The organism is Methylobacterium sp. ME121 (genome assembly GCF_000974725.1).
Taxonomy (GTDB): domain Bacteria; phylum Pseudomonadota; class Alphaproteobacteria; order Rhizobiales; family Beijerinckiaceae; genus Methylobacterium; species Methylobacterium radiotolerans.
Genome location: NZ_BBUX01000053.1, coordinates 1 through 43,597 on the forward strand (window position 1 = coordinate 1; position 43,597 = coordinate 43,597).

General features: G+C 67.4%; 41 protein-coding genes and 3 pseudogenes. 22 read left to right on the forward strand and 22 right to left on the reverse strand.

Translation table 11 applies throughout. The features are described 5' to 3' along the window. On the forward strand, window positions 1-396 hold a 396-nt coding region (locus ME121_RS24210; RefSeq protein ID WP_491892882.1), incomplete at its 5' end, for a transglutaminase-like cysteine peptidase. A 1,068-nt stretch (window positions 397-1,464) separates the two neighbouring features. Here the strand turns inward: ME121_RS24210 and ME121_RS34220 are convergent. The 4 genes from ME121_RS34220 to ME121_RS24235 all read right to left on the reverse strand — a co-directional run bounded on the left by ME121_RS34220 (window position 1,465) and on the right by ME121_RS24235 (window position 8,721). Continuing rightward, complete coding sequence (locus ME121_RS34220; protein WP_210254069.1) at window positions 1,465-2,457, reverse strand: hypothetical protein; 993 nt, start codon at window positions 2,455-2,457, stop codon at window positions 1,465-1,467. Further along, complete coding sequence (locus ME121_RS24225; RefSeq protein ID WP_053608464.1) at window positions 2,454-3,980, reverse strand: efflux transporter outer membrane subunit; 1,527 nt, start codon at window positions 3,978-3,980, stop codon at window positions 2,454-2,456. The genes ME121_RS34220 and ME121_RS24225 overlap by 4 nt, the downstream gene beginning before the upstream one ends. A gap of 174 nt (window positions 3,981-4,154) precedes the next feature. Next, window positions 4,155-7,328 (reverse strand): efflux RND transporter permease subunit, encoded by a 3,174-nt coding sequence (locus tag ME121_RS24230; RefSeq protein WP_053608460.1) that lies wholly within the window; start codon window positions 7,326-7,328, stop codon window positions 4,155-4,157. A gap of 52 nt (window positions 7,329-7,380) precedes the next feature. Beyond that, on the reverse strand, window positions 7,381-8,721 hold the full coding sequence (locus tag ME121_RS24235; protein ID WP_053608461.1) for an efflux RND transporter periplasmic adaptor subunit: 1,341 nt from the start codon (window positions 8,719-8,721) through the stop codon (window positions 7,381-7,383). A 534-nt stretch (window positions 8,722-9,255) separates the two neighbouring features. Between ME121_RS24235 and ME121_RS24240 the strand changes: the two genes are divergently transcribed. Next, window positions 9,256-10,356 (forward strand): sensor histidine kinase, encoded by a 1,101-nt coding sequence (locus tag ME121_RS24240; RefSeq protein ID WP_078946964.1) that lies wholly within the window; start codon window positions 9,256-9,258, stop codon window positions 10,354-10,356. After that, complete coding sequence (locus ME121_RS24245) at window positions 10,353-10,937, forward strand: response regulator transcription factor (protein ID WP_053608462.1); 585 nt, start codon at window positions 10,353-10,355, stop codon at window positions 10,935-10,937. Before ME121_RS24240 ends, ME121_RS24245 begins: the two co-directional genes overlap by 4 nt. Before the next feature lie 110 nt (window positions 10,938-11,047). On the opposite strand, the gene ME121_RS24250 is transcribed toward ME121_RS24245, so the two are convergent. The 7 genes from ME121_RS24250 to ME121_RS34225 all read right to left on the reverse strand — a co-directional run bounded on the left by ME121_RS24250 (window position 11,048) and on the right by ME121_RS34225 (window position 18,874). After that, window positions 11,048-13,183, reverse strand: a complete 2,136-nt coding sequence (locus tag ME121_RS24250; RefSeq protein WP_051976342.1) for a carbohydrate porin — start codon at window positions 13,181-13,183, stop codon at window positions 11,048-11,050. A gap of 98 nt (window positions 13,184-13,281) precedes the next feature. Continuing rightward, window positions 13,282-13,686, reverse strand: a complete 405-nt coding sequence (locus tag ME121_RS24255; RefSeq protein ID WP_091995204.1) for a hypothetical protein — start codon at window positions 13,684-13,686, stop codon at window positions 13,282-13,284. 26 nt (window positions 13,687-13,712) lie between these two features. After that, the gene (locus tag ME121_RS24260; protein ID WP_081948878.1) at window positions 13,713-14,162 is read right to left on the reverse strand and encodes an SLOG family protein; all 450 of its coding nucleotides are present in this window, start codon (window positions 14,160-14,162) and stop codon (window positions 13,713-13,715) included. Between the two features lie 13 nt (window positions 14,163-14,175). Continuing rightward, the gene (locus tag ME121_RS24265) at window positions 14,176-15,948 is read right to left on the reverse strand and encodes a Na/Pi cotransporter family protein (protein WP_043388296.1); all 1,773 of its coding nucleotides are present in this window, start codon (window positions 15,946-15,948) and stop codon (window positions 14,176-14,178) included. A 258-nt stretch (window positions 15,949-16,206) separates the two neighbouring features. Then, entirely contained in the window at window positions 16,207-17,883 is a 1,677-nt protein-coding gene (locus ME121_RS24275) for an NRAMP family divalent metal transporter (protein ID WP_043388287.1), read from the reverse strand. Window positions 17,884-17,905: 22 nt separating this feature from the next. After that, complete coding sequence (gene hisE, locus ME121_RS24280; protein ID WP_051976331.1) at window positions 17,906-18,391, reverse strand: phosphoribosyl-ATP diphosphatase; 486 nt, start codon at window positions 18,389-18,391, stop codon at window positions 17,906-17,908. Between the two features lie 258 nt (window positions 18,392-18,649). Further along, window positions 18,650-18,874, reverse strand: coding sequence for a hypothetical protein (locus tag ME121_RS34225; protein WP_043388285.1), 225 nt, complete (start codon window positions 18,872-18,874; stop codon window positions 18,650-18,652). A 344-nt stretch (window positions 18,875-19,218) separates the two neighbouring features. Here ME121_RS34225 and ME121_RS24285 point away from each other — a divergent pair, with 344 nt between their 5' ends. Further along, complete coding sequence (locus ME121_RS24285) at window positions 19,219-19,545, forward strand: metal/formaldehyde-sensitive transcriptional repressor (RefSeq protein ID WP_053622404.1); 327 nt, start codon at window positions 19,219-19,221, stop codon at window positions 19,543-19,545. A gap of 411 nt (window positions 19,546-19,956) precedes the next feature. Here ME121_RS24285 and ME121_RS34230 read toward each other — a convergent pair. Then, window positions 19,957-20,127: pseudogene (locus ME121_RS34230) on the reverse strand (aldo/keto reductase); the annotation flags it as partial. Between the two features lie 112 nt (window positions 20,128-20,239). Here ME121_RS34230 and ME121_RS34235 point away from each other — a divergent pair. Together ME121_RS34235 and ME121_RS24290 are read left to right on the forward strand one after the other, a co-directional pair. Further along, window positions 20,240-20,377 carry a TetR/AcrR family transcriptional regulator gene (locus ME121_RS34235; RefSeq protein ID WP_238247138.1) on the forward strand — a complete coding sequence of 46 codons (138 nt, stop codon included), beginning with the start codon at window positions 20,240-20,242 and terminating at the stop codon, window positions 20,375-20,377. Then, window positions 20,378-20,788 (forward strand): TetR family transcriptional regulator C-terminal domain-containing protein, encoded by a 411-nt coding sequence (locus ME121_RS24290; RefSeq protein ID WP_238247135.1) that lies wholly within the window; start codon window positions 20,378-20,380, stop codon window positions 20,786-20,788. Window positions 20,789-20,954: 166 nt separating this feature from the next. Here ME121_RS24290 and ME121_RS24295 read toward each other — a convergent pair whose 3' ends face one another. Together ME121_RS24295 and ME121_RS24300 are read right to left on the reverse strand one after the other, a co-directional pair. Beyond that, window positions 20,955-21,323, reverse strand: coding sequence for a hypothetical protein (locus ME121_RS24295; protein WP_051976340.1), 369 nt, complete (start codon window positions 21,321-21,323; stop codon window positions 20,955-20,957). Continuing rightward, a complete protein-coding gene (locus ME121_RS24300) occupies window positions 21,323-22,012 on the reverse strand; it encodes an AAA family ATPase (RefSeq protein WP_043388460.1) in 690 nt (229 codons plus the stop codon). Before ME121_RS24300 ends, ME121_RS24295 begins: the two co-directional genes overlap by 1 nt. A gap of 851 nt (window positions 22,013-22,863) precedes the next feature. On the opposite strand from ME121_RS24300, the gene ME121_RS24305 reads away from it, so the two are divergent. Then, complete coding sequence (locus ME121_RS24305; RefSeq protein WP_053622403.1) at window positions 22,864-23,682, forward strand: GntR family transcriptional regulator; 819 nt, start codon at window positions 22,864-22,866, stop codon at window positions 23,680-23,682. A 175-nt stretch (window positions 23,683-23,857) separates the two neighbouring features. Then, window positions 23,858-24,286, forward strand: a complete 429-nt coding sequence (locus ME121_RS24310) for a hypothetical protein (protein WP_053608552.1) — start codon at window positions 23,858-23,860, stop codon at window positions 24,284-24,286. 63 nt (window positions 24,287-24,349) lie between these two features. On the opposite strand, the gene mobF is transcribed toward ME121_RS24310, so the two are convergent. Further along, a complete protein-coding gene (gene mobF / locus ME121_RS24315) occupies window positions 24,350-27,295 on the reverse strand; it encodes a MobF family relaxase (RefSeq protein ID WP_043388356.1) in 2,946 nt (981 codons plus the stop codon). After that, entirely contained in the window at window positions 27,295-27,588 is a 294-nt protein-coding gene (locus tag ME121_RS24320) for a hypothetical protein (protein WP_043388352.1), read from the reverse strand. The genes mobF and ME121_RS24320 overlap by 1 nt, the downstream gene beginning before the upstream one ends. Window positions 27,589-27,859: 271 nt before the next feature. On the opposite strand from ME121_RS24320, the gene ME121_RS24325 reads away from it, so the two are divergent. From ME121_RS24325 to ME121_RS24335, 3 genes are read left to right on the forward strand one after another with little or no spacing between them, the layout of a single operon-like run. Then, window positions 27,860-28,372 carry a hypothetical protein gene (locus tag ME121_RS24325; RefSeq protein WP_043388350.1) on the forward strand — a complete coding sequence of 171 codons (513 nt, stop codon included), beginning with the start codon at window positions 27,860-27,862 and terminating at the stop codon, window positions 28,370-28,372. A 4-nt stretch (window positions 28,373-28,376) separates the two neighbouring features. Then, a complete protein-coding gene (locus ME121_RS24330) occupies window positions 28,377-29,183 on the forward strand; it encodes a P-loop NTPase family protein (RefSeq protein WP_043388347.1) in 807 nt (268 codons plus the stop codon). Beyond that, entirely contained in the window at window positions 29,167-29,766 is a 600-nt protein-coding gene (locus ME121_RS24335) for a hypothetical protein (protein WP_043388345.1), read from the forward strand. Before ME121_RS24330 ends, ME121_RS24335 begins: the two co-directional genes overlap by 17 nt. Before the next feature lie 164 nt (window positions 29,767-29,930). On the opposite strand, the gene ME121_RS24340 is transcribed toward ME121_RS24335, so the two are convergent. The 4 genes from ME121_RS24340 to ME121_RS24355 form a co-directional block, all read right to left on the reverse strand. Beyond that, window positions 29,931-31,613, reverse strand: a complete 1,683-nt coding sequence (locus tag ME121_RS24340) for a type IV secretory system conjugative DNA transfer family protein (protein ID WP_059409751.1) — start codon at window positions 31,611-31,613, stop codon at window positions 29,931-29,933. Between the two features lie 114 nt (window positions 31,614-31,727). Then, window positions 31,728-32,345 carry a hypothetical protein gene (locus ME121_RS34240; protein WP_133250946.1) on the reverse strand — a complete coding sequence of 206 codons (618 nt, stop codon included), beginning with the start codon at window positions 32,343-32,345 and terminating at the stop codon, window positions 31,728-31,730. Continuing rightward, window positions 32,338-32,595 (reverse strand): hypothetical protein, encoded by a 258-nt coding sequence (locus tag ME121_RS24350; protein ID WP_043388532.1) that lies wholly within the window; start codon window positions 32,593-32,595, stop codon window positions 32,338-32,340. The genes ME121_RS34240 and ME121_RS24350 overlap by 8 nt, the downstream gene beginning before the upstream one ends. A 387-nt stretch (window positions 32,596-32,982) precedes the next feature. Continuing rightward, window positions 32,983-33,579, reverse strand: a complete 597-nt coding sequence (locus ME121_RS24355; protein WP_059409752.1) for a recombinase family protein — start codon at window positions 33,577-33,579, stop codon at window positions 32,983-32,985. A 279-nt stretch (window positions 33,580-33,858) separates the two neighbouring features. Between ME121_RS24355 and ME121_RS24360 the strand changes: the two genes are divergently transcribed. The 4 genes and pseudogenes from ME121_RS24360 to ME121_RS24375 all read left to right on the forward strand — a co-directional run bounded on the left by ME121_RS24360 (window position 33,859) and on the right by ME121_RS24375 (window position 36,856). Then, the gene (locus ME121_RS24360) at window positions 33,859-34,086 is read left to right on the forward strand and encodes an AbrB/MazE/SpoVT family DNA-binding domain-containing protein (RefSeq protein ID WP_246753239.1); all 228 of its coding nucleotides are present in this window, start codon (window positions 33,859-33,861) and stop codon (window positions 34,084-34,086) included. After that, window positions 34,083-34,472: a type II toxin-antitoxin system VapC family toxin gene (locus tag ME121_RS24365; RefSeq protein WP_059409754.1), complete on the forward strand. Its 390-nt coding sequence runs from the start codon at window positions 34,083-34,085 to the stop codon at window positions 34,470-34,472. The genes ME121_RS24360 and ME121_RS24365 overlap by 4 nt, the downstream gene beginning before the upstream one ends. Window positions 34,473-34,719: 247 nt before the next feature. After that, a pseudogene (locus ME121_RS24370) lies at window positions 34,720-36,379 on the forward strand (IS1182 family transposase). 159 nt (window positions 36,380-36,538) lie between these two features. Continuing rightward, window positions 36,539-36,856 carry a hypothetical protein gene (locus ME121_RS24375; RefSeq protein ID WP_059409755.1) on the forward strand — a complete coding sequence of 106 codons (318 nt, stop codon included), beginning with the start codon at window positions 36,539-36,541 and terminating at the stop codon, window positions 36,854-36,856. Window positions 36,857-37,187: 331 nt separating this feature from the next. Here the strand turns inward: ME121_RS24375 and ME121_RS24380 are convergent, their stop codons facing one another. Continuing rightward, a complete protein-coding gene (locus ME121_RS24380; RefSeq protein WP_059409756.1) occupies window positions 37,188-37,619 on the reverse strand; it encodes a MerR family transcriptional regulator in 432 nt (143 codons plus the stop codon). 64 nt (window positions 37,620-37,683) lie between these two features. Between ME121_RS24380 and ME121_RS34245 the strand changes: the two genes are divergently transcribed. The 6 genes and pseudogenes from ME121_RS34245 (at window position 37,684) to ME121_RS24405 (ending at window position 42,475) form a co-directional block, all read left to right on the forward strand. Then, entirely contained in the window at window positions 37,684-38,766 is a 1,083-nt protein-coding gene (locus ME121_RS34245) for a Vgb family protein (protein WP_206406898.1), read from the forward strand. After that, window positions 38,763-39,219, forward strand: a pseudogene (gene hisI, locus ME121_RS34250) (phosphoribosyl-AMP cyclohydrolase). Before ME121_RS34245 ends, hisI begins: the two are co-directional and overlap by 4 nt. A gap of 94 nt (window positions 39,220-39,313) precedes the next feature. Next, complete coding sequence (locus ME121_RS24390) at window positions 39,314-39,715, forward strand: mercuric transporter MerT family protein (protein WP_059409758.1); 402 nt, start codon at window positions 39,314-39,316, stop codon at window positions 39,713-39,715. A gap of 29 nt (window positions 39,716-39,744) precedes the next feature. Then, window positions 39,745-40,083: a cation transporter gene (locus ME121_RS24395; RefSeq protein ID WP_059409759.1), complete on the forward strand. Its 339-nt coding sequence runs from the start codon at window positions 39,745-39,747 to the stop codon at window positions 40,081-40,083. A gap of 131 nt (window positions 40,084-40,214) precedes the next feature. After that, window positions 40,215-41,654 (forward strand): mercury(II) reductase, encoded by a 1,440-nt coding sequence (merA, locus tag ME121_RS24400; protein WP_059409760.1) that lies wholly within the window; start codon window positions 40,215-40,217, stop codon window positions 41,652-41,654. A gap of 32 nt (window positions 41,655-41,686) precedes the next feature. Next, the gene (locus tag ME121_RS24405; RefSeq protein WP_179240033.1) at window positions 41,687-42,475 is read left to right on the forward strand and encodes an alkylmercury lyase family protein; all 789 of its coding nucleotides are present in this window, start codon (window positions 41,687-41,689) and stop codon (window positions 42,473-42,475) included. 34 nt (window positions 42,476-42,509) lie between these two features. Here the strand turns inward: ME121_RS24405 and ME121_RS24410 are convergent, their stop codons facing one another. Next, the gene (locus ME121_RS24410) at window positions 42,510-43,274 is read right to left on the reverse strand and encodes a hypothetical protein (RefSeq protein ID WP_059409762.1); all 765 of its coding nucleotides are present in this window, start codon (window positions 43,272-43,274) and stop codon (window positions 42,510-42,512) included. Window positions 43,275-43,324: 50 nt separating this feature from the next. On the opposite strand from ME121_RS24410, the gene ME121_RS24415 reads away from it, so the two are divergent. Continuing rightward, window positions 43,325-43,597 (forward strand): transposase (locus ME121_RS24415; RefSeq protein ID WP_059409763.1); only part of this gene is annotated, 273 nt, incomplete at its 3' end.

Genomic DNA, 43,597 nt, shown 5'->3' on the forward strand with positions numbered 1-43,597 from the left:
TGGTCGACCATCGTTTCGATCAACCGCCGGGTGAATAAGGCGGTGCAGCCGATGACCGACATGGACCACTGGCACGTAGCCGATCAATGGAACCTGGCCGAGGACGGCTTCGGCGACTGCGAGGACTATCAGCTCCTGAAGCGCCATCTGCTCGCCGAGGCGGGTCTGCCGCGCCGGGCGATGCGGATGACCGTGGTCGTGGACGCCAACGGCGAGGGTCACGCCGTACTCACCCTGCTGACCGATCGCGGCGACCTCGTCCTGGACAACAAGACCAACGACATCTTACCCTGGCACCGGACCGGCTATGTCTTCGTCAAGCGCGAGAGCCAGGACGCCATCGCCTGGGTGTCGCTGGGCGGGGTCACCTCGCCCGTCACCACGGCGAACCGTTGAGAGGGGATAGTCGCTCGACCGGGCACAGCCTCGGCGAGGATGAGGCGACCGTCGGCTCGATGCCGTTCGTGCCCGTGCTGCGATGATTACCCCTCATATCATGCGCAGGGAACTCCGATGCGGCTAATTTCGGTGATGGTCCTCCCGCTCGTCATGTTTCTGACAGACGTGTCTGCCGAGGCACGTGTGCGCGGCGTCAAGGCTCACCATGATCACAGGGCTTCACGCGCAAGTGACATGGACCTCACGCTCAGACGCAGGGCCGCCGCCGATCGTGCGCGAGGTTGGATGGACTGGGAGGTGCACAGGCCGCTGTCCAGCTACCTCCCGCCTGTGACCAAGCAGCGGGTATCCGCTCCGCCGTTCACAGGTTGGGGTTATGGCGAGACGATCCCCGGTGCGTGGCCCGGCTTCTGATCGTACGATCCTGCACCGTGCGCAGCGTTTGCCGCGATCGTGCGCCCCATCGTGTCGTCGCACGCCTCGCTTTCGGCATCGGCATGCTGGCGGTGGCCGTCACGGCGCTGACAAAGGCTTCGATGAGATATGGGATGCGGCTACCGACATCGTGAGAATCCCCGATCTCGGAACAGCGCCATCCCCGGTCCGGTTGGCTCGATTGCAGCGCGTCTCGAACGCGCCGTCCACGCCATGACCGGAGGCAAAATGAGAGTCGATATCCGCACGCCGCTGATCGCGGCCTTGATGGTCATCGGCATGGTAGCCGGTGTAGCCGCCGCGGGTGGCGGAGCCGGCGGTGGCGCGGGCGGAGCTGGGGCGGGCGGCAGTGCCGGCGGCTCTGCTTCTGGAACCGGTGGTACGGGCTCCAGCGGCGTCAGTGGCACGGGCGCCGTCAACGGGGCGACATCACCGGGTACCTCAAGCACGAGTTCTGGGCTGCCTGCGGGCAGCACCGGCAACTCCAACATCTCGCAGGGGGGCAAGTCGGTCACGCCCGGTACCGGTTCGACATCTGGTACAGGTCGGTAAAGCGCCGGCGTCGCGCGACGTCCGAAGCCGTTCGAACCCCACACCGGACCGGAGGCGGCGAGCGCGATGGGTTTGCCGTCAGCGCCAGTCGTAGGGATTGAGCGGCTCGAGGACCCGACGCAACGCCTGCAGCGGGGCCGGCTGCTGTTGGTGCTCCGCTTCGCGGGCGAGGGCCCGTAGGAAGGCCTGGGGACCCTGCTCGAGGTCGCGACCGATGCCGTCGAACCGGTCGGCCGGCTCGACGTGCGGCGGATCGCGAGTCACGAGATAATCGATGTTGCAGATCGGCGCCGTCGATCGGTCGCCGAGGCGGTAGCAGATGTGAACCCGGGTATACGGCTCACCGAGCCGGTGCTCGGCGTGCACCCGCTCGACCGCGAAGGCTCCGTTGCTCGCGCGCTCGGCGTAGCGCAGGGTCTGAGCCACCGTCGTCAGCGCTTCCGTGCGCCGGCTCAGCACCAGTTCGACCGCACCTCGCGCGGAGGATAGGCGAGGTTCATCGTGGACGAACGATGATCGCGCGGCGGCGTCGATGCTCGCGCGCGGATCGGTTAGCGGACAGGCAGCGGGCACGACGCTGATCACGACCGAGCTTGGGCACTGGCCTCGGCAGCCCGAAGCCGCATCGATCTGATCTCGACCGCAGGCGTCGGCGTAGCAGGACCGCGCGAGAGTCTCGCAGGTCGCCAGGAACCGACCGACGGGCTCTGAGACGATCAGGTCGGCGGCCGACGCGGTCTTGAGGCCGGCCATTCCAACGAGAAGGCCGAGTGCCGTCGCGCAGACCATTCTCGCAACCCTCGCGGCTCGCCGATGATCGTCGGCGGAGGTGGGCGTAAAGTCCCGGCAGGCGAGACCGACCTGATCCAGCGCTTCAGAGAGCCTGCCGGACTGGTCGTACAGTAGTCCCTCGCCATCATGGGAGGGACCGATCCGATCGATGCGAGGTCGTCGATGCCGCATGTGCTCTGTGCCCTTGTATTCACTGGATCGGGTCGTTCCGAGAACAGCGGACGGGTTCGACGAACCAACACTGCCATCGCCTCGGGTTACGGAGAGATGCTGGATCACAGGAACTTCAGCGGATCCTTCTCCGGGGGCGGCGGCGCCACGTCGGCGCGGTTCCACCAGCCGCCGCCCAGCGCCACGAACAGCGCCGCGGTGTCGGCGTACTGGGTCGCGCGAGCACCCGCCGCGGTGACCAGCGCCGACAGGTAACCCTGCTGGGCGATCAGCACTTGCGTCGAGGTCACCGAGCCGGCCGTGAACTGCTTGCGGACCAGCTCCAGGCTCTGGTTCGTCGCATTGACCGCTGCGTCGGCGGCGGCCACCGCCCTGGCGTCGGCCTGCAGCGCTCGCAGCGCGTCGGCGACGTTCTGGAAGGCGGTGATCACCGTGGCGCGGTACTGCGCCTGCGCCTGGGTCAAGCCTTCCTCGGCGGCCCGCTGGCGTCGGAACAGGGTGCCGGCATCGAAGATCGGTGCCGTCGCCTGGCCGACGATCGTGAAGAACGAGGCGGCCGGGTTGGTAATCTGGGTTATTTGCGTCGCGCTCGATCCGCCCGTGGCCGTCAGCGTGAACTGGGGCAGGCGGTTGGCGACCGCGACGCCGACGCTGGCGCTCGCCTGCTGCACCATGGCTTCCGCCGCCTTGACGTCGGGGCGCTGCTGCACGAGCCGCGAGGGCAGGCTCACCGGAAGCCGGGTCGGCAGCCTCAATGCCGAGAGACGGAAGGTCTCCGGGACCTCGTCGGAGGGCAGACGCCCGGCGAGTGCGGTGAGCAGGTTGCGCTGCTGCGCGAGCGCCTTCTCCAGCGGTGGCAGCAGCTGCTGCGACAGGGCGAGCGCCGCCTGCTGCTGCACCACGTCGGCCCCGGCGATCTGCCCGAGCGACAGCTGCTTGTTGTACAGCTGCAGCACCTCGATCTGCGCCTGGATCACTTTCTGCGTCGCATCGATCTGCGCGCGCAGGGATGCCTCCTGGATGGCGGCGGCGACGACGTTGGCGGTCAGACTTAGATAGGCCGCCTCCAGCTGAAAGCGCTGGTTCTCGGTGGCGGCCTCCAGCGACTCGATCTGCCGCCGGTTCCCGCCGAACACGTCTGGATTGTACGAGACCACCGCCTGCGGGGTAAACAGGCTGTAGAGGTACTGGGTCTGGTTCTGCAGCGGCGATTGCAGGTCGAGGCCCGGGGCCTGGATGCCTTCGGCCTGAGGCGTCGCGGTCAGGCTCGGATAGAGCGTGCCCTTCTGGGCGAGCGCGTTCTGCTGCGCTACCCGCAGGGAGGCCTGCGCGGCCTCCAGCGTCGGGTTGTTGGCCAGCGCCTGCTCGACGAGGCGGTTGAGTGCCTTGGAATGGAACAGCGTCCACCACTGGCCGGGGATGTCGGCGCCCGAGGCGAAGCTCTGGTCGGCCGAGCCGCCTTGCCGGGTGCGAATCTTGTCGGCGGCCGACGGGTTCTTCAGCGGCTCCCTGGTGTAGCGGCTGACCGGCGGATCCTCCGGCGGCATGAAGTTCGGCCCCACCGCGCAGGCGGCGACGCTCCAAGCCAGCAGTATGACGCCGCCATACCGAGAGAGACGACCGAGGGCCATCGTCAGCGGGATTACCCATCCTTCCGACACGCGGACGAACATCCCGTCCCGCACCGGATATCGCGCGGCATGATGATCGAGATCGGGACGCATCGAGGCACTTCTGCAGGCGTGGTCCGTCGAGCGACGGCAAGCATCTGAGCTTGACCGTTCTCTATGGCGATTGCGGGACGTTTAAGGGGCGGACACGGCCTGTACTTTGGGTCGAACCTGCGTGCTCCTGGCCGGTCGCCGCCGCGAGAACAGCGAGATCAGGATCGGCATAACGACCAGGATCAGGGCCGGCGCCAGGAGGATGCCGCCAACCACAACCAGCGCCAGCGGCTTCTGGACCTGCGAGCCGATGCCGGTCGACAAGGCGGCCGGCAGCAGGCCGACGCAGGCCGCGACGCAGGTCATCATCACCGGGCGCATCCGCACCGTCGCGGCCTGGAACACCGCGTTGCGGCGCTGCCAGCCGTCTTCGACGAGCTGGTTGTAGTAGGCGAGCAGGATCACGCCCTCCATGGTCGAGATGCCGAACAGCGCGATGAAGCCGATCGCCGCCGAGACCGAGAACGGCGTCCCCGTCAGCACGAGGGCGAAGATGCCGCCGATCATCGCCATCGGGATCACCGACAGCGTCAGCAGCATGTCGGTGGCCGATGAGAAGTTGATGTAAAGGAGCAGGGCGATCAGCGCGAGCGTGATCGGGACGACGACCTTCAGTCGGGCGATCGCGTCCTGCAGGTTCCCGAACTCGCCGACCCATTCGAGGTGAGAGCCCGGCGGCAACTGGACCTGCTGGGCGACCCGGTTCTGCGCCTCGATCACGGCGCCGCCGAGGTCGCGTCCCCGCACCGAGAACTTGACCGGGATGTAGCGCTGCTGACCCTCGCGATAGATGAACGAGGCGCCCGAGACGAGCTCGACCGTGGCGATCTCAGAAAGCGGCACGGGAATCACGCCGCCGCTCGGATTCTGGGCGCCCACCGTGATGTTGCGGATCGTGGCGAGGTCGCGGCGGTACGCCGAGGCCAGGCGCACGCGCATCGCGAAGTGCCGATCCGAGCCATACTCGTACACGTCACCCGCGGTCTGACCGCCGATCGCGGCCTGAACCGTGGTGTTCACATCCCCGGGCGCCAGCCCGTACCGGGCCGCCTTCTCGCGATCGACGGTGATGCGGACCGTCGGCTGACCCAGTGAGGTGAAGATCGCCAAGTCGGTGATGCCCTTCACCTCGGCCAGGGCCGCCTTGATCTGCTCGGCCGCCTGCGAGATCGCGCTGAGATCGTTGCCGTACACCTTGACGGAGTTCTCGCCCTTCACGCCGGAAGCCGCTTCCTCGACATTGTCCTGGATGTACTGGGAGAAGTTGAACTCGACGCCGGGGAAGTGCTCCTCCAGCGTCTTTGACATATCCTCGACGAGCCGCTCCTTGGTCAGCCCCGATGGCCAAGTCTCCTCGTCGGTCAGCGGTGCGAAGATCTCGACGTTGAAGAAGCCGGTCGCGTCCGTGCCGTCGTCGGGCCGGCCATGCTGCGTGATCGTGGTCTCCACCTCCGGATACGCCTTGAGCACGGCGCGTATCCGGTTGACGTAGGTGTTCGCGGCCTCGAGCGAGATCGAGGGTGGCATCGTCCCGCGGATCCAGAGATTGCCCTCCTCGAGCTTGGGCAGGAACTCCAGGCCGAGCGAGCGGACCATCGTGCCGGCGACGAGCAGGACGACGAGCATGGCGCCGAGCGTCAGGATCTTGTTGCCCAAGGCGAAGCGCAGGAAGCGCGTGTGCCCGAAGTGCAGGAGGCGCACGATGAGCGTGTCGCGCTCCTCCATCTCGTTCGGCAGGATCAGGGCCGACAGGGCCGGCGAGACCGTGAAGGTCGCGAGCAGGCCGCCGATCAGCGCGTACGCGTAGGTCTTGGCCATCGGCCCGAAGATGTGCCCTTCAACGCCGCTCAGCGTGAACAGTGGCAGGAAGCCGACGATGATGATCGTCGCCGAGAAGAAAATCGCCCGGTTCACCTCGGACGCGGCGAAACTGATGGTGCCGAGCTTGCCCGTCAGGGCCGACCCCTCATCGCCAGCGTCATCGGCGTGCGTGATCGGACCGCCGGGATGCTCCGACAAGTGTCGGAAGACGTTCTCGACCATGATCACGGTCGCATCGACGATCAGGCCGAAGTCGATGGCACCGAGCGACAGCAGGTTGGCCGACTCGCCGCGGATCACCAAGATCGCCACCGCGAAGGCGAGGGCGAACGGGATCGTCGCCGCCACGATGATGGCGCTTCGCAGCGAGCCCAGGAACAGCCACTGAACCACGAACACGAGCGCCACGCCGAAGACGAGGTTGTGCATCACCGTGTGCGTGGTTTTGCCGATCAGCCCCGACCGGTCGTAGAGCGGCACGATGCGCACGTCGGGCGGGAGAATGCCGCTCGCGTTGATCTTCTCGATCTCGGCTTCCACGCGCTGGATCGTCGGCAGGCTCGGGCTGCCGCGGCGCAGCAGCACGATGCCGAGCACGATGTCGTCCTGATCGTCGTGGCCGACGATGCCGAGCCGGGGTGCGTTCGAGACCCGCACCTCGGCGACGTCGCGCACGAGCACGGGCGTTCCGTTCACCTGCGTGAGCATGGTGTTGCGGATGTCGTCCGGATCGCGGATCAAACCGATGCCGCGCACCACGGCCGCTTGCTCGCCGATGTTCAGCGTCTGACCGCCGACGTTGATGCTGGAGTTGTTCAGGGACGTGACGAGTTGCACCAAGGTCAGGCCCTGCCCTTGAAGCCGGGCGAGGTCGACGGCGATCTCATATTCCTTGGTCTTGCCGCCGAAGCCGGTGACGTCGATGACCCCGGGGATCGCCTTGAACCGCCGCTGCAGGATCCAGTCCTGGAGCGTCTTGAGGTCGGTGGGCGAGAACCCCTTCGGTCCGACCAGCTGATAGCGCATGATCTCGCCGATCGGGCTCACCGGCGAGATTGAGGGCTGGGCGCCGTTCGGCAGGGGGCTGAGCTGCGACAAGCGGTTGAGGACCCGCTGCTCGGCCTCCTCATAGGTGAAATTGTAGTTGAACTGGACCTTCACGTCGGAGAGGCCAAACAGCGAGATCGTCCGCACGACGGTGGCATTCGGGATGCCGGCGAGCTGCACCTCCAGCGGGATGGTGATGTAGCGCTCGATCTCCTCGGCCGATTGGCCGGGGTTCTGGGTAATCACGTCCACGAGCGGCGGCACGGGGTCGGGATAAGCCTCGATGTTCAGTTGGGCATAGCTGGCCGCGCCGACTACCAGCGTCGCGAGAAACAGCAGGAGGACGAGGACGCGCTGGCGCAGGACGAAGGTGATGACGCCGGTCATGACAACTTCCCGCGGTCGGTTGCGGTGCAAGCCGAAGCTCGTCGATCGGTGATCATGAAGCCTTCTCTCCGCTCGCGGCCCGATCGATGAAGAGGGCGCCGCGCGAGACGATCCGTTCGCCGGTCTGCAAGCCCTCGGTGACCTGCAGAAGATCACCGTCACGCAGCCCGAGCTTGATCTCGCGGGCCTCGACCGCGCCGTCCGGGCGCAGCACCCAGACATGCGCGCGGTCCCCCTCCTGAACGACCGCGCTCTCTGGGACCGCCGGGCCGCTCACGGCGTCGCCGGTGATGATCGCGAACCGCGCGAACATCTCAGGCTTGAGTTCTTGATCGGGGTTCTCGACCTCGCACCGGACCGCGAGCCGGCGCGTCGCCGGATCGAGGCTCGCGGCCATGTAGGTGACACGCGCGCGGAAGGTGCGGTCGCCGAAGCCGTTGACGGTCGCCACGGCCGGCTGACCGAGCCGGATGCGGGGGATGTCGCTCTCGCGCACGTTGGCGATCAGCCACACGGTCGCGAGATCGCCGATGGTGAAGACCGGATCGCTGCCGGTGCCGAGGTACTGGCCGAGGCCGACCTTGCGCTGCACGACTGTCCCGGCGATCGGCGCTCGGATCACCGTCTCCGGACTCATGCTGCTGTTCTTCTGGAACGCGGCGATCTCCGCGTCGGTCTTGCCCAGGATCCGCAGGCGGTTCTTGACCGCCTCCAGGGCCGCCTCCGCGGTCTGTTTGTCGCTCTGGGCCGAGATGACGTCGTTCTCGGCGCTCTGATAATCCTTGAGCGCGGCGGCTTTGGCCTGGAATAGCACCTGCTGGCGCGCGGCGATGATCTGGTTGAGCTTGAGCTGCTCCTGGGCTTTGTTGAGGGCGTTGATCGCGCTCTGGAAATCGTTCTGCGCCTGGACCATGTCGGTCACCTCGACGGTGAACAGGGGCTGGCCCGCCCTCACGTCGTCACCTGCCTTGGCGGTGATCTTGGTGACACGCCCAGCATAGGGAGAGTAGACCGGCACGTTGTCGTCATCGTTGAGCGCGATGCGCCCTTCGGCCAGTCCTTGCGGTCGGAACTCGGTCGCCTGAACGCTCGTGATCCCGAACGACGCGAGCTGCATCGGCGTCGGCCGAAAGCTGCGCTCGACCGCGATTGTCGTCGCCGGTTCGGAAGCATCGGCTCTGTCCGCGCGGCGGCCGGACAGGCCGGTGACGAGTGCTGCCGTCCTGCCAGCGACGTCGCGTGCGGCGTCGGGCCAGATGGCAACCGCCGCGACGGTGCCGATCAGAAGCATAGACGCGGCGGCGATCTTCAGCGTCGGCGAGCCGAATGGCCTCAGCGGTGTCCCGGCTTCAGCATCGAGAAGATCAGGCCGGAGCTGATTACGCACATCCATGCCGCGACCTTTCTAAACGACTGCCGCGCATACTTTTGCAGCTCGATGCATACAGAACTAAACATTGCGAACAGGAAGCATCAGCGTGTATCGCGCTGGCTTGTCGCGGGCACCGACGCCCGAGCGGCCGGCTCACACAGGCGCAGCTTCGCGGTAGAGCGTTGCTCCTCCTTCGGCAACTGTCAGTTCTGACAGGCGCACACCCTCGGAAGTTGAGCTTAGCAACCTAGTGTTAGGGTTTTTATATCGGACCGTGGCAAGTGTATGATGATTTTTACAAGCGGTGGGCGGCGTGCGCGGGTCGTCTAACTGTCAGGTTTGACAGGTTGCAGGTCGGCGCGATCCTCGCTCTACTACCCTAAGTTCCGGCGAGAATGTCGCAGCTCAGGTTCTGTGAAAGATTGGTAGCGGCGATCCGTCCCGAGCTTTCAATCGGTGTTGGGTTACGTCGGTAAGGAGGGTAAAGCGTTGGCGAGCGCGCACCATACGGGAACCCGAGCGTTACCCAAGCGCGCCGCTAGCCCTGTCGGTCTCATGCGCGCGCGCCCTCTGCTCATCGAGCCGAGTCGCGCGGCGCGACGAGCGCTCTTCCAAATTACCACGTTGCCGATGCTTAGTCTCAAGCCGAGGCTCGCCCTCGCGCTCCTCCTCGTGGTCGGCGTGTTCACGGCTGATCTCTTCGAGCCCGCCGACAACGTCTCGATCTGCTTCGCCTACACGCTGCCGATCCTCCTCGGCGTCTACATGGGTCCCGGCAGCACGTTCCGTCTCGCCGCCCTCGCCACCGCCGCCTCGTTGGTCGGCTCGTTCATTCGACCGCCGGAGGGCGGGATCGTCCTCAGCTTCGTCGTCAACCGCGTGATCGCGGTCGCCGCGCAGTGGCTCGTCGCCTTCCTGGTCGAGCAACGACGGCGCAACCACGCCCTGGTCGACGCACGTCTGACCGAAGAACGGCTGGTGGCCGAGACCGGACGGCGGTTCGTGCAGATCCTGACTCACGAGATCGCGACGGCGCTGACTGCGATCGACGGTCAAGGCTATCGCCTCGGCAAGCTGGCGCAGACGATCGAGCCGATGGACATCATCGCTCGCAGCGAGAAGATCCGACACGCCGCGACGCGCCTCAAGGGTCTGGTCGAGCGCGTCCGCCTCGCTGCCGAAGTCGGCCGTGGAGAGATCTTGCTGAACCGCGAGGCGATCGAGGCAGTCCCTTTCCTCGAGGCGCTCGTGGCCGAATATGAGGCCGCGCATGTTCACATCGCCGTGTGCGTGGCCGAGCCAACCCTGCACGGCGACCGCGTCCTGATCCATCAGGCGGTGTCGAACCTCGTTTCGAACGCGATCAAGTACTCGCCGCAGCCTTGCGCGATCAGCATCCACGCCGGCCGCTCGGCCCTACTCGACGGAAGCGAGATCACGGTGGCCGACCACGGCGTCGGGATCGCCCTGGAGGAACTCGATCGGGTCTTCGAGCCTTACTATCGCGCCGCCAACAGCGGCGGTGTTCCTGGCCTCGGCATCGGCCTGCATCTCGTGCGCCATTTCGTCGAGGCGCATGGCGGCCAGGTTCGCATCGAGAGCCAGGTCGACCGGGGCACGACGGTACACCTGCATCTGCCCGGAGCGAAGCCGTGACGCGGCGCATCCTGTGCATCGAGGACGATCCCGACATCGCCGAACTCACCAACGAGGTGCTCGCAGAGGCGGGCTTCCGTGTCGATCTTGCGATCACCGGCATGCAAGGTTTGGCGCGGTTGGGCGAGGCGCACGACGCGATCCTCTGCGACATCGACCTTCCGGGCCTGAGCGGGCTCGAACTGCTGCGCGCATTGCGCAAGACCGGCTCGCGGACCCCGTTCGTGCTGCTGACGGCTTTCGCCGGCCGGGAGAACCAGATCGAGGCGCGCCAGCTGGGCTGCGACGACTTCGTCGCCAAGCCCATCGACTTCGAGCTGCTGCTGGCCGTCCTGCACAACGTCCTGCAGCGGACAGCGCCGGCCGTGGGGGACACCGAGCGCCCGACGCTGACCGAACGCGAACGGGAGGTCCTCGCCCGGGTGGTGGAAGGCAAATCCTCTGTCGCCATCGCCGCCCTCCTCGGTATCAGCGAGCGGACGGTGAACTTCCACGTAGACCGCGTGATGCGCAAGCTGAACGTGACGACGCGCACGCAGGCCGCGATTACTTGCGTACGCCTCGGGCTGATGTCTGCCTGAACGCGCGGATCCCACGGATCGGTTAGATCGAGATATACATGATAGAAATAATGATTCAGAGTATGTGAGGCATATACATCTGGACTGGTTGTGAATTTCAAAAATAGAAACTAAAAATCGATGTGTAGACGACTACTGAAAAAATTGGCTGGGCCGCGATCCTTATTGTAACCAGGATTGTCGATGAACTGATAGTCGAACGACACTGTCACCGTGTTTGTCAAACCCAGCGCATAGTAGGTCTCGATGCCGCGCTCTGGCCCGTAACGCAACTGCCCGTCACCGATCACGAGGCCGAGGCCGCCTGCGGCAAAGTAGTCCCGATGCGCGCGCGACAGGCCGTTGATCATCGCGCCGATGCCAATCGTGTCGCTCGGTCGCTCCCACAGGGAGCCCTTGAACGAGAACCCACCGGAGGCGCTCCGATCGACATCGGTGAAGGAGAGGTTCTCATTGCGGCCATCGGCGGCGCTGACCCGGGCGAACAGGCCGATCTCCGGCGTGAGCGCCTGTTCGAGATTGATGTAGGCGCCCCGTTTGTTGCGGGTTCTCCGGCTGAGGTTCACGGCCGTGTTGACGTCGGGGATGTCGATCGAGTCCGCGAGCGCGACCACCTGCCGGTAGTTGGCGGTACGTCCCTCGTGCGAGAACGCGCCGATCCTCAGCCTTCCCGGCTGGTCGAGGATCGGGAGCACGTGGCGTTCCTCGAACTCGACCACGGCCCCGCCCCGGCGCGGGAAGCGCGGATCGAGCGGATCCGTACTCGGGAGCTTGGGGACCTGGGTATAGGCTGCGCGCAGCGCGAACTCGCGACGGTTGTACTCGACCACGATGCCCTGGGTGTAGCCGGGCAGGTTGGCCGGGAAATCGTAGGCCGCCGACTCCCAGAGCGACCAGTTCATGAAGTCGACGCGCGGATCGTGGGCATAAATGTTGCCGTCGAAGAAGTCGCCCAGCGCGAATTTGCCCGCCGCGACGGTGATCCGCTCGATATCCCGTGTGATCGCGACTTGGTTCGGCCCGTCCGGCACGGTCTCGGTCTCGCCGCCGAGCCCGAAGGTCTGACGCACGAAGTAGCGCTGCGAGCGCAGCTTCGGAGAGGACGAGCCGGCCTTCTGCGCCTCGCCGTTGGGAAAGCCGGCCACGCCGAGCGTGCGGCTCAGACCGAAGCCTTGGTCGAACTCAGGATTGTAATACAGCTCGGTGTTGTCGGTCAGCTTGAACCCGAGGAAGGCGGTGGCGGTGAGCGTGCCGCGCGCCTGATGCGGCACGAGGCTGTTGTCGCCGCGGTAAGGCGAATGGAAGCCCGTCACCCCCTGGTCGATGAACGTCGTCTGGCCGTGCAGCGAGAAGCGGCCGGTGTCGCCGTTGTCCGGATCGTGGGGGGCGAGCTCGTCGGGTTCGGGGGGCAGGCGCAGTCCTCCGGGAACCCAGAGGAGCCGCGCCATCACTTGGTTTGAGGTGAACGAGGCCTGGGTCGAGAACGCCCCGCCGTCCGGACCCGCAACGCTGCCGAGACCGAAGCGAGCGCTCCTGCCGTAATCGGCATAGCGATAGTCGATGCCCAGGGCGAGGTTCTCAGCGATTGCGAACTGCACGCCGGCCCCGAGTGTGAAGCCGAGATAGGAGTGGTCACGCCTTGCGATCCCGGCGAAGCCGGTATCCAGGTCGGGAAACGTGGAGCGGAAGCGTGTCTCGGCGCCCGCGAGGCCGAAGGTGGCGTAGACGAGGTTGCGTTCGAACGCGTAGCCGATACGGGCGCGGGCAGCGCCGAACAGATCTGCCTGAGCGCGGATGAGACTGAAGGAGGCGTCGCCGTTCTCGAAGCCGAACCCCGGCACGGTCGACGACACGGGCCGCTTCAGGTTTGCGCCGTAGAGGTCCGCCTCCAGGCCGTAGACGTACGGACCGGTCTGCCAGTTGTAGCCGCTGACGACACCGCCCAGCACCGTCGTGGCATTGCGTCCCTGATCGCTGCGGCCAGTGCTATCCCCGCTTCGAAACGCCGGCACGGAGCGACGCTCGACCGAGCCCGCGTCGAAGTTGAAGCTGCCGTAGGCGTCTCCGGCGCTGCCCTCGACGCCCAGATACCCGCCGGACCAGTCTGCGACGGTCGGGCGATCCGACGATGAACCTCTCCATTCGGCGGCCCGCGCTTGGTCCAAGCATAGGATCGCGACGGCGCCACCCAGAAGCGATAAAAGCTTCTCGATCGGCGATAAGATCTGAATTTGCAGATATCTCATGGCATAGCCTCAATTTTTACTGTATGAATTTCATCTTTTTGTGCATCTACGATAAAACGAATGTTTGATGAGATCTCGGATCCATTCGGGAGCTTGGATCACGCGATATGTTCATGACGGAGCATGGCAAAACCCACGTCGCCCAGACCGGCAACGGCGAGGCGGATCAGCAGAGCCGTCCCGAAACGGCGTGAGCGCATGATCCGCGGCAGGATCGAGAGGACGTGCAGTGCGTGTTCGAGGATATGCACCAGCACCGGAAGCTCGGCTGGCCCCGCGGTCGAGCCTCGCTCCGTCCCCGGCCCTGCGCGGGGTGGCCGCGCGAGCGGCCGGTGGTCGAGCGCGACCTGCAAGCCCATTCGGCTCAGCTGATGCGCGACCTGCGTCCCGATCAGGGCGCCGCGCCGCCCGATCAGGCCGGCGCGGTAGGCCCGCATCGTCAGCCCGAACGCCGATCGACCGAGGCCTGAGAGCAGCCTCGCGAGGTTGGGATGCCGAACCACGATGATCTCCCTGTGTCGGTCGATGTTCAGATGTGCAGCACGATAGCGCGCTGGCTTCGAAGCCCGTTCGAGCGATCTCGACCCGGCGGCCCGTCCGCACGGTCGAGGATCGTCTGGGCCGGCACGTCGCGCTCGGGCACCTCGTAGACGGCGAGCCGTGCCCGAAGGGCGCATCGCACGAGATCCAGCGTGTGCGGGCCGCCGGGGAAGGCCGCCACTAGATCGGGTCGGGCGTCCTTCAGCATGAATCGGTTGCGCACCGCCTCCGCCGTCTTACCGTAGCGAACCCAGTTCGGCGGGTAGCGCACCACGTGCACACCGGCCCGCCGCGCCCAGTCCTCGGCCGCCGCGCAGACGCCGCCCAGACCGCCGTGGATCAGGACCATGACTCGGCAGCGGCGGTGCAGCTTCGCCAACTCGAAGCTCACGAGATCCCGGTATTCCAGATGACCGCTGCCCCCAATGACAAGCCGCATGGTCGTCTCCCGCTCAAGCTGCCGGCCGGAGGCTCGACGCCTCCTGAACCGGATCCTCGCCGTCGCCGCCCGGACCGCCGGCCGAGATGGTCTCGTCCTCGCCGCCGAGCACCGCCTCGTGCCGCCGTTCGAGCAGGGGCGCGCACAGCGCGGCGACGTGCGAGTGCACCCGGCGCAGATCGCGCAGCGTCCGCAGGAACAGCGCATTCGCCTCCGCCATCGCGGCCGGATCGGCGTCGTGCGGCGCATCGCGCAGGCGCGCGACGTGCCGGTCGATGGCCGCGCGCTCCAGCGCGCGCAGGAGACCCTTGCGCCGGGCCACCGACCGCGCGGCGTCGAGGTCGTCGCGTAGGAACGCAGCGAGCGCGAGCTGCAGGCTGGTGAGCGCCTCGGCGTGGAGCCGTTCGATGTCGGCGAGTTCCTCGACGGAGAACGGCTCGCCGGTCCGTTTCAGCCGCCGGCTGGCGAACGCGACCAGGTTATGGGCTATGATGTCACCGACGTGCTCGAGGTTGAGCACGAAGGTCAGGATCTCCTGGGCTCGCGCCTGCGCATCCGCCGAGACGGTGCCGACCTCCTCGCCGCCGAGGTCGGCCAGGTAACGCCGGATCGCGAGCCCGATCCGGTCGATGGCCGCGTCCCGCCGCCCGGCTGCACCGGCCAAGGTCCGATCTCCGGTGCGGAACGCCTGAAGGGCATCGCGCAGGGCTGCGCCGGCCAGATCCGCCATGTGCAGGGCTTCAAGGGCGGCGTTGGCGAGGGCCAGGCTCGGGGTCGCCAGGGCGGTGAGGTCGAGGTGGTGCGGGAGTTCCGCGATCGGCGCGTCTTGCCGTGCGCTCTCAGGCATGATCGGCGCGGGCAAGAGACGCGTGGTGAGGCGGCCAAGCGCGGCCGTCCAGGGTAGGACGAGGATGGCGAGCGCGAGGTTGAGCGCGAGGTGGAACGCCATGGCTCCGCGCGCGGGGTCAGCGACGCCGAACTCGGCGAGACCTGCGGTGATCGGGTCGAGGAGCGGCAGCGCGGCGGCGCAGCCGGCCGCTCGCACGAGCAGGTTGCCCAGGGGAAGCCGGCGCGCTGCCGGCGCACCGGCTGCTTCAAGATAGGGCGGCAGTGCCGCGCCGAGGTTGGCGCCGAGCACGAGGGCGAGGGCACCCTCAAGGGTGATCACGCCTGCACCCCCGAGCGAGACGATGAACAGGATCGCCGCCACGCTGGAATGAGCCGCCCAGGCGAGCATCGCCGCCGCCAGGACGGCCAGGACCGGCTCGGCCGCAAGCGCCCCCACGAGGCTGCGTAGGATCGGCGTGGCCTCGACGGCGGTGAGGCACTGTCCGAGCAACGCGAGCGCCGTCAGCATCAAGCCGAGGCCGATCAGTGCCCGGCCGAGATTGCGCGGTTTGGACCGATCCGCGCGCGCGCGGAACAACAGGAACCCGAACAGGATCAGGATGGGGGCGGCCGCGGCCACGTCGAAGGACAGCACCTGCACGATCAACGCCGTACCGACGTTGGCGCCGAGCATGAGGGCGAGGCCGGCCGAGAGGTCGAGGGTGCCGCTCGCGGCGAAGGCGGTCGCCATGAGCGCGGTGGCGGTGCTGCTCTGGAGCACCGCCGTGACGAGCAGACCCGCGAAACAGGCGCGTGCTCGGCCCTTGAGCCCGCGCCCGATCAGGTCGCGCAGCTCCGGCCCGAAGCCGCGGGCGAGGCCGGTCGTGACCATGTGCGTGCCCCACAGGAGCAGCGCGACGGCGCCCGCAATGTGCAAGAGGGTGAGCGTGCCGGTCATGGCGCCCGTCCGCATCGGCTCGAGGCCGCAGTGAAGTCGCCCAGGGCGTCACTCAGGATCCGGTCCGCGAGGGCAGCCGAACCCTGCGAGTCGGCCGTCAGCAGATCCGGCCGGCGATCGCGCAGGCACGCGAGGATCGCCGCGCGCCGCCACACAGCCGGGTCGTGCAGGCCGAGGTGGAGCGCGGCCAGGTCCGACCTGAGCCACCGGAGCAGGCCGGCTCGGACGGCGGCCGGGATGAAGCGCCGCCGCACCGGTCTAGCCCTCGCCGCCGAGGGCGAGGCCGACGATGCGCATCAGGACGAGGCCGCCAGCGACGACGAGGTAGGCGCGCAGCACCACCATCCACACGCGCGCCGGCAGCGACAGCTTGGCGAGCGGGAGCTGATCCAGCGGCGGCATCCGCCAGCGCTCGCGCGGCAAGGTTGCCCGGTCGCCGGCCGCGGGATCGACGGCCAACCCGTCGGCGCACGTGCGCCGACGCAGGAGCGCGAGCGCGCCCGCGGTGACCAGCGCGACGAGGCTGCCGCCGACGAGCACGCCGACGATGACGGTCTCGTTCGTGGCGTCCGGGAACAGGACGGACGCGGTCAGGATCAGCGAGAGCATCACAAGCACGGAGATCACCGCGCCGGTGAACAGGTTCATCGCGCGCCCGTTCACCCACGGCCCGAGCACGGCCCTGTCGTTGCACAGCAGGAGCAGGAACACGCTGGCGCTGGGCAGGAGCACGCCGGCCAGCGTCTGCACGGCGTTGGTGAGCAGGCCGAGCGGCGTGCCGGGCGTCAGCACCAACCCTGCGGCCAGTGCAATCAGTCCGGAGTAGACCAGGAAGAAGCCCTTGGCCTCGCCGGGTTTGCGATGCAGCGAGTGCCGCAGGGCGAGGACGTCGCCGATGGCGTAGGCGGTAGCCAGCGACACGGCGGCCGCACCGATGATGCTGGCGTCGATGAGCGCGAGCGCGAACAGCACCGCCGGCACCGGGCCGACATACCGCTCCAGCCCGGCTGCGACCCCGCCCGCGTCACCGAAATTGCCGAACTCGGGCCTTCCGGCGAAGGTCGCGGCGCAGAAGGCCATCATCGCTACCGCGCCGACGATGACGAGCACGATGCCGAGGCAGAGATCGACCTTCTCGTAGCGCATGAAGCGCGGCGTGATCCGCTTGTCGATGACGTAGCTCTGCTGGAAGAACAGCTGCCAGGGCGCCACCGTGGTGCCGACGATGGCGATGATCAGCAGCATCACCTCCGAGAGCTTGGCGCCCGCGGGGAGCCGCGGCACGAGGAAGTCCCGGGCGATCTGGCCTACCGGCGGGTGCACGATCAGCACCACGGGCACGAGCAGGAGGCTGCCGGCGACGAGCGCCAGCGCGAAGCGTTCGAAGCGGCGGAAGTCGCCGGTGCTCGCGGCCGCGATCACGAGGATTGCAGCTGCGAGCACGCCCCAGAGCTTTGGCACACCGAGATAATCGAGGCCGAGGCTGATGCCGATGAACTCGGTGACGAGCGTCAGGGCGTTGAGGAGGAACAGGTCGATGACGCTGAACGCGCCCCAGAACCCGCCGAACCGCTCTAGGATGAGGCGGGCGTGCCCGACGCCCGTGACCGCGCCGAGGCGCAGCACCATCTCCTGGTTTACGAACAGGACCGGGATCAGCAGCGCCAGCGTCCACAGCAGCGCCGTGCCGTAGTTCTGGCCGGCCTGGGTGTAGGTGCCGAAGGCGCCGGCATCGTTGTCGCCGACCATGACGATGAGCCCGGGACCGAGGATCGCCAGGAGCGTCTTGAGGCGCGCCCCCCAGCCGATCCGGGGTGCGTGATCGCCCTCGGCGATGGTGCCGAGCGCGCCGCGAATGTCGCCGCGATGGGCCTCGTCCAAGACGGCCGTGGCGGGAAGGCTGGACGCGTCGAGCGCCGAGGTGTGAGCGGTCATAGGTGTCGTCCGACGCCGAGGATCAGGTGAAATCGTCGGCGGCGCGAACGCCGCCCGCTTCAGAGCTGCCCTTGGGCAGCTTCTCGGCGATGCCGAAGCGCTCGGCACGCCGGTACATCTCGGCCCAGATCTCGTCCGGGGCGATGCCGCACTCGCGCCAGAGCACGACGAGGTGGTAGAGCAGATCGGCGCTCTCGCGCACGGTGGCGCGAGCGTGCTGGCGCGACGCCTCGAGTGCGACCTCGCCCGCCTCCTCGATCAGCTTCTGCGCCATGCGCTTGGCGCCGGCCGCGAGCAGTCGCGCCGTGCGCGGATTGGTCTGCGGGGAGACCAGATCGAGCGCGGCGTAGAGCCTGGCGATCTCATCGGGCCCTGTCGCGCGGACACCCTCGGGCGCGCCGGGACAGGACGGAGCAAGCCGGCCTCCCGGGTCGGCATCGTCATCCGCCGCCGCAAAGGACGGCACGCCGCGACGCGGCGGCAGGGGATCGCGGACGAGAGAAACCATGCATGATGACTCCGAGCTTGGGTCGCGTGCGACCGGCTGGGCTCGGGCAAGGCATTCCGGTGCGGTTCAGGCCGCTCGCGAGGAGAGGTTGTCGCGCCAGATGACGCCGTGCTCGCGATCCGAGCCGGGGCGGGTGTGGGAGATCCGTCGGTCGCGCGCGCGACTGGGAGGCTCCACAGTGGATGAAGATCGGCCTGTCATGGTGCTTTCACAGCGCGGAGCCGCCGATACCTCAGCGGGTATCGGCGGCTTGTCGGATCAGCGGGGTGCGAGTTGCCAGGCGCAGACGAGACGATCCGCTTCGTCGCGTCGCCAGACGGCGACGACGTGATCGCCCGCCCACTTGGCCGGTGCCAACGTGTCACCGGTGACGGGACGCGTCGATGTGGGAGCGGCCGGGCTGGCGCCGCTGCGCCGCTGAGGGAAGAGCCCGGACCGCAGCGCGTAGGGCAGCGCGGGCGCGAGGGCGTGGACGAAAGCCATGGTCACCTCCTGTTCGTCGGGTGGTTGCGGATGCGACCCGAGAGGAGGTTTGAGCGCCAGCTGACGAAGCTGGCGAGACGAGGTCTTGCCGGCTCAGACCGTCAGATGATGGCGCTCCGCTCCGCGCGGGTCGACCATCCCCCGCCGGCGCGAGCCCGCACCGGACGGTGCGCGGCCTTCACCGATGGAGGATGAGGGTCTAGATCGAGGGTTCATCGGTCCCGAGGCGTTGACATCGGACCCGGCGCACGGCCGGATACCTGACCGGGTATGGTGACGAGGCTGACGGCTGTCAAGCCGGGTTCTTTGGAAAAGTTCTAAAACTGGCAGGTCGGACGAATTCGATGGCGAGACGGGATGACAGTGTCGACGCGGGATCACAGGCTCGGAGTGACACGCACGTACTGCGGGACAAGCGCGGGTTGGTGAACCGGGTGCGGCGCCTGCGCGGTCAGGTCGACGCCATCGAGCGCGCCTTGCAGGGCGAGTCGAGCTGCTCCGATCTTCTGCAGCGCATCACCGCCGCACGGGGTGCGATCAATGGTCTGATGGCCGAGGTTCTGGAGGAACATGTCCGTGAGTATCTGATCCCGCAGGCCAACTTGCCCGAGGAGACGCGCGAGGACGCCGGCGAGGAATTGATCGAGATCATTCATTCGTACTTGACTTAAATGACGTAAGTATTTTGTAATTTGAATAATAACTCCAAGAGGCATCGTTGTTCAAAAAACACTCAATATCAATTAAATAATTTCATGTATCATTGCCTCAGCGAGATGTATTAAGAGAGTTGTCAGGACGCGGTTGCGCTCCTCCGGGGTCTTCCTTACGAGGTTGGCGTCACTGTTCAGATGCTCCCCGCCAAGAGTTTTGGAAGTCGACATCTAACTGAAGTTGACTGTGGTGTAGATAGGCGTCGAAGGATGAAGCCGCGCAAAGCAGATGTAATCCATTATGGAAGCTAAGAAATTTGTACCGAAGGTGGGGCACGATCGTGCCCCACCTTCGGTACAAATTTTAATTTAAGAGCAATGACTTAAAGTGACCTGAGAGAGCGGTCAGCCTTTGAGGCTCTTTCACACATAGACATCGGCAGTGTCGACGAAGTTGCCACCCGCGTCCACGTAGGCGTCGAACACCGCCCGGCTGTCTGCCTCGTTCGAGCCCCAAGGCGCAGTGCCGAAGGTCATCGTGCTCAGCGCGAGGGGGCTCACGGCGAGGTCAGAGCGGCCCAAGGTGCGGTTGTCGGTCAGCTACATTGCTTAAATTTTCGTATTGTTTGATATGAAACCAATCGACCCAACATCCAGGCGCAAGACCGGCCGCCCGCTTTCATTCGACCCAGATGCTGCCCTGCTCCCGGCCATGCTGCTGTTCTGGCGCTACGGCTATGAGGCCACCTCCCTTGCCGAGCTTACGCGGGCGATGGGGGTTACACCGCCGAGCATCTACGTCGCCTACGGCGACAAGAAGGGGCTGTTCCGATCTGCGGTCCGGCGCTAATTGGCGCAGCCGCAGTCGCCCATTGACGTGATCGCGGAGGCACCCACCGCCGAGGCAGCCGCGCGCACGCTGATTAACGGCGCAGCGATGGCGTTCACCCGCACGGACACGCCGGCGGGGTGCCTGCTGGCCAGCTCGGCGATCGCGGTCTCGGCCGAGGCTGAGGATGTCAAAGAGGAATTGGCCGCGATCCGTCGGGAGATCGAAGCCGCGTTGCGCGACAAGATCGCCGCCGGCATCGACGCGGGAGACGTCCCGGGCACGGCGGATCCGACGGCGCTGGCAGCTTTCGTCATAACGGCGATCCAGGGACTGTCCACCCTGGCGCGCGACGGCGGGAGCCGCGCGAAGCTCCAGCAGGTGGCGAAATTGGCCATGCTCGTTTGGCCATCACCACGATCTCACGCTTGAGAGCTCAACGCTCCGTAAGCTGCCCTTATGCGCATGACGACGAACCAGCTTGGCTTGGCCTTCCAGACCTTGATTGTGCCCTGTGTGGGAGGCGCCGTGGGTCTTCCTGGCAGCTGTCTGGTTTCTTTTGGCTTCCTATTCGGTGCCCGATAGGCTTTTGAGAAGGTCATTTCCTTTTGTGGGCGGCCTCGTAGGCTTCAAGCGCTCTTTCCAGCAGCTCGCCAAGCACCAAGCGGTGTTCGTCGGCTAGGCGGGTGAAGCGCTGGGCGGTCTCTTCCGTCACCTTGAGGCTGAGCTGTTTGTTGCGGCCGGTGCGGTAGCGGCGCTGTTCGACCTTGGCCAATGCCGGCTTCGCCTTCTCGCGTGGGGCGGACTCGCGGCTGGGGAAACCTTCCGCTTCGGAGACGGCACGAATTGCCTCGACCGGCGGCTTCGGCTGCTGGGCAGCGCGTGGCGTGGGCTTGAAGTCGTCCAGTCCACCGAGGTCGAGCTTGCCGAGCGGATCGGTGCGTTCAGGCTTGGGCTGGCCGGGCATCACGCAACCTCCTTGGCCTGCTCGCGCTTGTCGCGCAGGCGCTGCACAATCTCCGCGGCGTACTCGGCCGCGTTGTTGATCGCCACGGTCGTGTTGGCGACCCCCTTCCCTGCTAGGCCCTGCAGCGTGCCACCATAGGAGAACATGGCACGGTAGGCCTCACGGTCGCACAAGCGGGTTTTCAGGACCGGGATCGCGCGCTCGTCGAAGCTCTGCAAGATGTGCTTGAGGGTGTGGGGCATGATCGCGGGATTCGTGCGCGTGATCAGCACCGTGTAGGGAATGGCCCTCCCCCCGCGCTTCTCCGTCCGCTTGATGAGCCCGATCTGACGGGCAGCCTGCGAGGCGTCGAACTGCGAGCCTTGGACGGGGATCACAACTAGGTCGGACATCGAGATTGCGTGGCTGACCATGAGGCTCGCCAAGCCCTCCAGATCCACGATCACGAAGGCGGTCATGCTGGCCGCCTCCTCGATCTTGTCCATGATCGTCTCTTCCGTCGCGCCGCCTACGACCTGAAGGGTGGCGGGCAGGCCCGGCAGCTGCGCCCATTCTTGGACGAACTGATTGGGGTCGGCGTCGATGATGGTTACGGTCGCTCCCTGCTCCGCCAGCATGCTGGCGAGGATGCAGGCAGCCGTGGTTTTGCCGGCACCGCCCTTAGGCGATGAGAACGTGATGACAGGCATAGACACCTCGTTAGAAGCTGTCAGGCACCGGGAAGCTGCCGGGCAGCCGTTAGGTGCCGGGAAGCTGTCGGAAAGCCATCCGGTTCCGGGAAGCTTCCAGCTCTGCGGTAAAAGCCACCTTAACCCGGCGACACCCTGTTTATAACCAGAAAGCTGTCAGATAGCCATTCTCTTTCGGAAAGCTGTCTGGATCCTGGCGTATGTCTGACTGAACGGCGCTAGGCGCCCTCCCCGGTATTCGTATGAGGGTATCAGACAGCTGTCAGACAGCTGATTGGTTTCCACTAAATACTAAACCTTGGCCGTTTTGTCCTACAAAGCGAGCGAGTCTTATTCCCCGGCTCAACCGGGCCGAATTTTCGGCCGAGATGGTGCGCGCCACCGCCAAAACCGTCGCGGCGGTCACCGCCTGGCCGCGTGCTCTCGCCTCGCCGGAGGGGCACGCGCGCTACGTTCATCGAATAAGGAGAAGTGCCTACCGGAATATGGGGTGGTTCAGGACGGCAGGAAAAAGGTCATCAGCCACCCGCAACGTTGACTTAGCCGTGCCGCCCGGTCGACATGGGCTGTCATGGCCGTGCTCGCCCAAGCGAGTCGTGAGCCAGCCATTCAGGAGAGCAATCGCCGCAGTAGGACCCTGAAAAGCCAAAGGCCCCACCCCGGCAAGGGTGAGGCCTTCGAAATCGAGATGGCCTGTGAGGCACAACAGCATCCCTCACAAGCCATAAAGCGCCCTCAGGCGTCAAGTCGGAACCCCGGTTCCGGCAACGATATCGGCTTGTCTTGAACGGAGCGCACAGCTTGCGCCGCCAAACGTCCCCCTGTGGCCCTATGGAAAAGGGCCAAGACACGTGTTTGCCGAAAAAATCCGCTGCGCGATCGAGGCGGCTGACCGAATCACCCTTCCGTCCGTGACGGCGCTGCTCTGGCGCGCTTACGGCGAAGGGCACGTCACGGAGACCGAGGCCGAGACCCTGTCCGGGCTGATCGAGGCGCGCACGGACGCGCCCGCGGCTCGTCGGCTACCGGCGGGTCTACGACCCAGCCCTGAGGCTGCAATCGCGCCCACGTTCCAGGACGGCGCAGGAGCACCCAGGAGGGCCGTCGGCTCACGCCCGCGCACGGAGGCCTCGCTGGAGCGCCGCCGCCGCTGGGCGGCTTCGGGAAGGCTGCCGCCGGGGTTAGCGGCCCAGTTCACCCTGGCCGAGCAGGCGGTGCTGGCCCTGGTGGCCACGGAAACCTCAAAACGAGGCGATTGCCGACTGGCCGTGGGGCAGCTCGCGGCGATCGCGGGCGTGGCCGAGACTACCGTCCGCAACGCCCTGCGCGAGGCCAAGAGACTCGGGCTCGTCACCGTCGAGGAGCGGCGGGTGACGGGCTTCAGGAACGACACCAACGTCGTGCGCATCGTCTCGCCCGAGTGGCAGGCGTGGATGCGGCTGGCGCGCAAGCCGGGCAGAGAACTCTCGGGTGCTGAGGATCACCGGGCCACGCTGAGCGATGGGGGAGGGTGCAAATCCGCGAAGCGCACGAGTACTGGAGTTCTCATCCTGTCAGAATCGGGGAAAACGGAACCGTCGAAGGGCTGTCGGGGGGCAGCGGTCGACCTCGACCGGAGCGGGCACACGCGAATCCGCGCGGGTCGTGGCACGGGCCGAGCCATGCGCTGAGGGTCTGAGCTCGTGCGGTCTAACGAACGCCGCCCTCTCCTCGGGAGACGGGCAGGGCTTCTTCGGCCTCAAGCCCATCAGGCCCCCACCGACCGAATGCCATCCCCGCCCAGACCCCTGTGCGGACGACCCGTCTCGCTCTACGGTCACGCTTCGATCCCGTATCCCGATCCCCATGCCGATCCGGCCCGAGCACCGCTTCTTCTACCCGATCGACTGGCCCCAGCTCTCGGCCGTAATCCGGTTCGGGCGCGCTCAGGGACGCTGCGAGGGCTGCGGGCGACCGCACGGGCGGACGGTAGTCCACCTCGGCGACGGGCGATGGTGGGATGCGGACGCGGCCTCCTGGCGCGACAGGCGCGGGCGGCGGGTGCGCGTCCAGCCCGGTGCTGTGGACGTCCTCAGGACCGTGCGCCGGACCCGGGTGGTTCTGGCCGCGGCCCATCGCGACCACGACACCGCCAACAACGCCGATGCCAATCTCGCCGCCTTCTGCCAGCGCTGCCATATCATCCACGATCGGCCCGAACACCGCCGACGCCGCTGGACGACCCTGTTTCGCCGCAAGGCGCTCGGCGACCTGTTCCGCGGACCCTACGCCTGAGCGCAGGCGGCCTGGATCAGTGCGGCACGGATCCGGATCGGTCGCGGACCACAGGAATGGAGCTCATCGCTCGATACCGACGTCGCGATCGCGCGGCGGCACCGAGCTGGGGCGGCCGAGGTGGCGGGCGAACCGCATGACCAGGGCGCGCGTCACCGGCGCCGACGCGCGGCTCAGGCGGCGCCCGCAGGCGTCGACCAAGCGCCAAGCGGGCACAATCAGGCAATCCACCCCGAGCCACGCCACGGCCTCGCGCAGAGCCCGGGCCGCGCGGATCGCTCGGCGCACGTCGACGCCCGGGCTGACCCGCTCTGTCAGTCCGAGCAGCCCGTCGCGCACGAACGCCACCCGGTCAGCGGTGTAGTCGACCACGTTGGCCTTCTCGCGGTAGGTCCGTGCCTCCCGGAACAGCCGTTCCAGCACCAGCGTGTCGGTCGCCGGCACGCGCGCATCCGCCTGCCGCTGCCGACACAGGGCGTCGAGCCGGTCGCGCTCGACCACCACCCGCGCATCGTGCCGGTGGCGGGTCAGCCCGACATACACCTCGCGCGCGTCCGTGCTGGCCCCGAGGTACACCACCGCCGCGCAACAGGTTCGGCCCTGCGCCGCGTAAGTTGTACCTGCGTAGGCGTGTACGATCTTGGGTTGTGATGATCGGCGGCCGAAGCGTGGCTCCCGCGTCAGCTGCTCCCAGGCCGTGTCGAGCGCGCGCCCGTCCTCCAGCCGCAGCCGTAGGCGCGGTCCCGCGTCCGGATCGGTGGTGATCGCCTCAACCCGGGCGCGGTTGCCGTTGCGCAGGCCCAAGTGCGGCAGGCTCTCGCCGAACCGCAGGACGTCGCCGATCGCGAGCGCCAGCGGTACGACCTCATCGGCGCGGTTGCGCGACGGCAGCGCGACTACGTCGGGTCCGAGCTGTCCTTCCGCCCGCAGCACGGCCCGCGCCCGCGCGTTCAGCGCCGCCGCATCGGCATTGCGCCGGGTCACAATCAGCGCGTCGCCTTTATGGACCACGCGCTGCTCGGACCAGAGCGCGATCACCCGGGCGTGAGCCGCCTCGGCTCCGGAGATCAGCTCGACCCGGTCGTTGGCGGCGTAGGCGCGCAGACCCGCCTCGGCATCGCCGCGCGCCATCACCACCGAGGCGGCACGCTGCCAATCCACCGTCTGCCGGCGGACGTGTTCGAGCACGGCCGAGCGTCCGACCACCTCGGCGACCGCCCGCAGCGCGCTGGCGCCCCCGACCGAGGCGAGCTGACGCCGGTCGCCGATCAGCACCACTTTGGCCCCGGCCGCCTGCGCCGCGCTCAGCACGGCTTCCAGGTCACGGGTTGATACCATCCCGGCCTCGTCGACCAGCACCAGGGTGTCGGCGCCGAATGCCGGCGAGGGATCGGGGTGAGGCGCGGGGTCCGGATCCGTCGCCCGAGTCCGATCGTGGCGCCAGCGCGCGATCGCCTGCGCCAGGATCCCGGTGGAGCGCGCGAGCTCGTCGGCGGCGACCCAGGATGGTGCCAAGCCGACGACGCGCAATCCAGAGTCGTGGGCCGCGGCCACCAGGGCTGCGGCCGTGGTCGTCTTACCTGTGCCCGCGCCGGCCTGGAGCAGAGACACCCCATCCGGACCGGCAGCATGGCGCACGGCCTCGCCCTGTTCGGGGCTGAGATGGCCCGCCCGCGCAAGGGCCGCTTCGACCGCCTCGGGGGTGATCCAGATCCGCTCCAGCGGGCGGTCGGCGGCGCGCAGCATCGCGGCCTCGCAGGCGGCGATGCCCGGGCTGGTCCAGCACGCGTGGGCGCCCGGCACCCTCTCGGCGGCGCTCAGTGGCAGCAGCGTGCCGTCCCGCTCCAGGCGGGCGAGCTCCGCCTCCACGGCATCGACCCCGAGTCCCTGCACGCCAGCGAGCTCCAGAGCGCGCTGGAGCAGGTCCTTGCGCGTCACCACACTCTCGTGCCGAAACAACGCCGAGGCGGCGCGCGTGACCGGGCTGTCGCCGGGGATCTCGGGCTGATCGAACGGGGGGTCGCGTTCCGTCTCACGCGCGGCGGCCATCGCGATGGCGGGGTCGCGCTCGGGATGGCGCGCGGCATCCCACGGATCGAGCGCGCAGACGGCGAGCTCCTCGCGCCAGCGCGCCTCCAGCTCGGCGCCGGTCGGCAGCTCGTGCTTGCCGCGGCGCGTGGCGAGCGCGGCGATCTCGCGCTGGGCGCTGGTGGCGCCGGCCCCGGCGTAGTTGAGGATCTGCTCCGAGCGTTTGGAGAAGGCCGCCAGCACCGCCTCGGGCGGGCCGGCGATCTCCCACTGCCCGCGCCCGGCCTCGCGGTAGCGCAGGCCGAAACGGCGATGCAGGTCCTCGGCCAAGGCAGCGCGATACGCGGCACCCACGCAAATCTGGTAAGCGTAGAGTTGTTCGACCTCGATGGTCAGATGTGTCTGTGATTTGTAACGTCCGGATCCAGATTTAGGCGGCGCACCGGCAGCGTTGATGAAGACACAGTGCGTATGGATATTTGGATCGCCTTCTCGGGTCGTGTAATGATCGAAGCGGCCGACGATGATGTCACTCGGCCGGTGCCGTTCGACGCCGCCCGCACCGGTTCGGACGGTGACCAGTCCCTCCGCCGCCACGAAGGCGAGCGCCCGCTCGACGGCGGCGCGGTGGGCGGCCTCGATCGCGGCGCGCTGCTCGGGCGTGCCGGCCATCCAGAGGACGGAGACGGATTTCCCGGGGGTCAGGGTGCAATCCTGTCCGGCCCAGTGGCCTGGACCGGCGCCGCGGACCAGCGGCTTGCCGGTTCCGGGATGGAACCCCGCGCACAGGTCGCGGAACGAGCTCGCGTCGATCGCCGCGCCGTGGCGCACGACGCTCTCACCGCTGCTCCACCACACCCCGCCGCCGTCCGCGAGGTAGTACTCGTCGCGCCGGTCCGGCCTGGCTTCGCGCTCGCTGTCATTGGTGTAGTATAGCCCGGCCTCGGCCCCGGCGCCGAGGCGGTGCAGCGAGGCGGTCATCAGGCCAGATCCGGGCCGCCAGTGCCCTTGCGATAGCGGCAGATCTGGGACAGGTCGATGCCGGTCGACGGGGCCCCGAGCTCACCGACGGCCTGTGCCATGTCGAGGATCGCGGCGTCGACCTGTTCCATGCGCTCGATCAGGACACGGTGGCGGATCGCCACCTCCAGGGCTTGAGCGACGCAGTCGGCCGCCAGGCTCTCGGAGGCCCAGCCGCGCTCGGCCGCGGCGGCGCTCAACCGGGCGGCGAGGGATGCCTCCAGCGTGATCGTGAGCTTGACCTGATCGGCCATCGGCGTACCTGCTGCGTGCGGATCCGGACGGCAGCCCTGGCACGGTCGCGACGGCCTGGCGAGGCTCGCATGGCCGCGCGGTTAACGCTTCACCACTTCAGTGCGTGTGGTGTGATACCCCTCCCCTTGCCGTACACGCTACCGTATCGCTGCCGTCCTCAGCCGTAGCCTGCCGTCCGCTGCCGGACCTTAACGTCGGCTTGCCGTCGCCCCCGGCATTCGCGCGATCGGCTGCACGCCCTGGCAAGCCCCGCCTTGCTAGGGCGTCGCCATGGCCCAGCGCCCCCGCCTCGACCTACGCCGCCTCGCCCGCGACGCCGCCGCCACCCCCGACAGCCGCCGCAAGGCCGGTGCGCCGGGTGGTCGGCCCGCCACGGGCTTGATGGACATCGTGCGCGACCACCTCGACGCTCTGGTCGCCCTCCAGGCCGGCGGCTTGACCTGGGACGCGGTCGCGGCCGGGCTCACGGCGCAGGGCTTCACCACCGCCGCCGGCGAGCCGATCACCGGGCGCAACCTCACCGGCGTCATCTCCAGCGTGCGCCGGCAGGCCGCCGCCCGCGCCTCCAGGACGGCGGCGCGGGCGGCTCGCCCCGACCGCGCGGATCCCGCACCGTCGCCCGCGGCCTCGACCGGTTCCAGGTCACGGCCGACACGGCTCGCCCCGGAGCTGCGCTCGGGCAGCGATACACCGGACCCCGCGCCTACAGACGCACCGCTCACCGAGGCGGAGATCCGCCAGATGCAGGCCGAGCGGCACGCCCACCTGTTCAAGAAGGACTGACCTCATGCCCCGCGTCCTCCTCGTCGCCCAGGAAACCGGCGGCGTCGGCAAGTCAACTGTGACCCGCGGCCTCGCCGAGGCGGTGCCGGATGCCCCGATCCTGGAGATCGAGTCGGTGCACCGTCTGACCGAGTTCAAGGCCGCGACGGCCGCGAATGAGCCGGGCAGCGTGCAGCACTTCCTCATGCGCGCCTCGCGCGAGGCGATCGACGCCAGCGGCGGCAAGGCGGCGCGTGCCGAGTTCGACGACGTGATCAACGCGCTCTTCGAGGTCGCGACCCCCACGCTGGTGGACATCGGCGCCAACACCTCGGCGTCTCTGCTGGGGGTCCTGACGCACGAGGCACCGGCGCTGCGCGAGGCCGGGATCGAGCTCGGGCTCGTGGTGGTGGTCGCCGCCGAGGCCGGCGCGCTCGCCGACGGCGGCGCGCTGCTGCACGCGGCCAAGGACTGGGCGGGCGCCCGCTTCGTCGTGGCCAACGCGGTGCGGGGCGCCGTCGATCCGGCCCTGCTCAAGCGGGTAGCCGGCGACGCGGTGGTCACGCACCTGCGCCAATTCGAGCTGGAGGACAGGACGCGCGAGGTGCTGGCGGCAGGTCAGCTGCGCGGCGTCAGTCGGCTCGACCGGGCGGGCTTGGTCAAGCAGACCTCGCAGGCGCAGGCCGGACGGATGCTGCGCGATCTGACCGCGTTCCGCCTCGCCGTGATGGAGGCGGTCAAGCCGGCAGCCCTCTGGCTGGTCGAAGAAGCGCCGGTTCCGGCTCGGGCCGGTACGCCGGCAGGGGGGAGCAAGCGTGCCCGCAACGCCTGAGGACGTGCACGCCCGCCTCACGCGGGCTGATCGCGCCGCGCGCGAGGCTGCGGCCGGGTTCGAGCGGGACAGCCGCGCCGCGCTCACCCGGCTGAAGACGCGCCCGATCCACGAGCGGTTTGCGGCGTTGGAAGAGGGCGCAGTACAGCTCCTGCCCGAACATCGGCGCGAGCTCCTGCTCTCCATCCGTGACCGGTCCGACGCTGTGGGGCCGGGCGCCCGGCCCGCTCCTGGCCACGCCAGCCGCATCGCGGTCTGGCGCGGGCGCCTGCCGTTCCGCGTACGCCGGCTCACCCGTGACGCCCTGCTCGCGCTCTGTCTCCTGCTCGCGCTGCTCCTAGCCTATCGCCGCACGCCGATCTCCTGGGTCGAGGTTCGGAGCGACCGGGATGTGGCCATCGCCTGGGTCATGCCGGACGGGCGACCCGCCGGGGATCGCCTCGTGGCGGGCCGCGCCTACGCGCTGATGCGGGACGCCGACGGCATGGCCGAGCTGCGCGACTGGCGCCCTGGTGAGGGCTATGCCGCGACGCGTGTGCCATCTGATTGGCTGCGGACCCGCTCCGGACCGGCCTCACGCTGAGGTCCGTATCCCTCGATCGGTTGCGGCTCACCTCGGGCATGTGGCGTTCCGGCGGTCCGGCGCCGCTGGGTGGATCCGCCCTGCCAACCGCGGCGGCCGCGTTTTCCACCCTCGACCGAGGCGCGTCCGGCTGGCGCTCGCGCCTGCGTGGCGGCGTCCCCGGCTCAGCGCGCCCGGCCGACCGGCGGCACGGCGGTGATCAGCTTGCGAAAGCGCGGGTCGGTGTGCGCGACCGTCTTCTTCAGGCGCAGCGGATGGCGGGTCTGGCCGCCGCTGTTGGGAAACACCAGGAGCTCGTCGCCCGGCATCGCGATCAGCGCCTCCTTGGTCATCAAGCGCGCGCCCTGCGAGGCCCGGGTCGTGGACGGGCTGCCCTTGGCGTCGCCGGTCGGGGCCGTCCGGGTCTCGACGAAGGCGGTGTAGTCGCCGATCGCCCGCGACCAGCGCTCGGTCTCGTCCGGATCGACGGCCGGGACGTCGAAGACGGTGACGACCTCGGCGGTGTTGAGCAGCACGTCAGCCCCGGCCTCGCCGTAGAGCCCGACGAGCTGGGCGCGATCCTGCCACATCGTCCACAGGCTGGCGCCGTAGCCCGGCAACTCGCCCGCCGCGGTCAGCAGCGCGTCGAACCGGCCGAGCACCGCGGCCTCGTCGACGAAGATCATCAACCGCTCGGCCGGGCGGTGGCGACGCACCGAAGCGAAAAGGTCGGACAGCAGCCAGCGCAGGAACGGGGCTAGCACCGCCTTGTACTCGGTCGGCACCGCCACGAACAGGTCGACGGCGCCGGTGGACAGCTCCGATAGCTGGAAGGTCGAGTCGCCGACGAGGTCGCGCAGGCGCCGGTCGGCCAGCCACTGGAACGCCTGTAGGGCGGTGGATTTGATCGGGTCCTTGGTCTTCGGATCGGCCTGCAGGATCTCCATGGCGGCGTAGGCCGCGGGCTCGGGCCAGTGGGTGACGTACTGTTGCAGGAGGCCATGGAAGCGGGCCTCGTCGGTGAGCAGATCCTGGACCTCCACGACCGTGCACGCCTCCGGCTGGCGCAGGGCGACCAACAGCGCGCCGGTGATCAGGTCGACGGCCCGATTGCGGAAGTAGGCGGAGGCCTCGCCGTCACCGGTGGCCTCGGGCAGAAGGGCCAGGGCGGTGCTCTGAAGGTAGAGGACGTCGTCCGGGTCGCGGCCCTGGAGCGGGTTCCAGTGGTCGGTGCCGCCGGCCAGACCCATGGGGTCGAGGCAGATGACGCGGCGCCCGAGCGCCCGGCGCCGTGCGGCGACGGAGCGGTAGACCTCCCCCTTGGGATCGAACACGACCGCGGGTCCGCCCCAGCCCTGAGGTTCGGGAAAGGCGAGATTGGGGATGAGCAAGCCCGACGTCTTGCCCTTGCGCGGCGGCGCGATGGTGACGAGCGTGCCTTGCACGGCGAGGCGCACGGCACGGCCGGTCTCCGGGTCGCGGCCGAGTTCGAGCCCGCCGCGCAGGCGGCCGCGCTCGGTCGCGGTGGCGAAGCGGGCCGAGCCGAACAGGTCGGAGGTGTCCCGCTTCTGTTCGGGCTTGGCGCGCCGTAGTAGCGCGGCGCCAAACAGGATCAGGAGGGGCGAGAAGGCGATGAGTGGGGCTAGCGACCAGCCGCCATTCGCGAATTCGGGCGCGCGACCGATCAGCATGAGGTACGGCATCGCGAGCGCGTCACCGGCATGCGGGGAGAATAGGGCCCCGAACCAGGCACCGGGGCGCGTCACCTCTGCGGGCCAATACGCTGGGTCGAGCCCGTTCTGGATCAAACCGGCGACTGGGTAGGCCAGGAGCACGGTCGCGAGGAAGGCTGAGAAGATCAGGCGCATTGCGGATCAGTCACGAGGAAAGTAGGCAGCATCGCTGCAAGCACAGCTTGCCCCTCTGTCTCACTTGAAGTTCGACGACGGCATGTCCTCGCGGACCAAAAAGCTTGGAAGAAATTATCTATAATCTAGAGAGGCTAATTTTTCGAGACTTATTTTTTCTTTCAGCCAGGCAGCATTGAGTTGTTCTAGCCACATGGGACGATGACGAGTCCTGAGATCATCAAATCTTAGATGCATCGATGCGACCTCCGGATCGTTCAGAAAGGCCGCCTCGCACAGTGCGGCAAGACCATCAGCATCGAGGGCGTCGAACGCGTGGAGCACACGTGTGGCCAACTTGCGCTGCTCGGTGAGATCCGTCTCGGATCCTCCCAACTGCGCGAGGCGGACCTGACGACCCGCGTAGCGTGACACCGCCTCGTTGATACATGTCGTGACTGCGATGCTGGCGAAAGAATTCGGATTGTAGGCCAACATCTGAACCTGATGCCACGTGGGCAGCAGCACGATCCCGTCTCTTGCAAAGGCCTCCAGTTGCTCAGGTTGCGGCACCGCAAGCCGGTTGTTCTCGAACCAGCGCGTGTCGGGCTGGTGAACCTGGAGTACGGTGTAGGTCGTCGAGCCCATCCGCCGGGCGAAAGCGTTTGCCGCAGCGACCCACTGAGGATGGCGTGCGTCGTCGATGAGGATGATGTCGCGCCCGGTCCTCGCCGGCATTGTCTGTTCAGGCATGACCCTGCACCTGCGGCTTGAGCACGACTACGCCCCGCGTCCGAAAGAGCATTTCGTCGGCCTCTGTCCAGATGGCCCCAAAGCCGCTCAGATCCTGGCCGGGACGTGCCGACACCACGTTATAGTTCGGGCGCACAAGACCAAGCTCGGACGCCCAGCGGGCCTCGGCCTGCCGCACGTCGGGGTGAATCTCTGTATTGACGATAAGCAAGTCCTTGAAAAGCGCTCTCAGCAGCGCGTCCTTGTCCATGGGAGACATAACGATCCTTGCACCCGATCTATATGAACGATGACAGTCGCAATAGAAGGATCGTGTTTCTGAAGCGGCTGGTAAATCGGTAAAATTGATACGATTTGCTCAGTTCACATAAGCTTCGAAGAGATATAAGTATTAACCAAGGTATCCTCTTCAGATGCGCGTCGCCCATCGCCTCACATATTGCTCAGGATGTAGAAAACCTGCCGCCTGCGAGGTTGACGGCATTTGAGAGCGCATCAAGGTAGTGGGAGGCCCTCGGGCGGTCCTCTGGTGTTATCTTGATCGTTATTTGGCATTGATCCTCGGCGTCTCTGTCGCTCTGTATCGAGGGAAACCGGTGATGTGTGAACCCAATGCCGGGCGCCGTGCCGCGTCCACTTAGGTCGCCACGACAGCAGGCATCGTAGATTGGCGCTCCAGGGTCCGGTAGACGGTCGGCCGTGAGACTGAAAACAGCTCGGCCAAGTCGCTGATCGCGTAGTCGCCTGTGTCGTACATCCGGCGCAGCTCCTTCTGCTGGCGATCCGAGAGCTTAGGCTTCTTGCCCCGCAGCTTCCCCTTGGCGCGTGCCATCGCCATGCCCTCGCGCGTGCGCAGCCGGATCAGGTCCGCCTCGAACTCGGCAAACGTCGCCAGGATGTTGAAGAACAGCTTGCCCATCGGGTCGGACGGGTCGTGCACGCTGGCGCCGAGCTGGAGCCTCACACCCCGTTCCGCGAGCGCGTCGCCAATCGCGCGCGCGTCCGGCACCGATCGGGCCAGCCGGTCGAGCTTGGGTACTACTAGGGTATCGCCACTCCGGACCGCGGCCAGCGCTTGGTCGAGGCCCGGGCGTGCCCGGTTCGTCCCCGTGAAGCCCTTGTCAGTGTAGATGCGGTCAGTCGCCACCCCGAGCTGGAACAGCGCGTGGCGCTGGGCAGCGAGGTCCTGCTTGTCGGTCGAGCAGCGGGCATAGCCGATCAGCACATGCGTCATGAGCGGGACTGTAACGTACAGGGTCCCCTCACCGCAATTTTTATCGTACCAACCTATTGAGACAGCGTCCGCGCAGACGGATTGATCCTTTGCGAGCGGATCTTCCGAGCGTCCGCTGGACGATCCCCTTGCGGACACGGTCAGGCCGCACGACCAGTTCAGAATGACCCAGCATCGCCAGGGGATGACGTTAGCCGTTCATCCTGGCGCGGACCGGTGCTTTTGGCGTATGTTCACTGGCATGGCAGACAATGAAGGCGTCCCATGAAAGCCAAAGTGATGCCCGACGGGCGCGTGAGCCTGCCGGCCGACCTCCGCAAGCGGCATGGCCTCAGTCACGGGGGTGAGGTCATCGTCGAGGACACAGGCGACGCCATCGTGCTTCGGACGCTCGATCAGGTCGTCGCCCGTGCGCAGGCTCTGAGCCGCAGGCTGGTCGGCGACAAGGAAGGCGCGTCCGTGGCGGACTTCCTCGCCGACCGGGCCCGTGAGGCTGAGGCGGAATGACGGGCTTCGTCCTCGACGCGTCTGCGTTGCTCGCCCTGCTGCTGTCTGAGCCGGGAGCAGATCGCGTGAAAGCCGGGCTCGACGGCTCGGTCATGACGACCGTCAATCTGGCTGAGGTGGTCAGCCACTACGCCAAGCTCGGGGTTGCGCGCCCTGATATCGAGGCGCTGTTGCGTCCCTTGCCGATCCGATGGGCTGCCATCGATCCCGCGCTGTCGTACGACGCCGGCATGCTGCGTCCGCTCACAGTTGAGGGTGGTCTGTCGCTCGGGGATCGTTACTGCCTGGCCCTGGCCAAGCGTGAAGGTCTGCCGGCGCTCACCGCGGAGCGGCGCTGGTCGATGATCGCTGAGGCGGCTGGCGTCGTGGTCGAGATGATCCGCTAATGGCCGCTCTGAAGTACCAGGTCGAGGGTGGAGACGCGGGCGTAACCGACGAGCATGTTGCGATCGTGCCAAACTGGCGTTTGCCCGGCAATAGAAAAGCCGACACGTTTGTCCGACAGAAAGGAGGCCCTTTGAGGCAGCTCGCAACCCGCCTCGCCGGAGCGTCGGGAAACGATCGGGCCCTGTTGGCGAATTCCGAGCGGTGGTGGTCTGGGTGTAGGGTGGCCGTCCCGCCCGGAGGCCACTCATGTCGCTCCGCCCGCAATCCGTGCTCCCGCCGGTGCCTGAGGACACCGCTCGGATCGCTCGAACCGCGTTTCGCCGCGGCAATCCCTACCTGCTGCTGCGGGACCGCCTCGGTCCCATCTTCACCGCCGCGGCGTTTGCCGACCTCTATCCGGCGCGCGGGCAGCCTGCCTACGCGCCCTAGCGTCTGGCCCTCGTCACGCTGATGCAGTTTCGAGAAGGCCTGAGCGATCGCCAAGCCGCCGAGGCCGTCCGAGCTCGGATCGACTGGAAGTACCTGCTGGCGCTCGACCTCATCGATCCCGGCTTCGACCACAGCCTCCTGTGCGAGTTCCGGGGCCGGCTCCTGCAGCACGCTGCGAGCGAACGCTTGCTGGCCTGCATCCTTGACGCCGCGCGCGATCAAGGCCTGCTCAAGGCGCGGCGCCGTCAGCGCACCGACAGCACGCACGTACTGGCGGCTGTTCGCGACCTCAACCGGGTCGAGCTCTTGGCCGAGACACTGCGTGCGGCCCTCAATGCCATCGCGACAGCCGCCCCGGCTTGGCTGCGTGCTCTCGCCCCGCCCGAGTGGCACACACGCTACGATCATCGAGTCGAGGAAACGTGTCTGCCCGAGACCGGCGCGAAGCGCGAGGCTTACGTGCTCCAGGTTGGGGCTGATGGCTATCGCCTGCTCGACGCCCTGGACGACGCGGCTGCGTCGCCATTGGCCGCGGCCTTGCCCGCCATCACTGTCCTTCGGCGGGTGTGGGCGCGCCACTTCGAGCGGTGGGACGGCACGGACGGCGAAGCCGACCCAGTGCGATTACGCGACGCGCGCGGGCGTGGTCCGGGCGACCGGGTCGAGTCGCCCTATGACATCGACGCCCGGTTCCGGGCCAAGTCCGGAACCGATTGGACCGGGTACATGGTCCACCTTACGGAGACCTGCGATCCCGGCCTGCCGCGGCTGGTCGTCCACACCGACCACCACGCCGGCCAACGTGCACGAAGCCGTTCGCACCGGCGCGATCCACGAAGCGCTGTCCGAGGCAGGCTTGGCTCCGTCCGAGCATCTGGTCGATGCCGTATACGTGAGCGCCGAGCAGCTGGTGGTGGCCACTGCACGGCACGGCATCGACCTGATCGGCCCGACGCGGTCCAATCACAGTTGGCAGCGGCGCGATGCCGAGGGGATCCAGGTGGCGGACTTCACCGTCGACTGGGAGCGCCGCAGCGTGCGCTGCCCGGAGGGGCATGAGAGCACGAGCTGGGGCGAGTACCGGGACACAGCGAGCGGTCGCCCGTTCATCCGAGCCGGCTTCAACCCTGGCGATTGCCGGCCTTGTCCGGCCAAACCGTGCTGTACCCGAGCGGCAAGCCGTCGGCTGACCCTGCATCCGCGTGCCGAGCACGAGGCATTGGCGGCAGCGCGCAAACAGCACGAGAGCAAGCAGGGCCGGCGCCTGTACGCGCAACGGCAGGGCATCGAGGGCACGATCTCGCAGGGCGTACGCAGCTTTGGCTTGCGCCGAGCCCGCTATCGTGGACTGGCGAAGACGGCATTCCAGGGCGTGGCCACGGCCGCTGCCCTCAACCTGGATCGTCTCGCCGCTTGGTTCGAGCACAGACCCCTGGCTCGGGCGCATACCTCACGCTTCAGCGCCCTCGCCGCATAGCCGCCGACTTCGCCAACAGTGTCCGTTCGGATTGCCGACAACCAGTTGGCATGCCTTAAGCGCATGTTGAGGTGCCTCAGCCTCGCCGGGGCCTCCAGGCGAGTGCGCGCCCCCGCCTGCGATGGGCGAGGGCGAGCTTGTTGCGCCTAAAGGCTACTTATGGTGCTCGCCACTCTTGCCGTGCGCCTTGGTGGAGTGCTCGTGACCCTTGGTCGAGTGACCATGGGCTTCAGTCGAATGCTTATGACCGGCGGCGTGGTCGCCCTTGCCGTGATGTTCGGCAGCAGCGCGATGCGACTTGGCTGCCTTCTCGTGATGCTCGGCGGCTTCCGTATGAGCTTGCTGGGGCATCGTCGTCTCCATTTGAAAAGCACTTACGTGCTGCTCTTCAATGGCTTCATTGGCGAATGGTTGCCCTGCTCGCAGCATGCTGGCCATTTGAACGGCAGGGTGCCGCCTAAATCCGCGCCAAAATGAGGATGCCGCCCCCCTACCACTTGGGCGCCCGTGGTCCTCCCTCAGTGCCGTCCCACACATTGGCTCAGCGTCAGCCATCCGCTGTGAAGCAGTCGCCGACTCAGCCCCGCGGCGACCGTGCTGTGTAGAAGGAAAATAACTTTGCTTCTGTATCGATAAAACGATCGTATATCCGGCATAATATCCCTCATGAACCGATCAATCTTCGCTCATCTTCCTGTGAAAATGAGCGCCATCTATTATCGAACCTCGGTGCATATTCTATGACCGTAATATAACAGCGATGGAAATATCAGGCTGTAATCAACACACGATAAAAATATGACTTTATTTATATATCAGATGCTCCGAACAGCGTCTCGACAATCGGACATTCGGGCACTGTCCCGCCGGCGCAGGACGCCATCATGCCCTTCAGGACACGCTCCAAACGCTTGAGGTCCGAGATCTTCGCGCGCACCGCCCCGAGCTGTCGTTCGGCCACGGTCTGAACCTCGCCGCATGTGACCGCGTGGCGGTCGACGAGCGTCAGCAAGGCCCGGATATCCTCGATGGTGAAGCCGAGTTCGCGCGCCCGGCGGATGAAGAGTAGGCGCTGCCGGTGCGTCGGGTCGTAGATCCGCTGGTTACCGGCCGTGCGCGGCGGGGCGGGCAGAAGGTTGATCCGCTCGTAGTACCGGATCGTCTCGATGTTGACGCCAACGCTCTCCGAGAGCGCACCGATGGTCAGATATGCGCGCCCTCGCGCCGCGGGGGTACCCATGAAATTTCCCCTTGAACCTGTAGTCACTACAGCTCGTACCACCGCGATGGTTCGAGGAAAAGCCATGTCGCAAGTCAGTCGCCCAACCCGTGTCCACCAAGCCGCGCGCGCGTTCGCCTGGGACGTCGCCCAAGGCATTCGGCGCCACGGTGCCCGAACGCTCCGGCCGGCCAGCCTGTGGGCCGCCCTGGCCCTGACGGCTCCCGCGGGCGCCAGGTGCGCGGAGCTTTTTTCGGTCCCGACCCCGGATAGCTACCCGGAGAGCGTCGCCCTCGGCCCCGACGGCGCCGTCTGGTTTACGGAAAAGCAAGGCAACAAGGTCGGGCGCCTGGCGCCTGGCGGCCGATGGGATGAGTTTTCCGTTCCCACGCAGGACAGCCGGCCACAGGGCATCGCCGCCGGTCCCGACGGGAATCTCTGGTTCACGGAAAACTGCGGCAACAGGATCGGACGCGTCACGCCATCGGGCGTGATCACCGAATTCCCGCTCCCGACGCCCGGGAGCTATCCCTTCGGCATCACGTCGGGTCCCGACGGTGCCCTATGGTTCACGCTGTCCGGGACCAATCGCATCGGCCGCATCACCGTCGATGGACAGGTGAGCGAGTTCGCGCTGGCAAGGACGCAGACCCCTTACGGCATCGCGACCGGACCCGACGGCAATCTCTGGTTCACGGGTTTCAACAGCAACACCATCGGTCGGATCACGCCGGAGGGCCGAGTTGCGGAGTTTCCGCTGCCCACCCTGGACAGTGCCCCGCAGGGTATCGCTGCCGGCCCGGATGGCGGCCTGTGGTTCACCGAGGTTGCGGCGGATGCCGTCGGCAGGATCACCACGGACGGAAAGGTGACCGAATTCCCGCTGCCATCGAATCCGCCCGGTTCCGCCTCCGAGCGTGGCCGGCCTTCCCGTTGCCCGAGCACGAAGTCGCCCTACGCCATCGCGGCCGGTAAGGACGCCCTGTGGGTGACGCAACATTGCGGCGGACGGCTCAGTCGGGTCGCGCTGGACGGACACGTCACCGAGATCGGGCTGGACGGGTTGCGAGCCCCGAACGGAGCCGTGGTCGCCCCCGATGGAACCGTCTGGTTCGCCGTCGCCCGCTCGAACGGGATCGGCCGTCAGCGGCCCGAGGGCCAGCAGTGAGCCTTCAGCTTGCGCCCGGCCGCGACCCTTCCGCTGGGCCCGAAGACCACGAGTGCGAGGAAGGGCTCACGCTCACGCCACGGTTCGACGGCGCCGGGCTTCTGCCGGCCATCGTCACCGACGCCGTGTTGAGGGCCGTGCTGATGCTGGCCTGGATGAATGCCGAGGCGTTCGACAGGACCCTTGCGACCGGCGAGGCCTGGTTCTGGAGCCGGTCGGGGCAACGTCTCTGGCATAAAGGCGCGACGAGCGGGCAGATCCAACACGTCGAGGAGAATCCGAGTCGATTGCGACCAGGATGCCGTCTGGCTGACGGTCCGCATGCCCGGGCGGTTGGGGTGCTGCCACACCGGCCGTCCGAGCTGCTTCTACCGTCGCGTCGTCGATGGCCCTGGTGGCCCAGCGCTCGCCCATGACGCGGTGCGCGGGGACGCCGGCTCCCAAGGCGCATGAGGCCCCTCCGAGACGCGGCGGCGAGGTCCGAAATCAGCGCTTGTATCTGTAGTAGCTACAGGTCCCATACTCACTGGAATGGAGGAGTGTCCGAATGGACAGGTCGACTGGCACGGCTTCCCGCGAGAGCGCGGGCCTGGCGCGGAACGAGACAGGTCAGGGGCAGAGGCTCGCGGCCGTCGGCGGCCTGCTCGCCGCGGTCGGGGCCTCCTCGTGCTGTATCCTGCCCCTCGTCCTCTTCAGCCTGGGCGTGAGTGGGGCCTGGATTTCCAACTTGACCGCGCTGGCGCGGTACCAGCCGCTGTTCATCGCCGCGGCCGTCGCGTTTCTCGGCTTCGGTTTCTGGAGCTCCTACCGCCGGGCTCCGGCCTGTTCGAGCGAGGGTCCGTGCGGCCGGCCAGGGTCCGGGCGGGTCGCCCGGATCGGACTCTGGGTCGCGACCGTGCTCATCCTCGCGGCCGTGACCTTCCCTTACGCCGCCAACTTGCTGCTCTGACCATCACCGAACCGCAGAAAGGGATTCCCATGAGAACCTTGCTCCGCACCGCCATCGCCGCGTCGGTCCTGTTGTCGGCCACGGGTGCCTTCGCCGTCCCGCGCACCGCCACTCTTGAGGTCCAGAACGTGAGCTGCGCCGCCTGCGCGCCCATCGTCAAACGGACCCTGGGACGTTTGGCCGGCGTCACCCAGGTCGCCGTCATCGAGCACGGCGGCGTCGCCACCGCGACCGTCACCTTCGACGATGACAAGGTCACCGCGCAGGCCCTGTCCGAGGCGACCTCCAACGCCGGCTATCCCTCCTCCGTGAGGGAAGTGAGGAGCGCGGCTGCCGACACGACAGGCAGCACTGCCCAGGTCCGCTGAGGAGGCGGGGCCTCGGGACGGGGGATTGCGTTCCCTTCGACCCGGTTCCCCTCGCGGCCGTTCGTTTTCCGGTCCAAGGGTCCGTCCGCCGAGGACGGCCGAACATCGTCGACCATACGGAAGCTGAGACCATGAGCGATTGCTGCAGCACCCAGCGAGAGAACGCCGGCCACGGTCGCCAAGACCTCATCGTCGTCGGGGCCGGATCGGCCGGGTTCTCGGCCGCGATCACGGCGGCTGAGCAGGGCGCACAGGTTGCCCTCATCGGACACGGAACGATTGGCGGCAGTTGCGTGAACGTGGGCTGCGTTCCGTCGAAGGCCCTGATCCGCGCGGCCGAGACCGTCCATCACGCCAACCGGGCCGCGGGCCGCTTCGACGGAGTCCAGGCTGAGGCGCGGGTGACCGACTGGCGTGCCCAGGTCGCCCAGAAGGACGCTCTGGTCGATAGCCTACGGCAGGCCAAGTACGCAGATCTCCTGCCAGCCTACAACAACGTGGTGTACCACGAGGGCCGGGCGCGCCTCATTCCCGGGGGCGTGGAAGCCGGCGGCAGGCGCTTCGCCGCGGACCGCGTCATCATCGCCACCGGGACGCGCCCGTCCTTCCCCTCCATTCCCGGGCTTGCCGACGTCTCGCCGCTCGACAGCACCGGAGCGCTCGCCCTCACCGAGCTTCCGCGCTCGATGATCGTGCTCGGCGGCGGCTACATCGGTGCGGAACTGGCACAGACGTTTGCCAGGGTCGGCGTCGCCGTGACCCTTGTCTTCCGCAGCCGGCTCCTGCCCGAGGCGGAGCCGGAGATCGGGGAGGCGCTCTCCGGCTACCTGGCGGATGAGGGCATCACCGTCCTGGGCGGCTTGTCCTACGAAGCCGCGCACCCGACGAGGGGCGGCGTGAGCCTCACGGTTCGGCGGGGCGGTCGCCAGGAGACCGTCGTGGCCGAGCGCATCATCGTGGCGACCGGGCGCAAGGCCAACACCGAGGATCTCGGCCTCGCCGAGGTGGGTGTGGCCCAGACCCCGACGGGCGCCATTGCAGTCGACGACCGCATGCGCACCTCGAAGCTGGGCGTCTACGCGGCCGGCGACGTGACCGGTAAGGACCAGTTCGTCTACATGGCGGCGTACGGCGCGAAGCTGGCCGCCAAGAACGCGCTCAACGGCGACAGCCTTCGTTACGACAACAGCGCGATGCCCGCCGTCGTGTTCACCGACCCGCAGGTCGGGAGCGTCGGCCTGACCGAAGCCCGGGCGCGGGCGGCCGGGCATGATGTGCGAACGTCAGTGCTCACGCTCGATAACGTGCCGCGCGCCCTGGCGGCCCGCGACACGCGCGGGTTGATCAAGCTCGTCGCGGATCGAGGGACCCGGAAGCTGCTCGGCGCGCATATTCTCGCCCCCGAAGGTGCGGACAGCATCCAGACGGCAGCGATGGCGATCCGCGGTGGCTTGACCATCGACGAGCTCGCGGACGCGATCTTCCCGTACCTGACGACTGTTGAGGGGCTGAAGCTCGCCGCCCAGACCTTCGACCGGGATGTCTCCAAGCTGTCCTGCTGCGCCGGTTAGTGGGGGCGTGGCCTCCTCATGGGATGAACGGCATGCCTGCCACGCCAGCTCCCGGACGCGAGCTTGTCGCCGAGATCAGGCCTGGGGTCCTGCGCCCGAACTGGTCGGCCCTGACAACGGATGCGGGGCGCAACGCGCTTGCCGGCCGCATGGCGGCCCGCTCGGGCCTTCTCGACAGGTGGCTGCACGCGCTCGACTCTGACGCTGACCGGATGTGGCAGGCCGTCTTGCGGTTTTACGCCGCGCAAGGGCGCCCCCCGGGTACCGACGAGCTCGCCGCGACTTTGCGGGTCACCCCGGGACGAGCCGCCGCGCTCCTGCGCGACTTGCAGCAGCGGGACCTCGTCGGGCTCGATCCAACCTCCGGCACGGTCACGTATGCCTACCCGCTCGCGCCGGACGACACTGGACATCGGGTTTGGCTTGGCGGACGCGTCCTCAACGCCTTGTGTGCCATCGACGCCCTCGGCATCGCCGAGATGTTCGACGCCGACGCGACGGTCACGGCCCGGTGCCGCTCCTGCGGTGACACGGTCACGGTCTCGACGGCGGAGCGGGGGCGCGTGCTCCGGAGCGTCTCTCCGGCGCTGTCGGTCGTCTGGTACGATTTCGCGTACGCCGGCAGTGCGGCCGCGTCTTGTTGCCCACACATCGCGTTCTTCTGCTCGGACAAGCATCTCCGGGACTGGCTCGATGGCCAGCAACCCGCGCGCGTGGGGGCGCGCCTCCCGATGCCGGAGGCTCTCGAACTCGGCCGCGCGATCTTCGGGCCTGTCATGCGTGCAATCGAGCGCCTGGCTCACAATCCACGACACCCCTGAGAGGAGAGGATTTATAGGATCCTATAACTGCTGTTCAGAACGGATAGTAACGCAGAGAGGCAAGGCCCACGACCGCACGGGTCGAGGGTTGGATGCCGAGGAGGCCCCGGAACGCGTCGCGCTCGACATAGGCTGCTTGTGCGCCCGCGGCCAAGCGGCCGTAGTTGCCCTTGTATAGGTCGTGCCAGAAGCCGCCGGTGATCTCGCGCAGGTCCCGGGTCTCAGCCTGACAGGTCCCGGTCGCGGCGCCCTCGACGTTGCAGCCTACCACCACCAGGGTCGGCGAGCCGTAGCCGGCAGTGCTCAGCGCGCCCGCCCGCGCGGCATGCTCCCAACCCGCGTAGACGTAGACGTCCGTGCCCGGCTGCACGTGCGCGACCGCACCCGTAAGGAGCTGGAAGGCGGGGACGGTTGCGATTGTACCGTTGGCGCGCAGGGCGAAATCCGGCAGCTGCCCCGATCCGTAGCGACCGATACCCTCTCCGACCAGACCGCTCACCTGGATGTCGAGACGCTTGTCGAACAGCGGGAAGGTCACCGCTGCGCCGAAGCCGTAGCCCACCGTGTCGTCCGAGCGGCCGACCAGACGGTCGTTGAAGAAACGCACCAGCCCCTTCACTTCGTAGTGGCCGAAGCCCGGCTCGAAGGCGAGTTTGCCGATGATGTCGGGTGCGTTGTTGTTCGAGTAGGTGGTGGAGCTGTTGAGCAGGCCCGCGGCATCGCCGCTGTTGTTGACGTTCACCGTCAGGCCGCTCGGCGTCGCGAAGGGGCTCGGCGGCAGCACGTGGTCAGCCCCCATTGAAGTGGTCCGCCCTTTGGTATGGCTTTTGAGCCTGGAGGACGGACGAGATGACAAAGCACCCGAAGCCTGAGGAGATCGTTGCCAAGTTGCGGCAGGCGGACGTGCTGATCTCACAGGGCCAAAGCGTGGCCGATGCGATCCGCGCGCTCGGCGTGAGCTCAGTGACATACTACCGGTGGCGGCGTGAGTTTGGCGGCCTGAAGTCGGATCAAGTTCGACGGATGAAGAGTCTTGAGACCGAGAATGCTCGGCTTCGAAAAGCCATCGCCGATTTGACGCTGGACAAGCTGATCTTGCAGGAGGCGTCCCGGGGAAACTTC

Bases quoted from the DNA above. Each gene is read 5' to 3' on its own strand.
- hisE (WP_051976331.1), bottom strand. From the start codon at position 18,391: ATGGTTTCTCTCGTCCGCGATCCCCTGCCGCCGCGTCGCGGCGTGCCG.
- merA (WP_059409760.1), top strand. From the start codon at position 40,215: ATGAGCGATTGCTGCAGCACCCAGCGAGAGAACGCCGGCCACGGTCGC.
- ME121_RS34240 (WP_133250946.1), bottom strand. From the start codon at position 32,345: ATGCCTGAACAGACAATGCCGGCGAGGACCGGGCGCGACATCATCCTC.
- ME121_RS24380 (WP_059409756.1), bottom strand. From the start codon at position 37,619: ATGGGTACCCCCGCGGCGCGAGGGCGCGCATATCTGACCATCGGTGCG.
- ME121_RS34225 (WP_043388285.1), bottom strand. From the start codon at position 18,874: ATGGCTTTCGTCCACGCCCTCGCGCCCGCGCTGCCCTACGCGCTGCGG.
- ME121_RS24225 (WP_053608464.1), bottom strand. From the start codon at position 3,980: ATGGCCCTCGGTCGTCTCTCTCGGTATGGCGGCGTCATACTGCTGGCT.
- ME121_RS24310 (WP_053608552.1), top strand. From the start codon at position 23,858: ATGCCGATCCGGCCCGAGCACCGCTTCTTCTACCCGATCGACTGGCCC.
- ME121_RS24340 (WP_059409751.1), bottom strand. From the start codon at position 31,613: ATGCGCCTGATCTTCTCAGCCTTCCTCGCGACCGTGCTCCTGGCCTAC.
- ME121_RS24350 (WP_043388532.1), bottom strand. From the start codon at position 32,595: ATGGACAAGGACGCGCTGCTGAGAGCGCTTTTCAAGGACTTGCTTATC.
- ME121_RS24355 (WP_059409752.1), bottom strand. From the start codon at position 33,579: ATGACGCATGTGCTGATCGGCTATGCCCGCTGCTCGACCGACAAGCAG.
- ME121_RS24360 (WP_246753239.1), top strand. From the start codon at position 33,859: ATGCCCGACGGGCGCGTGAGCCTGCCGGCCGACCTCCGCAAGCGGCAT.
- ME121_RS24265 (WP_043388296.1), bottom strand. From the start codon at position 15,948: ATGACCGGCACGCTCACCCTCTTGCACATTGCGGGCGCCGTCGCGCTG.
- ME121_RS24405 (WP_179240033.1), top strand. From the start codon at position 41,687: ATGCCTGCCACGCCAGCTCCCGGACGCGAGCTTGTCGCCGAGATCAGG.
- ME121_RS24230 (WP_053608460.1), bottom strand. From the start codon at position 7,328: ATGACCGGCGTCATCACCTTCGTCCTGCGCCAGCGCGTCCTCGTCCTC.
- ME121_RS24285 (WP_053622404.1), top strand. From the start codon at position 19,219: ATGGCGAGACGGGATGACAGTGTCGACGCGGGATCACAGGCTCGGAGT.
- ME121_RS24410 (WP_059409762.1), bottom strand. From the start codon at position 43,274: ATGGGGGCTGACCACGTGCTGCCGCCGAGCCCCTTCGCGACGCCGAGC.
- ME121_RS34245 (WP_206406898.1), top strand. From the start codon at position 37,684: ATGTCGCAAGTCAGTCGCCCAACCCGTGTCCACCAAGCCGCGCGCGCG.
- ME121_RS24320 (WP_043388352.1), bottom strand. From the start codon at position 27,588: ATGGCCGATCAGGTCAAGCTCACGATCACGCTGGAGGCATCCCTCGCC.
- ME121_RS34235 (WP_238247138.1), top strand. From the start codon at position 20,240: ATGCTGCTGTTCTGGCGCTACGGCTATGAGGCCACCTCCCTTGCCGAG.
- ME121_RS24275 (WP_043388287.1), bottom strand. From the start codon at position 17,883: ATGACCGCTCACACCTCGGCGCTCGACGCGTCCAGCCTTCCCGCCACG.
- ME121_RS24395 (WP_059409759.1), top strand. From the start codon at position 39,745: ATGAGAACCTTGCTCCGCACCGCCATCGCCGCGTCGGTCCTGTTGTCG.
- ME121_RS24375 (WP_059409755.1), top strand. From the start codon at position 36,539: ATGGTGCTCGCCACTCTTGCCGTGCGCCTTGGTGGAGTGCTCGTGACC.
- ME121_RS24250 (WP_051976342.1), bottom strand. From the start codon at position 13,183: ATGAGATATCTGCAAATTCAGATCTTATCGCCGATCGAGAAGCTTTTA.
- ME121_RS24295 (WP_051976340.1), bottom strand. From the start codon at position 21,323: ATGCCCGGCCAGCCCAAGCCTGAACGCACCGATCCGCTCGGCAAGCTC.
- ME121_RS24365 (WP_059409754.1), top strand. From the start codon at position 34,083: ATGACGGGCTTCGTCCTCGACGCGTCTGCGTTGCTCGCCCTGCTGCTG.
- ME121_RS24300 (WP_043388460.1), bottom strand. From the start codon at position 22,012: ATGCCTGTCATCACGTTCTCATCGCCTAAGGGCGGTGCCGGCAAAACC.
- mobF (WP_043388356.1), bottom strand. From the start codon at position 27,295: ATGACCGCCTCGCTGCACCGCCTCGGCGCCGGGGCCGAGGCCGGGCTA.
- ME121_RS24260 (WP_081948878.1), bottom strand. From the start codon at position 14,162: ATGCGGCTTGTCATTGGGGGCAGCGGTCATCTGGAATACCGGGATCTC.
- ME121_RS24330 (WP_043388347.1), top strand. From the start codon at position 28,377: ATGCCCCGCGTCCTCCTCGTCGCCCAGGAAACCGGCGGCGTCGGCAAG.
- ME121_RS24390 (WP_059409758.1), top strand. From the start codon at position 39,314: ATGGACAGGTCGACTGGCACGGCTTCCCGCGAGAGCGCGGGCCTGGCG.
- ME121_RS24235 (WP_053608461.1), bottom strand. From the start codon at position 8,721: ATGGATGTGCGTAATCAGCTCCGGCCTGATCTTCTCGATGCTGAAGCC.
- ME121_RS24325 (WP_043388350.1), top strand. From the start codon at position 27,860: ATGGCCCAGCGCCCCCGCCTCGACCTACGCCGCCTCGCCCGCGACGCC.
- ME121_RS24240 (WP_078946964.1), top strand. From the start codon at position 9,256: ATGCGCGCGCGCCCTCTGCTCATCGAGCCGAGTCGCGCGGCGCGACGA.